Here is a 46453-nt window from a genome sequence, read left to right as displayed (position 1 = left end):
GCAAAGTCATAAACAGTTGTGCTGGCGACCATAGCAAGAGTGAACCACCTGATCCCTTCCCGAACTCAGAAGTGAAACCTCTTAGCGCTGATGGTAGTGTGGGATTACCCATGTGAGAGTAAGTCATCGCCAGCTCATTATTCAAAACACCCCCGGTCTAAAGGCCGGGGGTGTTTTTTTAGGCCTGGAGTTTAGTCGAAAGCTTAGTCACTCATTCTTTATTAAAATAAATTCTATTTATAATTTTTAAAATATATCTATTTACTTTTCTATGCTGAATTTAGACCAGAAACTCTGTATCTTGATGTTAATTTGGACAATAAATCAGTATGGAGAAGATAATGTTATCGCAATTTAAAATAAAAATTTTACTTAGTTGCTGTGCTTTGGCATTTACTGCCTGTCATGCAGAAAATTCCTCCTCTAGCTCTGAGACTGCTCAACAGACTTCTATAGCTACTCATGCATCCGATTCAGTCTCTTCAAGCATGCAAAAATATAAGGTTGAACAGGTTGCTCAATTTAATGAACCTTGGGCAATTGCCACCTTAAATGATGGCCAGCTGCTGATTACTGAGCGTAAAGGAAAATTGCAGCTCTTTGATCCCAAAAATAAGAAAAAAATCGAGGTGAAAGGCATACCTCAGGTTGCGTATGGAGGCCAAGGCGGCTTAGGTGAAATTGCTTTACATCCAGATTTTGCAAAGAATCAGTGGGTATATCTGAGTTATGCTGAAAAGGGTCAAGGTGGATATGGTGCTGTGGTTGTTCGTGGCAAACTTGATTTGAGCCAGCCTACCCCCCAACTGAAACAGATTAAACGGATCTGGACTCAAGTTCCCAAATTTTCGGGTCAGGGGCATTATGCGCATCGAATAGTGTTTGGGCCGGATGGCAAGTTATGGATCAGTTCGGGGGAGCGTCAGCAATTTGATCCTGCACAGGACATGCAATCCAATGCCGGTAAAATTATTCGCCTGAATGATGATGGTTCAATTCCTGCCGATAATCCCTTTATGAATCAGGGTAAAATTGCCCAGCAGGTTTGGAGTCTTGGACATCGTAATCCTCTGGGAATGGCGTTTGATCCCAAAGGGCAGCTTTGGGTCATTGAAATGGGACCGAAAGGCGGTGATGAACTGAACAAGATTATCAAGGCTAAAAATTATGGCTATCCTTTAGTATCAAATGGCGATCATTATGATGGCAAGCCCATTCCTGACCACAGTACCCGTCCTGAATTCGAAGCTCCGGCACTGGACTGGACACCAGTAATTTCTCCTTCAGATTTGCTGTTTTATACTGCGAATATCTTCCCACAATGGAAAAATAAGGCAATTGTAACCGGTTTGTCTTCCAAGGCAATCGTGATTGTAGATACCACTCAGACCCCAGTAAAAGAAATCCAGCGTCTGAATATGAAAGAACGGATTCGTGGGGCTGCCCAGGCAGAGGATGGTTCATTATGGGTCATTGAGGATGGTCCGCAAGTCAACCTGTTAAAAATGACAGCACCTTAATCCGCTTTTTAAAGATATGGGGCTAAGAGAAATATCATCCGGAAACTGGAAAATCTCGAGATTGTAAGCTGCCGATGGGCTCTATCTCTGATTTCAGGTTGATGTCTGATACTGAGAAATGACTATTCAAGCCAAAACAAATCGTTTAAAACAAAAAAGCCTCAACATCCTGTTGAGGCTTTTCTGGATTTGCTTCTCAGATCTGACTCCTGTCTAATCTGTCAACGTCCTGTTGATTTGCGCTTTTTATTGTTGTGGTATCGCTTTGCAGACTTTCTGTCTGTCTATGCATTCACTATAGCCTTGCAGAAAATTAAGGTATAGCCGCCAAATACCGCGCTGCATGTAGGCTAAAACGTACAGGATTTCCGTCTAATCATTAGGCACTGACATACCGAATCAGTTTATCTACAGCAGCTTTTAAATTTTTATTATCGAATTCATTGCCCTGGAAGGAATAATCTTTGTTCCGTGCAAAAATATCCCGAATTTCGATGACAGCATTAGTATCCACCAGTCCAAGCTGAGTACCCACTTGACGAATCTGGTCAATTGAACGTGAGCCATTGGTCGCGCCATAACCAATATAAGCTGCCGGTTTGCCCTGCCATTCCTTGCCGAGATAGTCCAGGGCATTTTTCAGAGCTGGACTATAGCCATGATTATACTCAGGCGTGACAAAAATAAAGGCATCTCCAAGCGCAATCTTGTCTGCCCACTCTTGCTGTTTGGGCTGATCATAAATCCCGGTCAGGGGAGGATGAGCGCCAGCAAATAGCGGAAGATCCCATTCTTTTAAATCGACAATTTCAGTTTCCAAAGTGCTAAAGGTATAACTTTTAATTTCCTGCAGTACCCAATGCGCCACTTTAATTGCAGTACGCCCCTCACGCACGCTCCCAACCACAATATAAATTTTCATATTTAGTCCTTTTTCAGGGTCTTAATCATCAAATTAAATTAATTAGATTTCAGAAAGGTGACTAGACATGATTTGTATCCGGAACATAAAAAAAGCTCCCGAAGGAGCTTTTTTAAATCAGTCAATTAGTTGAAACTTTACATCAGTTTAACGCCTTGCTGGCCAGCAGGTGTCACTTTAAAGATTTCCACTTCAAAGGTGATGTTCTTGCCTGCCAATGGATGGTTAAAGTCCACTTCGGTAATATCATCATTGACTGATCTGACTACGCCATACAGGGTGGCCTTGGCTTTGTCTTCAAACTCGATCATGTGACCTTCGATCGGACGTTCTCCGAATTTTACCGTGTCAAATTTCTGGATGTTTTCTGGATTCCATGGCCCAAAAGCATCTTCTGGTGGCAGGCTGACCGTGCGACGGTCACCGGCACGTAAGCCAATCAGTGCTTTTTCAAAACCAGGCAGTAGATTGCCATCGCCAATCACCAGGCTGACTGGTTCTTCACGGCTACGGGTATTATCAATTTCCACGCCATTTTCGATTGCGACAGAAAAGTGCAGCTCGACTTTAGAACCGTCTGCAACCCGGGTTTCTTCGTTGGGATGAATAAAATCAGTCATGTTGTGCTTGCGCCCGTTGAATTCGATGTTTTTCTAAGAAAAAGGTATCAATCAGCATCAGAATAGTACCTATAGTAATGGCACTGTCTGCAATATTGAAAGCAGGGAAGTGGCTGTTCTGGTAATACACATGAATAAAATCGACCACATAGCCAAGGCTGATCCGGTCGATTAAATTACCGATGGCACCGCCCAGAATCAGGGCTATCGCCAGCGGCAAGATTTTCATGTCTTTTGGCATACGCATCAGCCAAAACACGAAGACCACAGACACTAAACCTGCCAGTGAAGTAAAGAAATAGCGTTGCCAACCACCGGCATCGGACAGAAAACTAAAGGCAGCGCCATAGTTATGTAGCAGTGTCCAATTTAAAAAGGGCAGTACAGGAACAGGATCTGCATAATTCAGATTTGTTACTGCAATCCATTTGGTCCATTGATCCAGAATGATCGCCAGAATGGCCAGTCCAATCCACCATAAATTATGTGGATAGAACTGGAATAAGCCCTTTTTCGTGTGGGTATTAGGCATACTTTCTCTCTTCGCCTTGGCCTGTAGGAAGGTTAATGATACAACGGCCGCATAGTCCCGGATGTGAGCTATGTGTATTCACATCTGGAAGAACATGCCAGCAGCGTACACATTTTTCGCCATCTGCCGCAGAAACTTTCACGTGAAGACCTTCAAGATCAGATGCTTCACCTTGAGCTGCATCAAACTCATTCACCAGCACTTGTGACGTAATCAATACGAAACGAAGTTCGTCACCCAGTTTATCAAGTACCGCTTTCAGTTCGTTCGACGCCCAAAGTTCAACTTTGGCTGACAAGTTGGAACCCACTGTTTTCGCAGTACGCGCTGTCTCGATAAACTTGTTCACCGCAGATTTCACCGCAATCAGGGTTTGCCATTCCGTTTCTGTCACGATGTTGGCTTCAGTCGCTACAGGAATGTCATACCATTCCGCAGTAAACACATATTTCTCTGTTTGTTCAGGAATTAATGGCCAAGCTTCTTGTGCTGTGAAGCTCAAGATCGGTGCCATCCAGCGAACAAATGCCTGTACCAGGTGATACAACGCAGTTTGTGCAGAATGACGTGCTTGTGAGTCTGCTTTGGTGGTGTACTGACGGTCTTTGATGATGTCGAGGTAGAAACCACCCAGGTCATTGATACAGAAGTTAGTCAAGGCGCTGGTGACGATATGGAAGTTCATATCTTCATAGGCTTGCTGAACAGTTTTCTGTACCTCAGCTGCACGTTGCAGGATGTATTGATCCAGTGCAATCAACTGATTTACAGGCAATGCATCGGTAGACGGTTTGAAGCCATTCAGGTTCGCCAACAAGAAACGAAGCGTGTTACGGATACGACGGTAACCATCAGAGGCACGGCTAAAGATTTCCTTACCAGCCGTCATTTCATAACGGTAATCCGCAGAGGCGATCCAGAAACGTAAGCCATCTGCACCCATATCTTTAATGATGTCTTGCGGTGTGATGACGTTACCGATCGACTTAGACATCTTGCGGCCTTTTTCATCGACCACGAAACCGTGGGTCAGCAGACCTTTATATGGCGCACGTTCATTGATCGCAATCGACGTTAACAAAGACGATTGGAACCAGCCACGGTGCTGGTCAGAACCTTCCAGATATAAATCAGCAGGATCAGTCAGTTCTTCGCGTTCACGCAGTACCGCAAAGTGTGTTGTACCCGAGTCGAACCATACGTCCAGCGTATCGCGTACCGCGTTGTAGTGTTCAGCATCATCACCGATGAACTCAGATGCATCACGGTTGTACCAGCCGTCAATCCCTTCCTGCTCGATCAGTTTCGCGACTTCTTCGATCAGTTCAGGCGTACGTGGATGTAGCTCATTGGTGTCTTTATGCACGAAGAACGGGATTGGCACACCCCAAGTACGTTGACGCGAGATACACCAGTCCGGACGACCTTCGATCATCGCCTGAATCCGGTTTTTACCCCAGTCCGGCACAAAGCTGATCTCATTTTCGATTGCGTTTAATGCGCCTTGACGTAAACCTTTTGCATCCATGCTGATGAACCATTGTGGTGTCGCACGGAAGATAATTGGAGTTTTATGACGCCAGCAGTGTGGGTAGCTATGTTTGATGACGACATGTGCCCAAAGCTTGCCTGCTCCAGTCAATGTTTCAATAATTTTGGGGTTGGCTTTGTAGATATGCTCGCCTGGAAAGATTGGCGAGGTTGGTAAATACACACCATTTCCGCCGACCGGGTTGTCTACTTTAAGGTTATAAATCAGGCCAACTTTATAATCGTCTACACCATGGCCCGGTGCAGTATGAACGGCACCTGTACCACTGGTTGCAATCACGTGTTCACCCAAAATAACGGGAACTTGACGGTCGGCAATCAGAGGGTGCTGTAATTGTAAGTTTTCAAGTTTGCTGCCTGTAAAGTCAGCAAGAACTTCAAAAGACTCGAAGCCATAGCGTTCTGTTGCTGATGCAACCAAATCTTTTGCAAGAATAAGGTTTTGTGCCACTTTATTTTCACCAACGGCTTTCACCAATTGGTATTCAATCTCTGCATGCAGAGCAACGGCCTGGTTGGCAGGTAGCGTCCAAGGTGTCGTGGTCCAGATCACGATGTCCGTTGAATCGGTAACGGTTACACCCAAGCGTGCAGATAAATCAGCTAAATCTACAACGGTAAAACCCACATCAATCGCGTCGGATTTTTTATCTTCGTATTCAACTTCTGCTTCAGCCAGAGATGAACCACAGTCCAGACACCAGTTCACCGGTTTCAGACCAGGTTCGATATGGCCTGCTTTGGCAATGGCACCAAGCGAACGTACGATATCCGCTTCCTGTTTGAAGTTCATGGTCAGGTACGGATTGTCCCAGTCGCCGAACACGCCCATACGCACGAAGTCTTTTTTCTGTAATTCAACTTGTGTGTAGGCATATTCACGGCAGGCTTTACGGAAAGTTGAAGCATCGACTTTTACGCCGACTTTACCGACTTTTTCTTCGACTTTCAGTTCGATTGGCAGACCATGACAGTCCCAGCCCGGTACATACGGCGCATCAAACCCGTCCATGACACGGCTTTTGATAATGATGTCTTTTAAAACTTTATTGACTGCATGGCCCAAATGGATTTGACCATTGGCATAAGGAGGGCCGTCATGAAGCACGTATTTTTTCTTGCCAATACGCGATGCACGAATCTGCTGATAAATGTTGTCGGCATACCACTCTTCTAACCATTTCGCTTCACGTACTGCCAAATTTGCCTTCATTGCAAAGTCAGTACCTGGGAGGTTCAGCGTGGCTTTATAGTCCACTGCATTTTCAGGAGTTTGCTTATCGCTCATGCAAGTCGTCTTCCAATCTAATCAGTTTATGTCACTGACACGTTTTACAATAAAAATATGGGATATTAAAAGGGAAAAGTGGGGTGATTTCGACGAAACTCAAGCAGTTTCTCGACATCATCATCAATTCCGGCTTTTAGCGCTTCAAGCGAAGGATAGTCCTTTTCGCCATGTAAATAGTTTAAGAACGTCACCCGCATCAACAGGCCATACAGATTAGCAGAAACATCTGGAAAATGTACTTCTAATCGCCATTCCGGATGCGCTTGTTTAATGGCTGGACGGGTGCCGACATGACCTGCCCCAAACAGGGCCGTCGGTTCATAGCCTGGAATACCTGTTTGCGCTGGAGTATCAGCTTTTACCTTGTCTTTTAAGGATAAGGTTTCGCAAATAACCTCAACTCCGTAAATCCCCTTCAGGCAGGGCTTATGGCGGTTGAGGCGGATATTGATAGTTGGAAAATCAAGGGTTCGACCAATCTGATCGCCATACTGTACCCGCCCGGTAATACTGTAAGGACGGCCCAGCAGCTGTGCGGCCAGAGCCAGATCACCTGCGAGCAAAGTCTGGCGAATCCGGGTAGAACTGACCCGTTCACCATCCAGAGCAATGGTATTTAAATTGGTGACTTCAAAGCCATAATTGCGCAGAAATTCGCTGTTGCCCTGGCGGTTTTTACCAAAGTGAAAATCATCACCCAAGACCAGATGCTGCGCATTGAGTTTTTCTTTTAAAATATCGGCAAAGGCTTCTGCGGTCAGGCTGCGAAAGCTATGGTCAAATTTTGCCACTGCAATATAGTCCACACCGAGTTCAGTCAGGTATTCGACTTTTTCACGCAGTGATGAAATACGCGGTGGTGCTTCATAACCTTTAAAGTATTCAAGCGGTTGTGGCTCGAAAATCATCACTACAGATTTTAACCCCTGTGCTTTGGCCACCTGTTGCAGCTGACGGATCATGGCCTGATGACCTAAATGCACGCCGTCAAAATTACCGATAGTCACGGCAGTTTTGGGTAACTTGGAATGAGACGCTAAAGCATTTAGACGGAGCAGCTGCATGGGCAAATCAAGTGCTTAGAAATTTCGAGAGGCTATATATTGCCATAATCTCAGCGTTTCGTCTTGTTGTTGTGTTTTTAGACAATAAAATTAATGCAATGATGAATTTATAATCAATTAAATTGATAATAAAAATGAATATTAATCAATTTAATTTATATTCAATTATTCGTATGATGGTTCTAACATCCTTTCAGAGTGAAGCTGATGAAAAAGCCATTTGCCGATTTAAATCGAGTTTCTGACCTGATCCGTGAGTTCACACCGAACTGGTTCACAGTAACCATGGGTACCGGTATTGTCGCTTTAATCATCGCAGAATCTCCGCTGGCATCTGAGCTTTTCTGGCAAATGGGTGCCGGGCTTTGGCTTTTGAATATCATCTTATTTGTTGCTTTCCTGAGTCTTTATGCACTGCGCTGGATTTATTACCCAGTTGAAGCCAAACAGATTTTTCAGCATCCAAATATGAGTTTATTTTTGGGTGCAATCCCGATGGGGCTTGCCACAATCATCAATGGCTTTCTTAAATTTGGTATTGTTCAAATGGGCGATATTGCCGTACAGATTGCAGGACTACTTTGGTATGTCGATGTTGCACTTGCGGTTCTGATTGCGTGGGCCGTGCCATTTTTTATGTATAGCCGGCAGAAGCATGAGTTTAAAAGCATGACAGCAGTGTGGTTGCTGCCCATCGTGGCATGTGAGGTTGCTGCAAGTAGTGGGGGATTGTTATTGGCCCATCAGGAGCCAACTCAACAGAGCGTCATGATTCTACTCGGCAGCTATATGCTGTGGGGAATTTCAGTTCTGCCTGCATTTGGAATTCTGAGCATTTTAATGTTGCGTCTGGCTTTACATCAGTTACCTGAAAAAGAAATGGCCATTAGCAGTTGGCTTGCCCTTGGGCCAATTGGTACAGGTGCATTGGCATTGTTATTACTGGGTCATCAGGCACCGCAAGTGTTGGCAGTGATAGATCAATACAGACTGGGGCTATTTTTAGAACAGGTGGGTATTATGGGTGCCTTAATCCTGCTTGGCTTTGCTGTCTGGTGGTTTGGTATCGCCTTATTGACTACCTTATCTCATGCCAGAAAGCAGTTGCCCTTTAACTTGGGCTGGTGGGGACTCACCTTTCCAATCGGTGTATTTACTTTGGCGATATTTAATCTAGCTGCCGCACTAGAGCTTCAATTTTTATATGCGGTTGCTTATGCACTGGGAGGTGTATTAGTCATGTTATGGATACTGGTTGCAACTAAAACGGCAGCGGGTTTTTACCATGGAAATTTAATCTTTTCACCTTGCCTTAAACAGTATTTGCAAAAGCAGCAAATTGCGAAGGCCACAGAAAAATAAGAATGCAATTCCCTGTATGACTGGGCATTTAAAATGATGCAGCTCAGGCTGCCTTGTGCTGCTGTTTTATGGTATATCACTGCCCATACAGCGCAGGAGACGATTGTGAGTCAAGAAATTGCATTAATCATGGCACTTCCGAATGAGTCTAAAGGCTTGTTTGAAGCAGAAGGTATTGAAGTACATTACAGCGGGATTGGCAAAATTAATGCGGCCTTTAAAGCCTTTGAAGTGATTCAGAAGACGGGTTGCACTACCTTACTGAACTTGGGTACAGCAGGGAGTACGCATTTTAATGCACACGAACTGATTGAAGTGAGCCAGTTTGTACAGCGTGATATGGATGTTTCACCACTTGGTTTTGAAATCGGCGTTACACCGATGGATCAGCATTTCCCGGGTGCTATTGAGCTGGAATCGTTCTTTGAACATTTGCCGAAAGGGATTTGCGGGACAGGTGACAGTTTTGAAACCAGCATGTCGAAAGTCACGTGTAATCTGGTTGATATGGAAGGCTATGCTTTGGCAAAAGTCTGTAAAAAACTTGGTGTTCGCCTGATTTCAGTCAAATATATCAGTGATGGTGCCAATGAAACTGCGCATCTGGACTGGGAAGAGAATCTGTTGCTGGGTGCGAGGAAGTTATTAGATTTATATCGAATGGTAAAATAAAAGGGAGGCTTAAGTTTGCTCGGCGACCATAGGAGCTATGGCCGTATGCCAATCATAAGTGCGCTTATTGATCCTTACGTGGGATCACGCCATATAACATCATGTTTACCGTATGCTGGATAATGCGTTGCTGCATGCTGCGGTTACGCAAGGTTTTACCTGTGACCATTTCCATCTGAATGGAGAAATCTGCATAGTTTTGGGTGATGGCCCAAATATTCAGAATCAGTAATTCAGGATCAATATTCGCAGAGATTTTGCCTTGTTCCTGCCAGTTGGAAATCACTTTGGCTTTGCGCTTCACCAGTTTTTTCAGCGGGCCTTTTAAAATCTCCAGAATATGCGGTGCTCCTTGAATCACTTCTAAAGCAAATAAACGTGATGCTTTAGGCTGGGTACGCGACACTTCAATTTTTTGCATTAAATAATTGGTGATCGCTTCTTCAGGTTCAAGTTCTGCTTCAAGGGTTTGTAAAGGCGCCAGCCATTTTTGTAGAACGGTGGTTAATACCTCGACATACAGGGCTTCTTTATTTTCATAATAATAGAAAATATTCGACTTATGCATTTCTGCAATTTGTGCGATTTCATCCAGACTTGCCCCACTAAAACCATATAGGGAAAATACGTCTAGTGCAGCATTTAGCAGCTGATTGCGCTTTTGAGTGCTCTTTTTTTGTTCCATTAGCAAATATAAAAACAATGAAAAAAGGGAATCTTCAATTGTACGGCAAATCATCAGATTTGTGCACACAGTCACAGGCTAATTTTTTGAATAATGATGATTTATTCTCTAGATTAATATTTAAAACAGGCTAGATCCATCCACACAGAGAAAATTCAAGTTTCTGAAAATATTTCGTTTTCTCGTTGGTCTTGTGACTAAATGACAGAGGAGAGTGAAGTTCAAAGGATGGAAATTGAAGTATATCGGATTAAACTTAAGATAATTTTTAAGCATCAAACCCATAACCCTGTGTGATTTTGGGTTTGATCCAAGCTTCAGGTTGCTAAAACCGCTTTTAGGACCTGCTGTTCCAGTTCTGCAAATTTGACACTTTTTTGCCGGGGACGAGGTAAATTAACCCTAAACTCTTTGGCAATATGACCTTTGTCCAGCAAGATAATCCGGTCTGCCAGTTGCACGGCCTCACTGACATCGTGGGTCACCAGAATGGCGGTAAAACCTTGTTCGGTCCAGAGACGCTCAATCAGGCTTTGCATTTCCAGTCGTGTCAGGGCATCCAGGGCGCCGAGCGGTTCATCCAGCAGCAGAATGCGCGGCTGATGCGATAACGCTCGTGCCAAAGCGGTACGTTGCCGTTGTCCTCCGGAAAGCTGTGAAGGCCAAAGTCCGGCTTTTTCTTTGAGGCCGACCTTTTCCAGCATTTGCGAAGCTTTGGCATGCTGCTCCTTCGGTAAACCGAGTTGCACATTCTGTTCGATGCTGCGCCAGGGCAACAGGCGAGGGTCCTGAAACATCACCCGGATATCATCTGCAGTAATGCCTTCACGAATATGTCGGGCGGACTTAAACCTGATTTCGCCATAGCTCTGTTTTTCTAGGTCAGCGATCAGGCGCAATAAGGTACTTTTACCACAACCACTGCGACCGACAATCGCCAGAAATTCACCTGGCTGGATATGCAGGTCCAGGTCTTGCAGAACTTTGACCGAACCGTAAAATTTGTGCAGCTGTTCAATGATAATTTCGGCACCAAGCACTGTAGCAGGATTGATCTCTGCCGCAGGTTGCTCGAGTGGTCTAATCGGGTCATTGGCATGACGCCCTAAACTGAGATCAGTCATCACATGCTCCTTATTTATTCTTTATTTTTGATACCCGGCATGCCAGCGCAGCAGGAATCGTTCTAAAGCGACGGCCAGGACATCGGCCAGTTTGCCCAGCAGGGCATACAGTAAAATACCTACCAGAACCACATCGGTTTGCAAGAATTCACGTGCATTCATGGTCATATAGCCAATACCGGACTGGGCAGAAATGGTTTCGGCAACGATCAAAAGTACCCAGACCAGACCCAGAGAAAAACGCAGGCCGACCAGAATTGACGGCATCGCACCCGGCAGAATAATTTCTCTATAAAGCTGCCAGCGAGTTAAACCATAGCTTTTTCCCATCTCTATTAATTGTGGATCGACCGAGCGGATACCGTGATAAGTATTGATATAAATTGGGAAAAATACCCCAATCGCCACCAAGAACAATTTGGCGGATTCATCAATCCCGAACCATAAGATCACTAGGGGAATGAGTGCCAGTGCAGGAATATTGCGGATCATCTGCAAGGTCGTATCGAGCAGGGTAGAGGCAGTTCTGGATGAGCCATTTAACAGTCCCAGTAATAGACCCAAACCACCCCCCACCAATAATCCGCTGATGGCACGTCCTGCACTGACTTGCACATGCTTCCACAGTTCACCGCTGAGCAATAAATTCCAGAAGGCTAAAACCACGGCACTCGGTGCAGGCAGAATCCGGCTTTCCAGCAGGCCTGTGCTAGAGGCAATTTGCCAAACTGCAATCAAGAAAATTGGAACCAGCCAGGGCAGCAGGTGCTGCCCCAGAATTGTTCCACGTGAAACCGGCTTTTGGGCCAGGGTTTCAACGGAAACGACTTTTGACATTAAGCAGACTCCTGAATTTTTTCAGCCTGCTTGTTCTCGTCCGGTGTGTAGTTGTTCGCCACGATTTCACCAAATGGGCCGGTCAAGTTTGGTTGAGTGAGTTTTTGCTGGGTTTCCAGTGGAAGTAAAGGGAATACCAGTTCGGCAAAACGGATTGATTCTTCCAGATGTGGATAGCCTGAGAAAATAAAGGTGCTGATTCCCAGAGTTGCATATTCCTGGATACGTGCAGCGACAGTTTCTGGATCGCCGACCAGTGCCGTACCTGCACCACCACGAACCAGGCCTACACCTGCCCACAGGTTCGGAGAAACTTCGAGTTTGCTACGGTCGCCGTTATGCAGTTCTGCCATACGGCGCTGACCGACCGAGTCCATGGATTTGAACTTGGCTTGAGCTGCAGCGATAGTGGCATCATCCACATATTGAATCAGTTCTTCAGCCGCCGCCCAGGCCTGCTCATTAGTTTCGCGTACGATCACGTGTAAACGGATCCCGTAATTCAGTTCACGACCTTTAGCTGCAGCCTTGGCTTTTACCACTGCAATTTTCTCTTTGACTGCGGCCGGTGGCTCGCCCCAGGTCAGGTAAGTGTCGACCTGATCCGTAGCCAGTTCAATGGCATCATCCGATGAACCGCCAAACCATAAAGGCGGATGCGGCTGCTGAATTGGTGGATACAGCAATTTTGCCTCATCGACACTTAAGCGTTCGCCATGGAAACTAAAGCTTTCCCCAGTATGTGAACGTTTTAAAATTTCACGCCAGATGGTGGTGTATTCGGTCGCCGTTTTATAGCGGGTTGTGTGATCTTCATAGACGCCATCACCTTTTAGCTCCTGCTCGTCACCGCCAGTCACCAGATTGAGCAGCACCCGGCCATTGGACAAACGGTCAAAGGTTGCAGCCATGCGTGCAGCCAGAGCCGGGGTGGTCACGCCCGGACGCAGGGCCACCAGGAATTTCAATTTTTTGGTCGCGTCAATCAGGCTGGCTGCAGTTAACCATGGATCTTCACAAGAACGGCCGGTTGGAATCAGGACACCTTCATAACCTAAGTTATCTACCGCAACGGCAATCTGCTTCATGTAGGCATGATCTACAACACGTGCGCCCTTGCTGGTGCCTAAGTAACGGCTGTCGCCATGAGTGGGGATAAACCAGAAAATTTTCATGTGATATTCCTTAAATTAAATCATCTTGTTTGCTAATCAATGTGTGGCTGCTGGCGACCAGATCTGTTGCTGGACGCTGATGGTTTTGGGAATCAGTTGAACCTGCTGGAAGAGATTGGCAATATTCTGTTGGGCTTTGATCACTTCCGTCGTTAAAGGCTGAACCGGCGAAGGTTTAAGACGACGCTCAAATGCAAGCTTCGCCACTTCTGGTTTCAGACCGGTACTTTTCTGATAAATATCTAGGGCTACAGCCTGGTTTTTAAGAATCCACTGGTCAGAGGCATTTAAAGCCTGAATAAACTTCTCGGGACTATCCGGATGCTTCTGAATAAATTCGGGATTGCCGATATAAAAGGAGTAGGTTTGCGGAAAGTCACTGGATTCAATCAGTACCTTCACCTGGCTGTCGAACTCGGCTGCGCCCAGGAAGGGATCCCAGATTGCCCAGGCGTCAATGGCTTTTTTGTCAAAAGCAGCACGTGCATCCGCGGGTGGAAGCCAGACGGCTTGAATCTCTGACCAGCTTAAGCCGGCTTTTTCCAGAGTTTTGGCCAGAAGTTCATGGGCACTTGAACCTTTCTGCACCGCGATCCGTTTTCCTTTCAACTGTTGAATCGTCTGGATGGCACTGTCTTTCGGCACGACCACGGCCAAAGAGTTTCCAGCCACTTTTTCAAAGGCTACATAGCTCAGGGCTTTATCTGCAGCCTGGGCAAAAATGGGTGGGGTATTCCCTACATAGCCATAATCCACTGCACCGACTGCCAGTGCTTCCAGCATTTGTGGACCCGCCGGAAACTCTTTCCACTCAATTTTGGTATTGGGAAATTGTTGTTCTAACAGCTTTTCATTGCGTGCTACCAGCAGATTCAAGGCTGATTTCTGAAAGCCAATCGCAATGCTTTGTACCTGTTGTGCTGCTTTGGTTTCTGCAGCAGCCGTTTGCTGTGATTCCTGTTTCTGGCAGCCAGTCAGACTAAAGCTCAATAACGCTAAGCTGATATAAGAAACTGTTTTTAAATGACTCATTTTTATTCTCAAAGTATTCTGCTGTTATTTAATAATTGCTGCATCAATATTCAGCTTTTGTGGAATTAGCTGCTGCGCATAAAACGCATCGGCGACCTGTTGCTGTTTTTGAATCACGTCAGTCGTGAGGGGTTTAACACCGAAGCCCATGCGTGAAATAGAGGTTTTTAAGACATCGACGGCCAGACCTGTCGGTTTTTGCAGGAACTGAGCAGCAGCATCCTGATTTTTTGCCACCCAGTCCGTGGTCAGGTTCAGTTCATTGACAACTGCCTGTACCACCTGAGGATGGCTTTCTGCGAACTTGCGATCTGCCAGATAGAACTGGTGGTTGCTCACCACATTTTCACCGCTGGCAATGACACGCGCACCAATCTGATGTTCAGCAGCTGCAAAAAACGGATCCCAGATCACCCATGCATCGACTGCACCACGTTCAAATGCAGCACGTGCATCGGAAGGGGGTAAATAAATTACTTCGATATCATCAAGGCCAAGCTGGTTGGCTTCCAGAACTTTTAACAGTAAGTAATGCACATTTGAACCTTTGTTCAGGGCCACCCGTTTGCCTTTCAGATCCTGAATGGACTGGATTTGTGAATCTTTCGGCACAATTAAGGCTTCGGCCTTAGGCGCTTGCGGCTGATTGGCCACATAGACCAGATTTGAGTTTGCCGCCTGAGCAAAAATCGGCGGTGCTTCACCGGCTTCACCAAAAGAGACGCTGCCAACGTTCAGTCCTTCAAGCAGTTGCGGACCAGCAGGAAATTCTACCCATTTCACATTGATCCCTTGTTGCTTCAAGATAGTTTCCAGCGTGCCGCGTTCTTTTAAAATCGGTAATACGCCGTATTTTTGAAAACCGATATTCAGGGTAAGGGCATCTTCCTTTTTCGAGCAGCCTGAAAGCATCATGACACCCGCCATCGCAGTACCGAGTACCACAGTCTTTGTTAAAAACTGAACATGAGATTGGCGCATGAATCAAAACTCCCGAAAATGACAAACTAGTAAATGAAAACTTAGAGACACGCTAATCGTTTTTGTTTTTCTAAAAAAATAACTATTCAGGAATTTCTAATGAAGAAAAAAGATAAATAAAAAAGCGCAAAACTTATGCGAAAAAGTGATTTATATAAAAATGAATATTTACTATTTAAATTAATCAAACTTATGAAATTTATAATTATTTTTTTAAATATAATCTGCTGATATATTTAGCTAAAAACGAGTAATAGAATTTTAAAATTTAAATCGAAATTGTCAGATATCTTTATCTGAAATTAAGCTAAGGCACCAAAAGAAAAAGTCACTTTAAAGTGACTTTTTGCAAACAATGGAATTGCGTTGATAATTATAAAAAGCCTGACGGGCATCCGGCAGATCATCGACTGAAGCCGGTTCAAAGCCCTGTTCCAGAAACCAGTGCGCGGTGCGGGTGGTTAGAATAAACAGCTGCTGAATCTGCATGCTTTTGGCTTTTTCTTCAAGATAATGCAGGATCTGGCTACCCCGGTTAGACTTGCGATAACTTGGATGTACCGCAACACAGGCAATTTCTGCAGAACGCAATTCATCACCCGTGGTCGGAATCGGATAGAGGGCGGCACAGGCCAGAATCATGCCGTCCCGTTCGATTACGGCAAACTGGTTGATTTCATTTTCCAGACGTTCACGCGAACGATAGACCAGAATGCCTTCTTCTTCCAATGGACGCAGTAAACCGATCAGGCCACCGACATCTTGAATATCGGCCATCCGCACTTCTTCATAATGTGCATCGGTGACCAGAGTTCCGGAACCATCCCGGGTGAACAGCTCTTCCAGTAGGGCACCATCATAGGCATAAGAAATCAAATGCACCCGATGTACGCCGTTCATTGAGGCTTCCTGGGCGGCTTTTAATTGTAGTCCTCTTTCCAGTGTATCTTGCTCGACCGGAATAAAATCATCCAGTTGTTGCGGTGTCACTTCACGTTTGAGCTGGCCGTTACTGTCCATCAGGCCATGCTGCTTGCCGAGAAAAATCAGTTTATCTGCCTTGAGGCGAATCGCAGTTTTGGTAGCAACTTCTTCAGCCAGCAGATTAAAGACTTCTCCTGTTGTGGAATAACCGGTCGGGCCAAGCACCACAATATTATGACTGTCCAGATGGCGCTGAATCGCGTCAGTATCAACTGCACGCACTTCACCGGTCAGCTGGAAATCAATACCATCGCGGATACCATAAGGCTTGGCGGTGACAAAATTCCCTGAAACGGTATCAATCCGGGCGCCATACATCGGCGAGTTGGCCAGTCCCATAGACAGCAGTGCTTCAATTTGCAGGCGGATCGAACCCACGGCATTCATCACACAGCTTAAAGATTCACGCGTAGTCACCCGGCGCTGCTGGTAAAAAGGCGTCGTAATCTGGTTTTGGGCCAGGTTCTGGTTAATTTGCGGACGAGCGCCATATACCAGAATCAGCCGAATCCCCAATGAATGCAACAAGGCAATATCATGAATAATATGCTGAAAGTTGTCATCTAAAACGGCTTCACCATCAAACATGATCACAAAGGTTTTGTTGCGGTGCGCATTGATATAAGGCGCAGAATTGCGAAACCAGTGCACATATTGCAGTGTTGTGCTTTGTGACGTGTCTGCCGAAGTCATGCCTGTGCCTATTTCAATGATGAGATCCAACTTTGATTCTAATGAAAAAAAACGCAAGTGGAAGTACAGATATAAAAAAACACCTGAAGGGGAACTTCAGGTGTCTGCAAGACGAGCAGTAATGGAGAAAGATTAGTTCATGATCCGTACGATTTTATTGGTACGCTCATTCACCAGAACATAGTCATTGTTGACTTTATACCACTGCTGGAAACGGCCGGTATTCGGTAGACGACGTGCTTCACGATCACTCACTTCAAAACGTTTGTTGTCGTATTGACGTGGTAAAGTTTGCCCTACGCGCCAGTCCCGGCTTGGATTGACTACACGGTTGTTATGACGGCGGTCATCATTCCATTTTTTACTATCTTTGGCGTCCCAGTGTGGTGCCGATTTATGCGGATTATGGTCATAACGTGAGTCATGCTGTGGTGCTGCCATTGCAGAAGTAGCTAACAAAGCACTGAGAGATAACGCAACTGTAGTTAAAACTTTTTTCATGGCTCTCACCTAAAGATGTAAATCTAATTTCGATGAGACTAAATTAGCGAACAAGTGCATAGAAAGCATGAGGGCTATTTAGTTAAAATGTTAAATTCGTGAAGAAATTTAGAAGATGGTTGCGCTAGAGCTAGATAAGCACAGGACAGCGAAATCATGGGCAGTTGGAAAAATCAGTCACCTAAATAAAAAAGACCCAAACAATGTTGGGCCTAGAGCATGAGATGTAATTTAGTCACCAACAATACGGATAATATTGTTATTTTCTGAATCGACCAGAATATAGTCGTTATTGACTTTGTACCATTGCTGCTTGCGATCAGGTCGAGGCAGGCGATGATCTTTGTATTCGACTTTATAGCCATTACCACGATAATGCTGCGGCATTACATAACCTGGCTGCCATCTGAGCTGTTGTAGACGTTTCACTCCGCGTTCTTCCCGCATACGACGGTTATCCTGCTGCTCTTGAGGAGCCTCGCGGAACTCGCGGCCTTTTTTCTTGTCTGCGCCATAATGCGAATCATCATTGAAATGAGGGGCAGCGATGACGACATTGCTCAGCATGAATGTACTGCAAGAAATTGCCAGTGCCATCAAAACCTTTTTCATGTTGAACCCTCATTAAATTGTTCACTTTCTACAGTACCTAATGTACGGAAAAATTGCAGAGAAACTGTGAAGAACAGGCACAAGTTTTATAACAAATGCAGAGATATTATGATGATGTCATAATATCAGACTGCGGTCTTGATCATAAGGCTCGGTATAAAGAGCTATGTTCTTATCTGATCAAAGCGAGGGCAAACATGCAAGCTAAAATCGATGATTTTGTTCAAAAAAGCAGCATTGAATCACTCGTAAAATAATCAATCCTCTACTGAAATGGCAGAAAATTTTATCGGTTTATCTCAAGATTAATTCCATTGTTCTGCTAGACCCTGTAAGGAGTGAATCGCTTCAGCGACTGATTCCGCTTGCAGGGCATCATCTAATGCCACAATCAGGGCCTGTGATAATTGTAATTGTTCAATCTTATGAATTGTTTCAATTTTTCGTTTCTGGTCAGCCATGCTGTACTCCTGTCTGATCTATCTGGCGATATAAGAAGCATAGTTCATATAGATTTATTTGGAAAACCGTATAATTTTATAAAAATGATGTGAAAATTCGATTAATAAATTCTTTTTTTAAAAAAATCAGCTAAAAAAAGAGTACTTTTCAAAAGTACTCTCTCTATAAATTGCTTGGCTTTTAATAAGCGTAGTTCAGGTCAGTATAATCCATTAGTGATTTATGTACATGTGCCTGGATAAAAGTACGTACATCTTCAGCGGTCATGGCTTTGCCCTGATTGCTGATGACATGTTCGATTTCTGGTTGTCCTTCAATCTTAATGCGATAAACAAAATGCTTGGCCAGACGATAACAATCGTCTAATTTTTCAATTCCGGTCACATAATAATAGGCATGTTCAAAATTCAGATCATGATGTGAAAATACAAACTGCTCGAACAGTTTGAGTTTCTGGGCATTTTCGAGTGCTTTGATGTCATCCACAATACTGGCTTCAAACTTGGTGCCATATTTTTCAGAAATAGGCTGTTGATCAATCAGCAGCGAGACCATGCCATCGTCTAAATGGGTCACCGTAATATTGTTTAATTCAGTCATGATGCACTCTTGTTCAATGTAGTGAGGCTTAGTATGCGGGGATTTTAGTGAAATTCAATGCGATCCGGCGAGAGTCATTCCCGATTTATGCGCCATATAAAGCCTGAAAGCATAGAAAAGGGAGCAATTGCTCCCTGAATAAAGTAAAAAGAAGGTTAATCCTGCGCATCAATACTTTGACCATTCATATGCAGGCTGTCATCGCCCATCAAATACAGATAAGCCGGCATAATAGAATCGGGAGTCGGTAAAACTTTTGGATCTTCATCCGGATAGGCCTTGGCGCGCATTGCAGTACGCGTCGGCCCAGGATTGATACAGTTATAACGGATATTGGGATGTACCTGCTCTTTGGCAAATAACTGGCTTACTGCTTCAATGGCAATTTTAGATACGGAATAAGCGCCCCAGCGTTCGCGGGCTTCACGGCCTACACCTGAACTGGCAAATACGACGGAAGCATGTTCAGATTTGGATAATAGCGGTAACAGCGCCTGGGTCATGACAAAAGGGGCACGCAGATTAACTGCCATCACATCATCCCAGACATTGACCGGATAATCCGCCAGGGGAACCCGGTCACCCAAAATTCCGGCATTATGCAGAATTCCGTCCAGACGGCCAAACTGACGGTCTAGGGTATCGAGCAGAAGTTCATAATCCCGTTCCGAGGCGCTCGAGAGCTGTAACGGCAAGATGGCAGGTTGCGGTGCACCTAAACTTTCAATTTCATCATAGATGACTTCCAGTTTATTCAAGGTACGTCCATGCAACACCACTGTTGCACCATGCAAGGCATAACTGATTGCTGCTGCACGCCCGATGCCATCGCCCGCACCCGTGATCAGGATAATACGATCCTTGAGCAGATCGGGGCGAGGTTGATATTCTGAATATTTCATTATCTACCTCCTTATTTCTTATTGTTTGGTTTTAAGCTTTCAAGATACCGCAGTTTGCTGTTGCACGAGCAGTTTCTGAATCAGCCGCTGTAATTCTGCAACTGTATCCACTATATAGTCGGCTTGCCAGGCTGTTAAGTCATCTTTGTATTGCAGTGGTAAATAACCATAAGCTGCCAGAATGGTGGTCATCTTGGCATGACGCCCTGCATCAATATCACGCGGATGATCACCGACATAGATACAGTCTTCTGCAGCAAGCCCGAGCTGTTTGGCTGCCAGATACATCGGTTCAGGATCAGGTTTAGTGCGTGTCACATCTTCCGGGCAAACCAGTACAGCACAGCGATTGGTCAGGTTCAGCGCTTTCAGTAAAGCTTCACTGAGCCAGCGCGGTTTATTGGTGACAATGCCCCACGGAATATCCTGTGCTTCCAGCTGTTCCAGCAAGGGATACATACCGTCAAACAGATCGGTATCGACCGCAATATCTGCGCCATACATGTCCAGAAAACGCTGACGATGGGCTAGAAATACCGGATCTTCCAGTTGCAGTTCCGGATAGACCAGTTTTACCATGGCGCGTGCACCTTCTGAAACCTGGGTACGGATCAGCTCGGGTGCAACGAGTGCGCGGCCTTCTTCACGGCACATCTGCTGGATAATCCGGACAAAATCGGCCGCAGTATCAATGAGGGTACCATCGAGATCAAATAAAACTGCTTTCATGCTGTGGTCTCTGCTGCATTCTCTTTCACGGTATAGACCATATAATTTACATCTACATTCGCTGCCAGCCAATAATGCTTGGTCAATGGATTATAGTGCAGGCCGGTCATATCTTTGAGTTTTAAACCGGCATTACGAATATCATGCGCCAGTTCGGACGGCTTGATAAATTTGCTGTAATCATGGGTGCCTTTGGCCAGCATCCGCAACACATATTCTGCCCCGATAATGGCAAATAAATAGGACTTCGGATTACGGTTAATGGTCGAGAAAAACACATGACCGCCTGGCTTGACCAGCTTGTAACAGGCCTGAATAATCGATGCTGGATCTGGCACATGTTCCAGCATTTCCATGCAGGTCACGATGTCATATTGACTAGCCTGTTCGTCTGCCAGTTGCTCGACCGGCACCTGTCGGTATTCGATATTGCTGACACCTTCCTGTTCGGCATGGATGCGTGCCACATTCAGAGGCGCTGCGCCCATATCAATCCCGAGTACATCAGCACCCCGACGTGCCATGCTTTCAGCCAGAATCCCGCCACCACAGCCGACATCCAGCACTTTTTTTCCACTCAGACCACCGGCATGTTCATCAATCCAGTTTAAACGTAGTGGATTAATCATGTGCAAGGGGCGGAACTCGGAATGCTGATCCCACCATATAGCTGCAAATGCTTCAAATTTGGCAATTTCTTGTGGATCAACATTCAATTGCGACATTGGTGTCACCTCAATCAGTCATGATTAGCTAAAAATATGTACGTGCCAAATGGCCAGAGAAACTGATTTAAAACCTTGAAAATCAGTTCGATGGTTTAGTGTAGCGATTCTGGCAGAAAAAGCGATAAAAGCAGCAAAAAAGTTCACAGAATGAAAACGAAACCGGCATAATTGATTTATATTGAACACATAAACTTAAGCATAATGATTTAGAGGACGATAATCCGAATGAAAAAATTCCTTTTAGGCGCTGTTGCCGCATCTGTTTTGGCCGTTTCAGGCAGTGCTATGGCCAATTTTGTGGCAGGTCAGGACTATCAGGTGGTTGCAAAACCAGTCAAAGTCGAAAAACCAGGCAAAATTGAAGTGCGTGAATTTTTCTGGTACGGCTGTGGTCACTGTTTCTCGCTTGAACCACATATGCAGAGCTGGTTAAAGAAATTACCAAAAGATGTACGTTTTGTACGTACACCGGCTGCGATGAACCCACTTTGGGAACAGGCAGCGCGAGCTTATTATGTATCTGAAGCATTGGGGGTGCGTCAAAAAGCACATTTACAGCTATTCCATGATATTCATGACAAACAGCGTCCAATTTTAGAACAGGCACAGCTGGCCAAATTCTATACCCGCTATGGTATTCCTGAAGCGAAATTTAACAGCACCTATAAATCTTTCCCGATCACTTCGAAAGTTGCCCAAGCCAAAAATCTGGCTGCCCAATATCAGTTAAGTGGTGTTCCGGCAGTCACCGTGAATGGTAAATATATTGTGCAGGGGGATGGTGCCAAAGTCATTCAGGTCGTGAATTATCTGGTCGAAAAAGAGCGTAAAGCCAAATAATGTTAAGCTGAAGACCAGCCAAAAACCTGCATCCTATGCGGGTTTTTTGTTTAGGTCGGGGGAGTGACCATTTCATGGGTTGGGGGAGGTGCTGTTTCGGCAGGACTCCGATACCAGTGTAAAACCCCACGCAGCAAGAGCTGCATCTGTAGCACGCTTTGGCTTTTAAAGACATTGGATTGGACTTGGCGCAGCTCGGGATCAGCCTGATGCTGCAGATGAATCCAGCCCATGGCCCAGTTCAGGGACAGTTCAATCAGCATTTGTGCCAGAGCCTGCAAGTCCTGTGGGGTCTGGATATGCCGGGTGGTTTGCATCTTGGCAAGTTCATGCATGACATCTTCGGCCAGAAAATGAATTTCCCGTTCAATTCCGGTACGTAACACATCCGAGCCACCCCAGCGTTCTGCCACAAAAAAAATCCAGGATTCAGGATGGTATTCGACGGCCTGAAAAAACAGTTCCAGCCCGGTTCGGGTCCGGGTATTTGGCTGATACAGATAAGCCTGTCCCAATTGATGAAGTACCCCTTTGATGTGCATCGCCACCTGATCCAGCAATTCCAGACCGAGCTGGTCCATATCCTGAAAATGCCGATAAAACGCCGCGGGTACCAGTCCAACAGCATGTGCGACTTCCCGCAAACTGATCGTGCTGAAAGCGCGTCCCTGACTGCTGAATGCCAGTGTCGCATCAAGTAGTGCCTGATGACTTTGCTGCTTGCGATCTTCACGTAAGGACATAAATGGGTTTCCTGCCACTGGCTTCCCTTAAGGGGTATTTTAGTCTAGCAAAAATCAAGTCAAATCGTAGCGTCACAGGTCGGCAGAATTTTGATATTTCCTCCCGCTCTGATGCACTGATTTTGTAAATGAATGCCCCGCTTGCCTAATCTTGGTCAAGGCTTCTGCTATACTGGGCCGCAATTATTTTGAACCCCTACAGGACTTATTATGCGTATCGACCAACGAGCATTAGATCAATTACGTGAAGTGAAAATTACCCGTAACTATACACGTTATGCGGAAGGCTCTGTATTGGTTGAATTTGGTCATACCAAAGTACTCTGTACTGCCAGTGTAGACAGTTCTGTACCGCGTTTCCTGAAAGGTCAGGGCCAAGGCTGGGTGACTGCTGAATATGGCATGTTGCCACGTTCAACTCATACCCGTAGTGACCGTGAAGCGGCACGTGGCAAACAGAGTGGCCGTACCCAGGAAATTCAGCGCCTGATTGGTCGTAGCCTGCGCTCAATGGTTGATCTGAAAAAGCTGGGTGAAAATACCATTACCATCGACTGTGACGTAATTCAGGCTGATGGCGGTACCCGTACTGCAGCGATTACCGGTGCTGCAGTGGCTTTGGTCGATGCCATGAACGTATTGCTGGAAAGAAAGAAAATCAAACATGATCCGTTGAAAGGCCTAGTGGCTGCGGTTTCTGTGGGTATTTTCAAAGATGAAGTATTACTGGATCTTTGCTATGAAGAAGATTCAAACTGTCAAACGGACTTGAATGTGGTGATGACGCAGGCAGGTGAATTTATTGAAATTCAAGGCACTGCAGAAGACAAACCATTTACCCGTGCCCAATCGGATGCCATGCTGGAAATGGCCGAGAAAGGGATTCAGGAATTGGTGAAAAAACAGCAAGAAGCTTTAGGCTGGTAATTTATTAAAGCTAAAAAAACGCATCTAAAAGATGCGTTTTTTTTATGCCTCAACATTAGCTCACAAAAATTGAACAGGACCTGTCTACTGTAGCGCTCGGTTTCAGGAGATGATTTTAAATCTACTAACCCGTAGAGGATTGAGATATGAAAATATGGTTCATCGCACTGTCAGTGTGTACAGTTCTGGGTCTGGCTGCCTGTGATAATAATAAGTCCAAGTCCCATGATGCAAATCAGGATAGTACTTCTACACCAGCAGGACAAAATAACAATAAGTGATGACAATCCGACATCACTTCATTCCTCAATATATTTTTTGTACAAAATATGCGCAAAAAATTTTAAAAAATAAAAAAAGGGTGCTTCGCACCCTTCTCCTATTGCGTATCAAATTTAAGCTTCAGTATTAAAACGCATCGATAGATCAATGGCTTTGACATCTTTGGTTAGCACACCCATGGAAATATAATCAACGCCGGTACTGGCAACCTCACGTAAATTCTCAAGAGTAATATTCCCTGAAGCTTCCAGCTTACAGCGGCCGGCTACATGTTGCACCGCATCAATCATTTGTTGCTGACTGAAGTTATCCAGCATCACGATATCGGCATGGGCTTCCAGCGCCTGATTCAGCTCATCCCAGGTTTCGACTTCAACTTCGACCGGCTTGCCCGGCGCAATCTGATGAGCCTTGGTAATTGCCTGCGCAATACCACCCGCTGCCATAATATGATTTTCTTTAATCAGAAAAGCGTCAAACAGACCCAAACGGTGATTCTGACCACCGCCAATGGCCACGGCATATTTTTGTGCAATACGCAGACCCGGAAGGGTTTTGCGCGTATCTAACAGCTTGGTATTTAGACCTTGCAACTGTTTGACATAGTGGGCTGTTTTAGTGGCAACGGCCGATAGTGTCTGGACAAAGTTTAGGGCAGGGCGCTCCACGGTCAATAAACTACGCGCAGATCCCGCCAGTTTTAAAAATGCTTCATTGGCTTGAACATGATCGCCATCATTTTTCAGCCAGATCACTTCAACACTCGGGTCGTAGGCCTGAATCAAGGCATTGACCCAAGGCTGACCGGCCAAAACCATGTTTTCACGGCTAATGATGGTGGCAGTGGCCTGTTCGTCTTCAGGGGTGAGCAGGGCGGTGATATCGCCTTCACCAATATCTTCTGAAAGTGCCTGTTGGATATTGATTTGAATCGACTGGTCTAGCAAAGCTTGAGATATGCTCATGTCTACTTCCGTATCTTTTTAAGCCGTAAAAATTGCGCCTTATCTTAGCACCGTTACATAAAAGATGAGCGATTTTTCATCCAGTTTGCCGGGATGAATTGAGATTTGTCCTTGAAAGTTTTAGCATGAAGCCGGCTGCAATACTGATCTTGCAGATTTTATTTTTTGGGGAGAACGGTTTTATGCAACAGGCAGCTGAGTTTCAGGTCAGGGACGGGCAACTAATCGGTGCACGTCAAATCCCGTCTCCCAATTTTAATCAGCGGCCACAACAGACCGAGATTCAATTGCTGGTGATTCATAATATCAGCCTGCCTCCTTCCCAGTTTGGTGGCGGTTATATTGAACAGTTTTTTCAGAATCAGCTGGACTGGTCCGTACATCCTTATTTTCAAACAATTGAAGGGATGCAGGTTTCAACTCATCTGCTGATTTTAAGAACGGGAGAAGTGCTGCAATTCGTCAATTTTAATGACCGTGCCTGGCATGCTGGCCGCTCGACCTATTTGGGCAAAAAAGAATGTAATGATTATTCGATCGGGATCGAGCTGGAAGGCAGTGATGATTTACCTTTTGCAACCGCACAGTATGAAGCCCTGGTCAAAGTGACTGCCTGTTTGCAAGATTATTATCCTAAAATCCAGCAGCATATTGCCGGACATTCAGATATTGCACCGGGCCGCAAGACTGATCCGGGGCCGTATTTTAACTGGGCTGATTTTCGTACACAGTTACAGCATTATAAAAACACTTCAAACTCGCTTGCGGGATGAAATTAAGCAATGAACTTCTGACAAAAGTTTCATTACAATAGCCACAAATTTATACATTAGGTGAAGAGGATGGCGCTTTGGCGTTCGACCGTCATTGTCAGTGCGATGACCATGTTGTCACGCGTACTGGGATTGGTTCGAGATATTGTTTTACTGAATGTCTTTGGTGCTGGTAAAGACTTCGATACTTTCGTAGTTGCATTTCGTATTCCAAACTTTTTCAGGCGATTATTTGCCGAAGGCGCATTTTCACAGGCTTTTATTCCGGTACTGACCGAATACAAAACCAGTCGTACTCATTTCGAAGTCCAGATTCTGATCAGTCGGGTATTCGGCTGTCTGGCGACGGTGATGACAGCTCTGACCATGGTCGCGATGATTGCTGCACCGTTGATCATGTATATCTATGCACCGGGTTTCCATAGCGATCCTGAAAAATTCGCCCTGGCAACGGACATGTTTCGCCTGACCATTCCTTATTTGTTGTTCATGTCGCTGACTGCCTTTGCCAGCAGTATCCTGAACAGTTATGGCTCTTTTAGCACCCCGGCATTTGCACCGGTCTTGTTAAATGTTGCCATGATTGCCGGAGCAGTCTGGCTTACGCCTTATATGGCAGAGCCGATTATGGCACTGGGCTGGTCAGTCATTATCGCCGGTATTTTACAGCTGGCGATCCAGATTCCTGAATTGTGGCGTAAAAAGCTGCTGATTCCTCCCAAAATTGACTTCAAACATGAAGGCGTTGATCGCATCATGAAGTTGATGCTGCCGGCACTATTTGGTGTATCGGTCACGCAAATTAATCTATTGTTAAATACCATCTGGGCTTCGTTCATGCAGGATGGTTCGGTGTCTTGGCTGTATAGTGCCGAGCGTATGACCGAATTGCCGCTTGGCCTGATCGGTGTTGCGATTGGAACTGTAATTCTGCCGTCATTATCTGCACGGCATACCGAGCAGAATCCGGAAAAATTCCGTGGCATGATGGACTGGGCTGCCAAAGTGATTGTGATGGCAGGTCTTCCTGCCAGCATTGCATTATTTATGCTCTCAACTCCGATCATTCAGGCCCTGTTTGAACGTGGCCAGTTCACCTTTGAAGATACTCAAATGACGGCTCTGGCATTAAAATGTATGAGTGGTGGTGTGATCGCCTTTATGCTGATTAAAGTTTTTGCGCCCGGTTTTTATGCAAGACAGGATACCAGAACACCAGTACGTATCGGCTTGATTGCCGTGGCAGCCAATGCGATTCTGAACGTGATTTTTATCGGTTTCTTCAAGCTAATTCATTGGGAAGCAGAGCATATGGCGCTTGCACTGGCATCAACGGGTTCAGCCATGGTCAATGCCGGTTTACTCTATTATTATCTGCATAAACGTCATATTTTCCGTTTTGGCTCCCATTGGAAAAAAATCTTCCTGCAGTTTATGTTTGCCAATACCATCATGATTGCTGCTTTAGCCTATGGCCTGAGCTGGTATAACGCAGATGTATCGCAATGGATGCGTGTTTTAGAAGTGGTGATCTTATGTGTTGTCGGTGTGGCAGCTTATCTTGCAGCCTTACTGGTAGCGGGATTTAGGCCTCGTCATCTAAAACCTTAAGCTTAAAACCGAGCTGGTATAAATTAATAGAGCCATAAAAAAACAAGAGCCAAAAGGCTCTTGTTTTTTTCGAAAGTTAACACTTGCCTCGGGCAAGTCTAGTTTAAATCTAGACTTTGCCGCGAGAAAGAAAACCCACGATCGCAAGAATCACCGCAATTACCAACAAGATAATTGCAAAATCCTTAGATAAGCCTGCAACGCCACCAAAACCTAGTAGACTCGCAATTAATGCAATAACAGCAAAAATAATAGCCCAGCGAAACATATATATTCTCCATGTGTTTTTATTTTCAAATTTAGTATAGAAATAAACGATTCTAGCGACTGTTAGTGTTTTGTTGATGAACTGTCTATGATTTAACAATAGTTTACGTGATAGTAATAAGAATTTGAGCGATAGGTCTGTAAGGTTCGGGCTGCTATAATAAGCTGATTTTTGAATGTGCCGACCTGATCATGAGCGATACTTTACGTCCTGAATTCTGGAAAAACTATTCACTGGCTGAACTGACGCAGGCCGAGTGGGAAGCTTTATGTGATGGTTGCGGCTTATGCTGTCTGATTAAACTGGAAGACGAAGATACCCAGGAAGTTGCCTATACCAAAGTGGCCTGCAAGCTGCTGGATTGCACCACTGCACGTTGCTCCAATTATCCGGATCGCCTGCAATATGTGCCGGACTGTATTCAGCTTACCCCAGAAAAATTGCAAACCATTCATTGGTTACCATCAAGTTGCGCCTATCGCCGGGTAGAACAGGGCAAAAGCTTGCCATCCTGGCATTATCTGGTCAGCGGTTCACGAGAAAGTGTGATTCAGGCACGCAAGTCGGCAGCAGGACGCTGCCTGAGTGAAAGCGACATTCATGAAGATGATATTGAAGACTATATCGTACGCTGGGTGCGTTAAATCTGCCTGCGTGATTCGTTTATTGATCTGCCGGATGGAGTAGGGCCTGGGCCGAAGCCCCGGCCATCGGACGATAGAAATAGAAGCCCTGCCCAATCTGGCAGTCACAATGAATCAGGGTATCCAGCTGTTCTGTATTCTCGATGCCTTCGACCAGAACATCCAGTGCAATACTGGAGCCAATCTGGGTAATGGCTTTGACAATGGCCAGAGCAGACGGGTCACTGTTCATGCGCTCTACAAAGTTTCGGTCAATCTTGATGCAATCGACCGGATAGTCCTGCAAGCGGGTCAGTGAAGAATGTCCGGTGCCGAAATCATCTAGCGAGATCTGGATTCCGGCCTGTTTCAGCAGGTTCAGCGCACGAACCACATAATTGGCACCATGCTCGGACAGGCTCTGTTCGGTAATTTCCAGTTCAACTTTATGCGCAGGAACATCAAAGTTGGACAGACGTGCCAACAGTTTTTCGGCATAGTCATCGCGCAGGAATTCGACCGGTGCAGCATTGATTGAAATTGGCAATAGATCCAGACCTTGAGCCTGCCAGCGGCTCATGTCAGCGAAAACTTTCAGTTGCATGGTTTCACTGATACGTGAGGCCAGCTCATAGTCCTGAAAGGCGCCAAAAATTTCAGAAGGTAACTGGATATTCTGGTTCTGATCCTGCCAGCGTAACAGGGCTTCAAAACCAATCACTGCACCATCAGATAGACGCACCTTGGGCTGATAATAGGGAATGATCTGATCGGCCAGAATAATCTTGCGCGCCAGAGTCAGCTGCTTGGTCATATTTTCCAGTGATCCGCACATTTCCTGATTAAACATGCGGATACCACCACGACCACTATTTTTCAGGTCATTCAAGGCAATATCGGCACATTTCAGCAGATTAGAAGTATTCAAGGCATCACGTGGATAAATTGTGCAGCCTATGCTCATGGCACTGTTGATGCTATTGCCGACATAATTGATCGGTTGCTCCAGCTGGGCATACGCCATTTGCGCTGTTGCCAGCAGCTGTTCTTCACTTTCCAGATTTTTGACTAGTACGGCAAACTCATCCCCACCCAGGCGGGCAACGATGGTATTTGGCCCGAAACAGGCCTGGAAACGCTTACCCAGAATATGGAGCAGATGATCGCCAGCAATATGACCCAGGGTATCATTGATGTGCCGGAAATAGTCCAGATCAATGAGTAGTAAACCTGCCATGGTCTGCTGTTGCTTGGCCTTTACCAAGACCTGTTTGAAGGTTTTATAGAAGGTACTACGGTTATACAGGCCAGTCAGTTCATCACGTTTAATCACTTCTTTTAAACGGGTTTCTGCGATTTTTTGCTGACTGATATTCCGTGATACACAGAGGATATTTTGAGTAATATTCTGCTGATCCAGAATCGGGGTCAGCAGGTGATCCCAATACTGGATTGGTTGATCTTTAATCTGAACTTTGCTGGAAAAACGACTGTTTAAGCCTTGGGCAGCCTGATTTAATGCGCGCTGCGCGGGTTTTCGCGCTTCAGGGGTTAAGCGATTGAACCAGGACAATGAGCGGTCCTGATCCTGTTCTTCGGCCTCATTTGCTTGTGTCAGACAACCCGGCTGGTTGCTATGTCGAATTTCACCTTCAGGACTGATAATGTTAATGCAGTCTGCACTGGCATCCAGCATATTTTCCTGGGTGGAAACAATATGAGAAAGTTGCTGCTGGATTTCAAAATAATCATGCACATCGGTCAGGGAAACGGCCCATTGCAGCAAATGGTCCGGCTGATGATGAAATTTTACAGCCAGAGTACACATGCGATAATGGGTATCACTGCGTTTAATCCGGCACTGGGTTTCAAAATCCTGATGCTGGTCCAGCGCTGCATGCCACTGCGTTAAAAACAGCTGCAGGTCCTCTGCATGAATGAAGTTCTGCCATTGTGGATTGCCCTGTTCATTCAGGTTTACCCCAAGATAGTCAGTCATGGCATGGTTAAAATATTGCAGATGTTGTTTGTTGCTGACCCATAAGGGTTGGGGTAAGGCATCAATCAGATTTTTTAACAAAATAGATTCAGACAAGTGAACGTGTGGCGCAATCAGTGATGATGATGCCAGTGGCTCCGACCAGCTCACAGTTCCCTGTTCAAATTTATCATGCTTCATGCATTCACCACTACAGCCCAGAATTGCCCAATGGGCTAGATAAGTTTCTTTTAATTAGAATAAACAATATGAAAATTACACTGTAATTAATTCACAATTAATCATGTTCAAATTATTTGCTTTTATAGAGATTAATTCATTCAGAATTAAAAAAATAGGGGATATCTATATAAATTAATTTTTTGTGCTTGGGGCTTGCAATCTTGGAATCAAAACTGCTGGTGTTAGAATGAGATCAGAATTTAATTTGAGCCAATAATAACATGTCAGATAGTCATATCCCGCTTCCAGAACGTTTACGGCCACGCGACCTTACACAGATTATCGGGCAGGAACATTTGCTGGGTGAGCAGGCGCCTTTACGCCAGATGATTGATCAGGGACATCTGCCTTCGATCATTTTCTGGGGACCACCCGGGGTCGGTAAAACCACCATTGCCTTACTGCTGGCTCAAGCGGTAGACCGGCCTTTTATCAGTCTGTCTGCTCTGAATACTGGCGTAAAAGAGCTGCGTGAAATCATTGCCGAAGGTGGTGATCTGCTGACGCCTGTAGTATTTATTGATGAAATTCATCGGTTTAATAAATCTCAGCAGGATGCGCTGTTAAGCGCGGTCGAGAAGGGGAAAATTACCTTAATTGGTGCTACCACGGAAAACCCGTCCTTTGAAGTGAATAGTGCCTTATTGTCACGTTGTCAGGTGTATAGCCTGAATGCCTTGAGTGCTGAATCAATTCAGAGCTTATTGACGCAAGCCTTGCAAAATGACTCTTTCTTGCAGGAAAGACATATCCTGATTGAAGAATTTGACGCCCTGATCCAGTTCGCGGCAGGAGATGCCCGTAAGGCACTAAATCTACTCGATCTGATCGCCAGTACCTTTGAACCGGATATGGAAAATATCATCACCAATGCGATAGTGGTGAAAGTGGCTCAGCAAAATATTGCCCGTTATGACAAGTCTGGTGAGCAGCACTATGATTTAGTTTCGGCCTTTATTAAATCAATTCGCGGCAGTGATCCGGATGCAACCCTATACTGGATGGCGCGGATGCTCAAAGGCGGTGAAGATCCAGTGTTTATTGCACGCCGTATGCTGATTGCCGCATCTGAAGATATCGGTAACTCCAATCCGAATGCCTTGTTACTAGCCGGTGAATGCTTCCGTTCGGTACAGGCTGTAGGCATGCCGGAATGCCGGATTATTTTGGGGCAATGTGCAGTTTATCTGGCGACTAGTGCCAAAAGTAATAGTACCTATCTGGCAATTAACAAAGCGATGGAACTCGCAGATAAAACGTCCAACCTGCCGGTACCTTTGCATTTAAGAAATGCACCGACCAAGCTGATGAAAGAGCAGGGCTATGGGGTAGATTATCTGTATCCGCATAATTACCCTGAGCATTTTGTGATGCAGGAATATTTGCCACCAGAGCTAAAAGGGATAAAACTGTATGAATCAGCGCGGAATAAGCGTGAAGTAGAGGCCGAGCGCTTACAGCAACGTCGCTGGCAGCAACAACAGCAACAGTAAATAAAAGCCCGGGATCGGGCTTTTATTTTAATTACTATTAAATAATTTGAATCCTGTTTTAAAAATGGTTAAATATTGGTATAGATAATTAGTTGAAATAGCAGAAATAAATGATTTAAGTATTTTTAAATAGATTTAATATAATGATATTAATCTGCCGGAAAATGTTTTCAATCCAATTATTTAATCATCTAAAAATTCAGGACTTAATAATCATGATTTAACTCGGAATAGGTTGATTTTTTATGCAAAAATAATGCCCCAAAGATGATTAAATCTATGGAGCATTATTTAGAAAGTTAAAGCTCGATGAGTTTTAGTCTTTCCCAGACAGATTATTGAATTGACTGCTTGGCAGCTTGTACTCTACCCAGGTATTCAGGAGAGTATTTTAAAATATTCATAGCCATTGAAGCGATGCCTTTACTTGCTTCAGTATCACTTAACCAGTGTACCCGGCAGACTATACGACTCTTCGCATAATCAACTGCAGTGTTTTCAAACTCACTTCTTCTGCTATTGTCTACATCGGACAGGCTGTAGCCGACCAGATATCCTCTTAAGCTATGGCCTGATGGATATGAGGTATTCGTCAACAGGAAGTCGCGGTCTTCAGGGGTACATATTTCACTGTTATAGTAAACAAATGGCCGTTCACGATTATATTTCGCCTTAATTTCATTTGCGACTGGCTGTTCAAAATCAACCATATAATTGATTAGCGCGGTAACTTCAGTGGTATAGTACTTGTAATTGAAGCCGAGAAAACGTCTGGCTAAATACTGTGAGGTGATATTGGCATCTTGTTGAGCCAGTGTCCATCTTGATGCAGAAGGGTTGAGCAGTTCCTGATAGGTCTTTTTATCAAGCTCGAACGCCGCTGAGTTCTCCGCAGGCGGGTCTGGCGTTAACCAGTTTGCGGTGATTTTAATTTTTTCAAGGTTGGACAGATTTTCAAATACAACCTGGTCATGTGCACTGAAGTAGATGCGGGATGGCTCATCTACCTTAAAGTCAATTGCTAGAATAGGAAGATATTTTTGGGTGTCCTCATAATATGCTTGCTGGAAGCTTTGAGCTGCTTCTAAACCTGCTTCATTACCCAGATTATAATAAAAAGCTTCGATCGGTGCAGTGGTGGCCTTTTCGTCATTCCAGGCAGTGACCAGAATCTCGTCATTCCACCAGTCTGGGCGCAAATCAGTTGGAACACCTTTTCGGATAGCGGCAAACATACTAAAGTAATTCGCCCGAGTCGCAAATTTAGCCTGATCAGATACAGACATGGTATACGAGCAGGTCTGTCCCGGGAACTGATCTAGGGTACCTTGTGCCTTGGTAGCCCGCATGACGGGTATAAATATATCCAGCCATTTCTGTGGCGTATCGATGCCCCAGTCCTGACAGTCTTTTACTGTATAGTCGACCGAGCCATACTGGACTTCATCCGATTTCAGACAGTTATTAAATGAGCCAGTTCTGGCATCAGTATTCATGTCCATAGGCGATGCACAGCGGGTCGGTGCTACATCTTCATAATCCGGTCTGATCACAATACCTGCCTGATAGGTATCATCGGGTAACTTGAAATTCAGATCCTGGCGAATATAAGCAAAAGCTACAGCGCCTTTGTCGCGGTCTCTTTGCCGGTGAACCCAAGGTTTCGGTTGAGCTGCGATCCGAATACCTCTAAATAACAGTCCGGAACATTCATATTGTGGCGCTGAGTCAGACCCACAGTTCTCGACCACATTATTATATCTCTGCTCGTATTTTGTCGCAGCAATATAATTATTCATGTCTTCCATGTCATAAGGGGGCGGTTCAACAGGATTAGGAATTGGGGTAGGAGGCGGATTAGAACTGGAAGAGTCATTATCGCTGTCATGACATGCACTTAATAGGGCAGCAAGCAGCAATATGGTAAAGCCAGATGTTTTCATTAGAAAATCCTCAACTTATTTTAGTTTTTTCTCGATCATTATTAATTGGTTGTAAATTAAGTGGTGAGCAGTGAAAAATTTATACTTCCTTATCTTTTCTAAGCAAGGATTAATTATAATTAACATGCTTTGATAAGCTAAAAAAATAATTATGTAATGAATTATTTTAAAATAAATATTTGTTTTAAAATGTAGTTTTTTATGAATAAAAATAATTAATTATTTTAATACTTTAATTGGTTGAATTTTATTTTAAATAAATAAGGTTTTGAATCTGATTTAAATTAGTACATTTTATTTTGATTTTCAAAAACTAATAGAAGTGTATTAAATAAACTATTTATTTATATGACAGGTTTATTTTTAAATTCTCTCTTTAAAAACTGATTTAAATAACTGGAATAAGAAAGTAGCAGGAATGAAAAAACCGGATTTATAAATCCGGTTTTTTCATTAAGGAATAATTAGATATCGGAAAGATCAATACCTAGACGACCAGCGACTTCTTCATATGCCTCAACCACACCGCCTAAACCTTGGCGGAAACGGTCTTTATCCAGTTTTTTCTTGGTGTCTTTATCCCATAAACGGCAACCGTCTGGAGAGAATTCGTCACCCAGTACGATACGATCGTGGAATACGCCGAATTCAAGCTTGAAATCGACCAGAATCATGTTACCTGCGTCAAACAATGTTTTCAGCACGTCATTTACTTGGTAAGTCAATTCTTTCATTTTTGCCAATTGTTCAGCAGTTGCCCAGCCTAAAGCAATTGCTTGTGACTCATTGACCATTGGATCGCCAAGCGCATCATCTTTAAAGAACAATTCAAATGTTGGAGGAACCAAGGCCTTGCCTTCTTCCACACCCAGGCGACGGCATAAAGAACCTGCCGCATAGTTACGAATCACACATTCAACCGGGATCATATCCAGTTTTTTCACCAGCACTTCATTTGGAGTCAGCAGCTTTTCAAAGTGAGTTTCAATACCCGCTTCTGCCAGCTTTTCCATAATGAAGGCGTTAAAACGGTTGTTCACCTTGCCTTTACGATCTAGTTGCTCGATTTTTTCGCCATTGAATGCAGAGGCATCATCCCGAAAGACTAAAATCAGATGGTCTGAACTGTCTGTGGTATAGACAGATTTCGCTTTACCAGTATAGAGCAAGGTTTGTTTTAACATGAGGGAACCTTTTACAAAAAAAAATGCCTAGAAATGTCTAGGCTGGCCAATTTTGGTAAATCTGGTTGAGCAGTTCTGCGGCTTTTTCACGGTCGGCAAAACTGTTATCGGCATTGAACACAGCGAGGTTATTACTTGAACCTACAGAAGATAATCTTAATACATAGGTTTGCTGATCGACCTTAACCGTAATTTCGTAACGATCTTTGTTCTGAGCAACAATGCTATGATTCAGACTGCTGAGGGTGGCAAGGGTGTATTGCCAAATTGTAGCAGAATTTCCCTCAATTTTAAGCAGAGGATTAAGATTTCCGTCAGTGACCAACTGCGGTTTACCGATAGTATTGGTTTCGGTCTGATTCGCTGCACCTGAGTTTGCAGTCTGGGCTGGCGGGCGTGGCAAGGCAAAACGGTTGCCACGCTGGTTTTCAAGCTTAGGTGCATGCTCAATTGCAAGCGGATCGACCGTTGGAGCAGGGTACAATGGCGTTGCCGGACGAACCAGAGTGCCTTCAGGATATTGTAAAGCTTCCAGGCTTGTAGTCTCTTTATAGTCTAAAGAGCCGTTGTTAACGGCCAATGAACTACAACCTGCCAAACTGAATACTGAAAGTGTAAGGCTAAGTCCTAAACGTAATTGCATAATCTTCTGCTCTTTTATTTGATAACGCCCGCTTCGACCAGTGCTTCATGAAGCGGAGCGCGATATTGTTCTGCAAGTGGTGTTAATGGAAGGCGAATACCTGTACCAATTAAGCCCATGTCGTGGAGTGCCCATTTCACAGGAATTGGGTTGGATTCGCAAAATAAAATATTGTGTAAATTTGCAACCTGAGCATTTAACTGTTCAGCAGTTGCAGCATCACCGGCAATGGCAGCGGCACATACTTCGCTCATGGCTTTCGGAGCCACGTTCGCCGTAACCGAGATATTGCCTTTGGCACCATAGCCCATCAGCTGATACGCAGTCGCATCATCACCTGAATAAACAGTCATATCCTTACCGCTAAGACCTTGCAGCAGTTCAGCACCGCGTGGCACATCACCAGTCGCATCCTTAATACCGATAATTTGTGGAATATCGGCCAGGCGGATTACGGTTTCATTGGCCATATCCACACCGGTACGGCCTGGTACGTTATACAGGATCTGAGGCAGGTCAACCGCTTCAGCAATGGCTTTATAATGCTGATACAAGCCTTCCTGAGTCGGTTTATTATAATACGGCGTTACCAGCAACGCGGCATCTGCCCCCAGCTCTTTGGCTTCGCGGGTCAGTTCGATTGCTTCACGAGTCGAGTTTGCACCTGTACCGGCAATAATAGGAATACGTTTATTGGCCACACGAATGATTTCTTTGATCACCTGGGTGTGTTCACTCATGCTGAGAGTAGAGGCTTCACCTGTTGTTCCAACGGCAACAATACTGTTGGTACCCTCTGCAATATGCCATTCAACCAGCTTCTCGAGACCCTTCCAATCTACGCTGCCATCTTCAAACATAGGGGTGACGATTGCGACTATGGAACCTTGAATGGTCTGTGCTTGCTGAGTCATTTTAAAAAACTATCCTATTTGTCCATCCGAAAGGAATGAGAAAACATAAATTGGGATGGATTTGTATTTTGATTTATAGCAAATTCAATAGATTTGCATTGAATTGAATATTGCTTATGCAAATTATGACTGATCAAACGCATAAGAACAATATGCTTTAGTAAAAGCTACTGAATTCTTTATACAAAGCCTTCTGGAAACAATCAAGTAATAAATAAGATGATTTATAAAGCAAAATCCTGAAACTAAAGTCCTGTCTCTACCTACATACCAATAGATAATCCAGCAAATCGACTCAAAAATGTTAACGCTTGTGCAAAAAGCTCAGCTCAAAACCGCCGTTTCAGTATGTTTTGCTTATGGATTAATAGTTATATTGGATAAATTGAGATATTACACATCTTGATAGCCTCTTTCGGCCCAGACAAATAAAATCAAAAACTGTTAAAACTAATCTCTTTTAAATATCAATATATTGAGGAATTTTTTTCTTATCGGTTGATTTTTTAACTTGATGTATAAGCCTTAAGGTCGAAGTCTTGCATTTTATGCTGTTCTGATTAAGTGTTTTTGCGACTTTATCTGGTCGTATCCTCTCTTCACCCGCTTCTGCTCCTTTAGGAATATCCAGGCAAAACCTTCCACTTATTGATAGTTATTTCTGCAGTCAGGCTCATAGATGATGACTCTCTTTTGTAACGCTGATTGAACAAGGATAATCCAATGGAAAAATCAGACAATAAGCATGCTATCGTCACGGTCGCGATCTGTTTTCTGATTGCGGTGATTGAAGGCTTAGATATTCAGGCAGCCGGAATTGCTGCTGCAGGTATTCGTGAGCATTTTGGTCTCGATAGTTCCCAGTTGGGTGTGTTTTTTAGTGCAGGGATTCTGGGTTTATTACCTGGTGCACTGATTGGTGGTCGGTTTGCGGACCGCATTGGCCGTAAAAAGGTCTTGATCTGGTCGACAGCAGTATTTGCTGTATTTACCTTATGTACCGTCTGGGTGAATAGCTTTAACAGCTTGCTGGCAGTGCGTTTTCTGGCCGGGGCCGGTCTGGGCGGCGCGATGCCAATTCTGATTACACTCGCTTCTGAAGCTGTCTCTCCACAAAACCGTGGCCGTGCAGTCGGCTTGATGTACTGCGGCATGCCAGTCGGCGCAGCAATTTTATCTTTAATTGCGGCGACTGAATTTGGTGCCAACTGGAAGAATGTTTTTTATCTCGGTGGTCTGTTACCGATTTTTGCCATTCCGCTGATGATGCTATTTTTGCCTGAGTCGAAGGAATACCTGAAAGCACAGAACAAAACTGCAGCAGAACTTGCCGTTACACCGAAGGGTTCATTCAAGGACCTGTTTAATTCGGACAACCTGTTGCGTACGCTATGTATCTGGGTGAGCTACTTCTTTACCTTGATGGTGGTTTACATCATGTTGAGCTGGCTGCCATCATTATTTATGGAACTTGGCTTCACACGTAAAGATGGTTCAACCGCACAGTTCTACTTCATGGTTACAGCGACGATTGGTACGATTATTCTAGGTATGCTGACCGACCGCTGGAAGAAAGCCTATGTGATCCTGTTGATGTACGGTGGTATCTTGGCAGGTCTACTGGCGCTGAATGGTGCAAGCTCGCTGAACCAGATGTATATGGCAGCCGCATTGGCCGGTGCTTTTGTCATTGGTTGTCAGGGTGTACTGTATGCCTTTGGCAGTATCGTTTATCCGACAGAAGTACGTGGGACCGGTGTCGGTGTGGCATCGGCCGTTGGTCGTATTGGTGCCATGCTGGGTCCAGTCATTGCCGGTCAGTTACTGACGGCAGGTTTTGGGGCTGCGGGAGTCATTACCGCTGCGATCCCATGTATCATTATCTCTGCATTATGTATGCTGTTTTTAGTGAACCGCACCAAAGTGTAATGTTCAAAGATTTAAAAAAGCCTGCAATTAGCAGGCTTTTTTATTTTTAGAATTTAAGAACAAGACAGGGCTATATGATTAAAAACCTGCATGGCCTTATCTACGATAATCTAGAATTCATTTTTGTATAGGTCTAGATCGGCGCACGTCCAGAACTCATCCTAGATTTTCAAAAAAGAAGGAATCTCTCGATCTGCTTCTATGAGCGCATTCAGCATTCAGAATGCACAGTCATGCCATTTTTAACCGTAGGGCTAAAAATCCTGGAGTATTTTGCGCTATGCTTGGGTATAAATCGAGATTTCAATGGATGAAAACAGATGCAGAATAATATCGCTTTACTGGTCGTGGACGTACAGAGAGGATTTACCCCAGGAGGTAATCTGGCTGTAGCCAATGCTGACCAGATTATTCCAAATATCAATCAATTGGGACAGCATTTTAAGCATATTATCCTGACTCAGGACTGGCATCCGGACAATCATATTTCTTTTGCAGATAACCATCCTGGCAAGGCCGCCTATGACAGTATTCAGCTGGATTATGGCACTCAGGTCTTATGGCCAAAACATTGTGTGCAGGGAACATTAGATGCCGAACTGCATCCGGATTTGAATTTACCGCAAGCACAACTCATCATTCGCAAGGGTTTTCATGAGCAGATCGACAGTTACTCGGCCTTTATGGAAGCTGACCGGAAAACCATGACGGGTCTTGCTGGCTATCTGCGTGAGCGTGGGATTGATACCGTATTTGTGGTCGGGATTGCCACGGACTTTTGTGTGGCCTGGACTGCCATTGATGCCTGCAAACTGGGCTTTAAAACCTATGTGATTGCCGATGCCACCAAGGGCATTGATCTGAATGGTTCCCTGCAACATGCCTGGCAGGATATGCTGTCGCATGGAGTGAAACGGATTTATGTCAAAGATATCGTCCAGACAGTTTAAAAGCTTACAAGAATAGGCTTTAGATATCTCGTTAATTGTCTTTGTATTTAAATCTATAAACTCAGGTATCAAGAGATACCTGTTTTATTTAATCTCCCTTGATGTCATACCTGGATGAAACCCATGTCAGCCTTGCTCCAGTTTAGCCAATTTATCCAAAAAACCTTTGCGCTATGGGTCGTGCTCTTTTCTGGCATTGCCTTGCTGGTTCCTGAAGCTTTTGTCTGGTTGAGGGCTTATATTCCGTGGATGTTGGGCATCATCATGTTCGGCATGGGTATCACCATGACGGTAGGCGATTTTAAAAGTGTCCTGCAAAGTCCGAAAGCTGTGGCAATTGGTGTCGTCGCCCAGTTTGTGGCGATGCCAGGCTTGGCTTATCTGCTGTGCAAACTGTTTCAGCTACCGCCAGAGATTGCAATCGGGGTGATATTGGTGGGTTGCTGTCCGGGCGGAACGGCATCCAATGTGATTACCTATATGGCCAAGGGCAATACCGCCTTGTCTGTCGCCTGTACCTCGGTTTCGACTTTACTGGCGCCCATTTTTACTCCGGCCATTTTCTATGTGTTGGCCAGTCAGTGGATTGAGATTAATGCCTTATCCATGCTGGTATCAATCTTACAGGTGGTGTTATTTCCGATTGTTCTGGGTTTAATTGTTCGGGCGCTACTCAAGCAAAAAGTCAGCACCTATATTCAGGTCATGCCCTTGATTTCTGTGATTGCCATTGTTGCAATTGTCGCGGCGATTATTGCCGGCAGCAAAACCCAGATTTTACAATCGGGGCTAATAATTCTGGGGATTGTAGCCTTACATAATGGTATGGGCTATCTGCTGGGTTATTGGGCCAGTCGCATGTTCAAGCTGGCAGAAATAGACTGTCGTGCAGTATCGATTGAAGTCGGTATGCAAAACTCTGGTCTAGGCGTGGCCTTGGCGGCAACCCATTTTGCTGCTTCTCCATTGACAGCTTTACCAAGTGCCATTTTCAGTCTGTGGCACAATATTTCAGGTCCGGCATTAGCCACTTACTGGGCTGCCAAAAATAAAGACAGTGCCTCAGTGCCAAAGCAGAATCTGGATACAGAGCGCTAGAATTTTAAAAAAAGTTGATGTCTAAATTCTGCTGAGAAGCTAAAAGCAGCATCTAGCCAGTGAAAATTTGCAGAACTAAGCTATAAAAAAGCCCGATTCAATATCGGGCTTTTTAATTTAAAAAATTTATGAAGCTTTGGACTGTTTGGATTTTAAAATCTCGGTTCTAAAAGTCTGTGCCAGCTCTGCCGTTTCTGCATCCATTCCGTTCACCACAAAGGCATGACGGGTCAGGACATTGGTTGGATTAGGCATACTCACCAGCTGGAAGTGATCACTTACATCTTTCAGCAAATGATTCGGTACATGCAGGGCACTTTCTTTCGAGACCAGATGCTGTGTCAGACGCTCAGAGGCTTGTACCGAGCTGAGCTGCATCTCCTCGACTTTAGAGGCAATTGCGCTGCGGGTTTGCAGCACAAAACGTTTTTCTTCCCGGTAACGTTTATACAGTACTTCGGACAACAGCTGGAACACGGCACTGATCATGGTCAGGCAAGCCAGGGCATTTGGTTTATCTGCTGCAATACTGATCGTGGCCCCTTTTTCATCAAATTTATGTACGGTACAAATATCAGAACTATTCAATTTATAACGTTGCACACAGAGTTCGGTGGCTTTGTTCAGAAAAATCTGACAGAGATTGAAATAAGGTACCGAAACGGTTTTATTGACGCTATCCAGTAACTGTTTTGGATCATAGAACTGGATATTTAAGCTCAGGCTATCCTGCTCCAGGACCGCCGGCTTATGTTCTTTTTCTTTGGCTTTATTTTTCACTGCCTGTTGAGCCTGGGCAATGGCCAGTGCTGCATTATGCTTTTCCTGTTCCAGTGCCTGGGTCAGGGTCTGAATCTCGAATTTCAGCCGCGATTCGTTATTGATGCGTGCCAGATATTCGGTACGGCTTGGACGTGCCACAGCACGATAAGCAACCCAGAGCAGGGCATGAATGATGAATGAGAACAGAATCGCCAGCCATTGCGTTCGTAGAATTTCACCAATACTAGGCTCAATCAGCGTGATTTCAATCACACCGACTTTTTTCTCGTTTTGCAGGGCATCACGGACAAAAACTTCACCTTCCCGGGTTTTGGTCAGTCCGCCTGTGGCTAAAACCTGACCTTTTGCATCCAGGATCCGAATTGAAGCTACGCTTGGATTGGTGGCGTAACGATTTGCCAGCAAAGCCAGAGAAACACGGTTAGGCGGTTCAAGCTCGGACAGGCTGTCTGTCACCAGCTGACTGGTCATCAGCTGCCCCTGATTGGCACGGTTTTCATTCAGTTGGTGAGTGGTTGCCAATACCAGTAAAAAGGTATGCAGAGCAAAACTTATAATCAATAGGCTAGCAAATAGCCCTTGTCTAGGCGCATTCAACGTAAACTTCCAAGGCAATTCTGTTCAATTTCGATTATGATTCTAACAATAGTTGTAGCTCAGACCCGAGTCAATTCATGCGAGAAATCATTCTTATATCATTCTTAGGACCTGACCAGCCTAATCAATTTACACGATTAATGCAGGTTTTGTCCGCCCATTCCCTACAGATTTTAGATGTAGGGCAAGCGGTTATTCATAATCAGTTAACCTTAGGTATTGTTGTAGCCTCTGAAGACCAGACAGCGACAGCATTAGCCATGAAGGAGATCCTGATTCTAGCACATGATATCGGGTTAACTGTGCGCTTTAAACCGATCTCTGCGACTGAATATGATCAGTGGGTCAAAGAGGGTGGACGCACACGTTATATCGTAACGGCATTGGCTCCTGAATTAAATGCCTCTCATCTGCAAGCCGTGACCCAGATTGTCTCGGCTCAGGGTTTTAATATTGAAACCGTGACCCGTCTGTCTGGCCGTCCGGCTCTGGATGGTCAGAGCAGCGGGCCGAAACGCGCCTGTGTGGAGTTCGGTTTAAAAGGACAGATGCTCGATGCAGCCGCAATGCGTGCTGCCTGTTTGCGTTTATCCACTGAACTTAATGTCGATGTCGCGGTACAGGAAGACAATGCCTACCGCCGTAACCGTCGTCTGGTGTGCTTCGATATGGACTCGACCCTGATCGAGCAGGAAGTCATTGACGAACTGGCAATTGAAGCCGGTGTCGGTGCACAGGTTGCAGAAATTACCGAACGTGCCATGCAAGGCGAACTGGATTTCCAGCAAAGTTTCCGGGCGCGTGTCGCCTTGTTAAAAGGCATGGACGCATCGGTACTTCCAAAAATTGCCGAGCGCCTGACCATTACAGAAGGTGCCGAACGTCTGATTTCAACTCTAAAAGCATTGGGTTACCGTACCGCAATCCTTTCCGGCGGTTTCCAGTATTTTGCTGAATACTTGCAAAGCAAACTGGATATTGATGAAGTGCATGCCAACGCGCTTGATGTTCAGGATGGGGTCGTTACCGGTGAAGTCAAAGGTCATATCGTTGATGGCGCGCGTAAAGCATTCTTGCTCGGTGAAATTGCTCAGGAGATGGGCATTTCTCTGGAACAGACCATTGCGGTCGGTGATGGCGCTAATGACTTGCCTATGTTATCCATTGCAGGACTGGGGGTGGCTTTCCGGGCCAAGCCGCTGGTTCGCCAAAATGCCAATCAGGCGATTTCTAGCGTCGGTCTGGACGGAGTGCTATATCTGCTCGGTGTCCATGATAAAGACCTGAACCGTTCATAAATCAAGGCTTTAACAGATTTTAAAGGCGACCGCAGGGTCGCTTTTTTTATCTTGAATGAAATGACTTAAATGCGTGAAGGATAAAATTTGACTACAAAAACATCGATCATCTTAAACGGAAAAATAATTTTTTCCCTCAAAAAAAGCACTGATAATTTTGTAATGACACGCCAACATTGGCGCAGTCATTAATCCACAAAAATGTGAAAAGCAAAAATTGTAATGACAATATAATATCGCGACAAAGTATGTCGTTAGGCTGGATCGCAGGACTTTTTTTATGCAAAAAACTCAGCATAATGCAGACATAGAGATACAAATCAACAGATTTCATTTTATTGATGTAACGAAATTCAATAGATAGAAACTTTGCAATATCAGGCGGAAAACTATCTATCTGGATGGAGGGGGTTATATGGTAACAGCGAATTTAGCAACGATTGTGGGCTTCAGTTTAGTCGCTGTAGCTGTGCTTGCTGTATTCTTCTCGCCTTATCGTCGCTGGTTAAGCTTTATGGCTGCCGGGATGCTGGTTTGGGGCCTGATCGAGGTGATCCGTATAGGGACTCAGACCTGGTTTGAGCTGCCAATGACGTATAGTTATCTGAGTGCATTAACTGCGGTCATGCTGGTGGTGACCTGCCTGTTATTGCGTGAAGATCGTCGTGCCGAGCGTGCTTTGGCAAAACGTCGCTATATCGAACACACACCAGTCTATGAAGATGACCAGCAGCAGCTTTCTAGCCGTTAAGTTCTCTAATATCAGTGAAATAATGCACCTACGGGTGCATTATTTGTTTAGAAATATGATACAAACTGCTGCATCCACCTAACCCGGAACTATGCTAGGATATTTGTCAATTTTCGTACAATTAGAATAGGCATCCTTCATGAAACTGTCGTCCATTCCTGTGTTAAAACTTCCTCTTGTTGATGTAAGTACAGATCCGCTGGACTTACTGGTCGCAGGTTTAGCATTACGTATGAAACAGTTGGCACGTACCAGCCCAAAATTCATCGAACTGGTACATGGGCGTCAATTCCGCATCCAGATTGGTACGGATGAGGGTATGGCACGTCAGATCATTGTGAATAACGACCATATCGAGACCGTTTCTGGTGATGCTGAAAAAGCAGATTTTGTTTTGCAGTTTGCTGATAGTGAGCAGGGCGTAAAGACTTTAATTAAAGGTGATCCGACCGCATTTATGACCGGCATGCAAAGTGGCACCATCAAAATGGAAGGTGACTTCGGTTTGCTGGTCTGGTTTAACCAGGTGGCGAAGATGATTCCACCAAAACTGCCAAAGCCAGTCAAAGAAAAAGTGAAAATGGTACGCCAGTTTATTAAAGAAAAAACTGGTAAATAAGAAACTTCCGCTTAGTTCCCCCTCCTTTTTAAAGGAGGGGCTAGGGGAGGATTAAATAGAAAAAGCCCTCAAATATGAGGGCTTTTTGAATTCTGGAATAATTAAAACTTATTCAACTTCTAAATTAAAAGTCACCGGCCCATCATTGACCAGATGCACTTTCATGTCGGCAGCAAAAATACCGGTTTGTACATGCTCAAACTGGCTTCGAGCATATTCCACCAGCTGCTCATATAAGGCTTTTGCTTCAGCCGGTGGCATGGCCGGACCAAAGTCTGGACGTAAACCTTTCTGGGTTTGCGCCATCAGGGTAAATTGTGAAACCAGCAATATACCACCGCCAGCCTGGGCAACGTTCCAGCCCATTTTGCCCTGTTCATCATCAAAGAAACGGTATTTCAATATCTTATCAATCAGTTTTTTGCCTTTTTCCAGATTATCGTCTTTGCCCAACCCCAGAAAAACCAGAATTCCTTTTTCAATTTCTCCGGTAATTTCACCCTCGACCACGACTTTAGCTTCTAAAACTCTTTGTAATAAGGCACGCATTTTACATATTGACTGAAAACCATAGATAGACGTGATTGTAGCAATAAAAAAATCTGGAGCAGTATGAGATGCTGTTTTTATGAACTTTAAATATCTGAAAATCAATTGATTAATTTTTATAAATTCATTAAAACGATTTAATTTATAAAAATAATCTGTTTTATCTATTTATTGTGCTCGCGTATCTTAGTCTGTGCAGGAAAGGTAATAAATTAAGAGATTTAGAAATGTTTAAGTGTTCATTACTGGTTGCAATGCTTGCAACTGTCACAGCCGCACAAGCTGCTCCTTTAACGAAAGACAATGGTGCGCCAGTGGGGGATAACCAGAACTCGATCACTGCAGGTTCAAATGGTTCAGTGTTACTTCAAGATGTTCAATTGATTCAAAAATTACAACGTTTTGGTCGTGAACGTATTCCTGAGCGCGTGGTACATGCACGTGGTACGGGTGCCTATGGTGAGTTCGTCGCAACCAAAGACCTGTCTGATCTTACCCTTGCTTCATTATTTAAAGCCGGTACTAAAACTCCAGTTTTCTTACGTTTTTCTACCGTAATTCACGGTAAGGGTTCACCCGAAACCCTACGAGATCCGCACGGTTTTGCAGTGAAATTCTACACTCAGGAAGGCAACTGGGACTTGGTCGGTAACCAGACCCCGGTATTCTTTATCCGTGATGCGATCAAATTCCCGGACTTCATTCATGCCATGAAGCCAAGCCCGGTGACGAATGTTCAAGATGCCAACCGCGTGTTTGACTTCCTGTCGAGCCAGCCATGGGCCACCAACATGCTGACTTATGTGTATGGCAAGCAAGGTGTTCCAACCAGTTACCGCGAACAGGACGGTTTTGGGGTACACGCTTACA

General features: G+C 44.7%; 46 protein-coding genes and 1 rRNA gene (1 of these 47 only partly in view). 18 read left to right on the top strand and 29 right to left on the bottom strand.

Features of this window, described 5'->3' with window-relative positions:
* Positions 1-20 precede the first annotated feature (20 nt).
* Together rrf and AY605_RS03980 are read left to right on the top strand one after the other, a co-directional pair.
* A 5S ribosomal RNA gene (gene rrf, locus AY605_RS03985) occupies positions 21-135 on the top strand.
* A 206-nt stretch (positions 136-341) separates the two neighbouring features.
* Positions 342-1520 carry a PQQ-dependent sugar dehydrogenase gene (locus tag AY605_RS03980; protein WP_064095157.1) on the top strand — a complete coding sequence of 393 codons (1179 nt, stop codon included), beginning with the start codon at positions 342-344 and terminating at the stop codon, positions 1518-1520.
* 379 nt (positions 1521-1899) lie between these two features.
* On the opposite strand, the gene AY605_RS03975 is transcribed toward AY605_RS03980, so the two are convergent.
* The 5 genes from AY605_RS03975 to ribF all read right to left on the bottom strand — a co-directional run bounded on the left by AY605_RS03975 (position 1900) and on the right by ribF (position 7500).
* Positions 1900-2442: an NADPH-dependent FMN reductase gene (locus tag AY605_RS03975; RefSeq protein WP_064095156.1), complete on the bottom strand. Its 543-nt coding sequence runs from the start codon at positions 2440-2442 to the stop codon at positions 1900-1902.
* A gap of 137 nt (positions 2443-2579) precedes the next feature.
* Positions 2580-3062 carry an FKBP-type peptidyl-prolyl cis-trans isomerase gene (locus AY605_RS03970; protein ID WP_064095155.1) on the bottom strand — a complete coding sequence of 161 codons (483 nt, stop codon included), beginning with the start codon at positions 3060-3062 and terminating at the stop codon, positions 2580-2582.
* Positions 3055-3594, bottom strand: coding sequence for a signal peptidase II (lspA, locus tag AY605_RS03965; protein WP_064095154.1), 540 nt, complete (start codon positions 3592-3594; stop codon positions 3055-3057). Before lspA ends, AY605_RS03970 begins: the two co-directional genes overlap by 8 nt.
* Positions 3587-6433, bottom strand: a complete 2847-nt coding sequence (ileS, locus tag AY605_RS03960) for an isoleucine--tRNA ligase (RefSeq protein WP_064095153.1) — start codon at positions 6431-6433, stop codon at positions 3587-3589. Before ileS ends, lspA begins: the two co-directional genes overlap by 8 nt.
* Positions 6434-6498: 65 nt before the next feature.
* Positions 6499-7500, bottom strand: coding sequence for a bifunctional riboflavin kinase/FAD synthetase (gene ribF / locus AY605_RS03955; RefSeq protein WP_064095152.1), 1002 nt, complete (start codon positions 7498-7500; stop codon positions 6499-6501).
* Between the two features lie 207 nt (positions 7501-7707).
* Between ribF and AY605_RS03950 the strand changes: the two genes are divergently transcribed.
* Together AY605_RS03950 and AY605_RS03945 are read left to right on the top strand one after the other, a co-directional pair.
* Positions 7708-8862, top strand: a complete 1155-nt coding sequence (locus AY605_RS03950; RefSeq protein ID WP_064095151.1) for a TDT family transporter — start codon at positions 7708-7710, stop codon at positions 8860-8862.
* A 105-nt stretch (positions 8863-8967) separates the two neighbouring features.
* A complete protein-coding gene (locus tag AY605_RS03945; protein WP_171254895.1) occupies positions 8968-9534 on the top strand; it encodes a 5'-nucleosidase in 567 nt (188 codons plus the stop codon).
* A 64-nt stretch (positions 9535-9598) separates the two neighbouring features.
* On the opposite strand, the gene AY605_RS03940 is transcribed toward AY605_RS03945, so the two are convergent.
* The 14 genes from AY605_RS03940 to ubiG form a co-directional block, all read right to left on the bottom strand.
* The gene (locus tag AY605_RS03940; protein ID WP_064095150.1) at positions 9599-10219 is read right to left on the bottom strand and encodes a TetR/AcrR family transcriptional regulator; all 621 of its coding nucleotides are present in this window, start codon (positions 10217-10219) and stop codon (positions 9599-9601) included.
* Between the two features lie 317 nt (positions 10220-10536).
* On the bottom strand, positions 10537-11343 hold the full coding sequence (locus tag AY605_RS03935; protein WP_064095149.1) for an ABC transporter ATP-binding protein: 807 nt from the start codon (positions 11341-11343) through the stop codon (positions 10537-10539).
* A 21-nt stretch (positions 11344-11364) separates the two neighbouring features.
* Entirely contained in the window at positions 11365-12180 is an 816-nt protein-coding gene (gene ssuC / locus AY605_RS03930; RefSeq protein WP_064095148.1) for an aliphatic sulfonate ABC transporter permease SsuC, read from the bottom strand.
* On the bottom strand, positions 12180-13355 hold the full coding sequence (ssuD, locus tag AY605_RS03925) for an FMNH2-dependent alkanesulfonate monooxygenase (RefSeq protein WP_064095147.1): 1176 nt from the start codon (positions 13353-13355) through the stop codon (positions 12180-12182). The genes ssuC and ssuD overlap by 1 nt, the downstream gene beginning before the upstream one ends.
* A 36-nt stretch (positions 13356-13391) precedes the next feature.
* Entirely contained in the window at positions 13392-14387 is a 996-nt protein-coding gene (locus tag AY605_RS03920) for an aliphatic sulfonate ABC transporter substrate-binding protein (protein ID WP_064095146.1), read from the bottom strand.
* Positions 14388-14411: 24 nt separating this feature from the next.
* The gene (locus AY605_RS03915; protein ID WP_064095145.1) at positions 14412-15368 is read right to left on the bottom strand and encodes a sulfonate ABC transporter substrate-binding protein; all 957 of its coding nucleotides are present in this window, start codon (positions 15366-15368) and stop codon (positions 14412-14414) included.
* 333 nt (positions 15369-15701) lie between these two features.
* Positions 15702-17045: an amino-acid N-acetyltransferase gene (gene argA, locus AY605_RS03910; RefSeq protein ID WP_064095144.1), complete on the bottom strand. Its 1344-nt coding sequence runs from the start codon at positions 17043-17045 to the stop codon at positions 15702-15704.
* A 132-nt stretch (positions 17046-17177) separates the two neighbouring features.
* Positions 17178-17546, bottom strand: a complete 369-nt coding sequence (locus AY605_RS03905) for an RcnB family protein (protein ID WP_064095143.1) — start codon at positions 17544-17546, stop codon at positions 17178-17180.
* 231 nt (positions 17547-17777) lie between these two features.
* Positions 17778-18158, bottom strand: a complete 381-nt coding sequence (locus tag AY605_RS03900; RefSeq protein WP_064095142.1) for an RcnB family protein — start codon at positions 18156-18158, stop codon at positions 17778-17780.
* A 305-nt stretch (positions 18159-18463) separates the two neighbouring features.
* Entirely contained in the window at positions 18464-18619 is a 156-nt protein-coding gene (locus AY605_RS15040; RefSeq protein WP_171254894.1) for a hypothetical protein, read from the bottom strand.
* Between the two features lie 181 nt (positions 18620-18800).
* Positions 18801-19220 (bottom strand): hypothetical protein, encoded by a 420-nt coding sequence (locus AY605_RS03895; RefSeq protein WP_064095141.1) that lies wholly within the window; start codon positions 19218-19220, stop codon positions 18801-18803.
* 155 nt (positions 19221-19375) lie between these two features.
* Positions 19376-20122, bottom strand: coding sequence for a YciK family oxidoreductase (locus AY605_RS03890; protein WP_064095140.1), 747 nt, complete (start codon positions 20120-20122; stop codon positions 19376-19378).
* Positions 20123-20161: 39 nt separating this feature from the next.
* The gene (locus AY605_RS03885) at positions 20162-20851 is read right to left on the bottom strand and encodes an HAD family hydrolase (RefSeq protein ID WP_064095139.1); all 690 of its coding nucleotides are present in this window, start codon (positions 20849-20851) and stop codon (positions 20162-20164) included.
* Entirely contained in the window at positions 20848-21576 is a 729-nt protein-coding gene (gene ubiG, locus AY605_RS03880) for a bifunctional 2-polyprenyl-6-hydroxyphenol methylase/3-demethylubiquinol 3-O-methyltransferase UbiG (protein WP_064095138.1), read from the bottom strand. The genes AY605_RS03885 and ubiG overlap by 4 nt, the downstream gene beginning before the upstream one ends.
* 228 nt (positions 21577-21804) lie before the next feature.
* On the opposite strand from ubiG, the gene AY605_RS03875 reads away from it, so the two are divergent.
* Entirely contained in the window at positions 21805-22419 is a 615-nt protein-coding gene (locus tag AY605_RS03875; RefSeq protein WP_064095137.1) for a thiol:disulfide interchange protein DsbA/DsbL, read from the top strand.
* A gap of 50 nt (positions 22420-22469) precedes the next feature.
* On the opposite strand, the gene AY605_RS03870 is transcribed toward AY605_RS03875, so the two are convergent.
* Complete coding sequence (locus tag AY605_RS03870; RefSeq protein WP_064095136.1) at positions 22470-23162, bottom strand: TetR family transcriptional regulator; 693 nt, start codon at positions 23160-23162, stop codon at positions 22470-22472.
* Positions 23163-23372: 210 nt separating this feature from the next.
* Here AY605_RS03870 and rph point away from each other — a divergent pair, with 210 nt between their 5' ends.
* Both rph and AY605_RS15295 read left to right on the top strand, forming a co-directional pair.
* Positions 23373-24089 (top strand): ribonuclease PH, encoded by a 717-nt coding sequence (gene rph / locus AY605_RS03865; RefSeq protein WP_005261502.1) that lies wholly within the window; start codon positions 23373-23375, stop codon positions 24087-24089.
* A 146-nt stretch (positions 24090-24235) separates the two neighbouring features.
* Positions 24236-24370, top strand: a complete 135-nt coding sequence (locus AY605_RS15295) for a hypothetical protein (RefSeq protein WP_263600642.1) — start codon at positions 24236-24238, stop codon at positions 24368-24370.
* 114 nt (positions 24371-24484) lie between these two features.
* Here the strand turns inward: AY605_RS15295 and nadC are convergent, their stop codons facing one another.
* Positions 24485-25336 (bottom strand): carboxylating nicotinate-nucleotide diphosphorylase, encoded by an 852-nt coding sequence (gene nadC, locus AY605_RS03860; protein WP_064095135.1) that lies wholly within the window; start codon positions 25334-25336, stop codon positions 24485-24487.
* A gap of 182 nt (positions 25337-25518) precedes the next feature.
* Between nadC and ampD the strand changes: the two genes are divergently transcribed.
* Both ampD and murJ read left to right on the top strand, forming a co-directional pair.
* Positions 25519-26109 (top strand): 1,6-anhydro-N-acetylmuramyl-L-alanine amidase AmpD, encoded by a 591-nt coding sequence (ampD, locus tag AY605_RS03855; protein ID WP_064095181.1) that lies wholly within the window; start codon positions 25519-25521, stop codon positions 26107-26109.
* 60 nt (positions 26110-26169) lie between these two features.
* The gene (murJ, locus tag AY605_RS03850) at positions 26170-27720 is read left to right on the top strand and encodes a murein biosynthesis integral membrane protein MurJ (protein WP_171254893.1); all 1551 of its coding nucleotides are present in this window, start codon (positions 26170-26172) and stop codon (positions 27718-27720) included.
* A gap of 109 nt (positions 27721-27829) precedes the next feature.
* Here murJ and AY605_RS14740 read toward each other — a convergent pair whose 3' ends face one another.
* Positions 27830-27988 (bottom strand): DUF1328 domain-containing protein, encoded by a 159-nt coding sequence (locus AY605_RS14740; RefSeq protein WP_004647174.1) that lies wholly within the window; start codon positions 27986-27988, stop codon positions 27830-27832.
* Between the two features lie 191 nt (positions 27989-28179).
* Between AY605_RS14740 and AY605_RS03845 the strand changes: the two genes are divergently transcribed.
* Positions 28180-28632 (top strand): YcgN family cysteine cluster protein, encoded by a 453-nt coding sequence (locus AY605_RS03845; protein WP_064095133.1) that lies wholly within the window; start codon positions 28180-28182, stop codon positions 28630-28632.
* Between the two features lie 19 nt (positions 28633-28651).
* Here the strand turns inward: AY605_RS03845 and AY605_RS03840 are convergent, their stop codons facing one another.
* Complete coding sequence (locus tag AY605_RS03840) at positions 28652-30790, bottom strand: EAL domain-containing protein (protein ID WP_064095132.1); 2139 nt, start codon at positions 30788-30790, stop codon at positions 28652-28654.
* Positions 30791-31053: 263 nt separating this feature from the next.
* Here AY605_RS03840 and AY605_RS03835 point away from each other — a divergent pair, with 263 nt between their 5' ends.
* Complete coding sequence (locus AY605_RS03835; protein ID WP_064095131.1) at positions 31054-32325, top strand: replication-associated recombination protein A; 1272 nt, start codon at positions 31054-31056, stop codon at positions 32323-32325.
* Positions 32326-32660: 335 nt separating this feature from the next.
* Here AY605_RS03835 and AY605_RS03830 read toward each other — a convergent pair whose 3' ends face one another.
* From AY605_RS03830 to dapA, 4 genes are all read right to left on the bottom strand, one after another.
* Positions 32661-34268 (bottom strand): phosphatase PAP2 family protein, encoded by a 1608-nt coding sequence (locus AY605_RS03830; protein WP_064095130.1) that lies wholly within the window; start codon positions 34266-34268, stop codon positions 32661-32663.
* 464 nt (positions 34269-34732) lie between these two features.
* Entirely contained in the window at positions 34733-35452 is a 720-nt protein-coding gene (gene purC, locus AY605_RS03825) for a phosphoribosylaminoimidazolesuccinocarboxamide synthase (protein WP_064095129.1), read from the bottom strand.
* 37 nt (positions 35453-35489) lie between these two features.
* Positions 35490-36095: a hypothetical protein gene (locus AY605_RS03820; RefSeq protein WP_064095128.1), complete on the bottom strand. Its 606-nt coding sequence runs from the start codon at positions 36093-36095 to the stop codon at positions 35490-35492.
* A gap of 14 nt (positions 36096-36109) precedes the next feature.
* Positions 36110-37009, bottom strand: a complete 900-nt coding sequence (dapA, locus tag AY605_RS03815) for a 4-hydroxy-tetrahydrodipicolinate synthase (protein ID WP_064095127.1) — start codon at positions 37007-37009, stop codon at positions 36110-36112.
* 723 nt (positions 37010-37732) lie between these two features.
* Here dapA and mhpT point away from each other — a divergent pair.
* From mhpT to AY605_RS03800, 3 genes are all read left to right on the top strand, one after another.
* Positions 37733-38938, top strand: a complete 1206-nt coding sequence (gene mhpT, locus AY605_RS03810) for a 3-(3-hydroxy-phenyl)propionate transporter MhpT (protein WP_064095126.1) — start codon at positions 37733-37735, stop codon at positions 38936-38938.
* A gap of 320 nt (positions 38939-39258) precedes the next feature.
* Positions 39259-39888 carry a bifunctional nicotinamidase/pyrazinamidase gene (gene pncA, locus AY605_RS03805; protein WP_064095125.1) on the top strand — a complete coding sequence of 210 codons (630 nt, stop codon included), beginning with the start codon at positions 39259-39261 and terminating at the stop codon, positions 39886-39888.
* Positions 39889-40011: 123 nt separating this feature from the next.
* On the top strand, positions 40012-40986 hold the full coding sequence (locus AY605_RS03800) for a bile acid:sodium symporter family protein (protein WP_064095124.1): 975 nt from the start codon (positions 40012-40014) through the stop codon (positions 40984-40986).
* A gap of 126 nt (positions 40987-41112) precedes the next feature.
* On the opposite strand, the gene AY605_RS03795 is transcribed toward AY605_RS03800, so the two are convergent.
* Positions 41113-42366: a hypothetical protein gene (locus AY605_RS03795; RefSeq protein ID WP_064095123.1), complete on the bottom strand. Its 1254-nt coding sequence runs from the start codon at positions 42364-42366 to the stop codon at positions 41113-41115.
* Between the two features lie 77 nt (positions 42367-42443).
* Between AY605_RS03795 and serB the strand changes: the two genes are divergently transcribed.
* The 3 genes from serB (at position 42444) to AY605_RS03780 (ending at position 45034) form a co-directional block, all read left to right on the top strand.
* Positions 42444-43664 carry a phosphoserine phosphatase SerB gene (gene serB, locus AY605_RS03790; RefSeq protein WP_064095122.1) on the top strand — a complete coding sequence of 407 codons (1221 nt, stop codon included), beginning with the start codon at positions 42444-42446 and terminating at the stop codon, positions 43662-43664.
* A gap of 415 nt (positions 43665-44079) precedes the next feature.
* Positions 44080-44415 (top strand): ciprofloxacin tolerance protein AciT, encoded by a 336-nt coding sequence (gene aciT, locus AY605_RS03785; protein ID WP_064095121.1) that lies wholly within the window; start codon positions 44080-44082, stop codon positions 44413-44415.
* A gap of 139 nt (positions 44416-44554) precedes the next feature.
* Positions 44555-45034: an SCP-2 sterol transfer family protein gene (locus tag AY605_RS03780; RefSeq protein WP_064095120.1), complete on the top strand. Its 480-nt coding sequence runs from the start codon at positions 44555-44557 to the stop codon at positions 45032-45034.
* A 108-nt stretch (positions 45035-45142) separates the two neighbouring features.
* Here the strand turns inward: AY605_RS03780 and dtd are convergent, their stop codons facing one another.
* On the bottom strand, positions 45143-45583 hold the full coding sequence (gene dtd / locus AY605_RS03775) for a D-aminoacyl-tRNA deacylase (protein WP_064095119.1): 441 nt from the start codon (positions 45581-45583) through the stop codon (positions 45143-45145).
* 227 nt (positions 45584-45810) lie between these two features.
* Here dtd and AY605_RS03770 point away from each other — a divergent pair, with 227 nt between their 5' ends.
* Positions 45811-46453 carry the beginning of a catalase gene (locus AY605_RS03770; protein ID WP_064095118.1) on the top strand. Its footprint extends 872 nt past the window's final position, so the window shows 643 of its 1515 coding nt (coding positions 1-643); it begins with the start codon at positions 45811-45813; its stop codon lies off the right edge, out of view.

Source organism: Acinetobacter sp. SFD, assembly GCF_001647575.1.
Classification (GTDB): Bacteria; Pseudomonadota; Gammaproteobacteria; order Pseudomonadales; family Moraxellaceae; genus Acinetobacter; species Acinetobacter pecorum.
The sequence above is the reverse complement of the archived record's forward strand: the minus strand, read 5'-3'. Positions and strand labels throughout refer to the sequence as shown.

What these genes read in the sequence shown, in the direction of transcription:
- AY605_RS03980 (WP_064095157.1), top strand. Translation starts at nt 342, where the DNA reads ATGTTATCGCAATTTAAAATAAAAATTTTACTTAGTTGCTGTGCTTTG.
- AY605_RS03975 (WP_064095156.1), bottom strand. Translation starts at nt 2,442, where the DNA reads ATGAAAATTTATATTGTGGTTGGGAGCGTGCGTGAGGGGCGTACTGCA.
- AY605_RS03970 (WP_064095155.1), bottom strand. Translation starts at nt 3,062, where the DNA reads ATGACTGATTTTATTCATCCCAACGAAGAAACCCGGGTTGCAGACGGT.
- lspA (WP_064095154.1), bottom strand. Translation starts at nt 3,594, where the DNA reads ATGCCTAATACCCACACGAAAAAGGGCTTATTCCAGTTCTATCCACAT.
- ileS (WP_064095153.1), bottom strand. Translation starts at nt 6,433, where the DNA reads ATGAGCGATAAGCAAACTCCTGAAAATGCAGTGGACTATAAAGCCACG.
- ribF (WP_064095152.1), bottom strand. Translation starts at nt 7,500, where the DNA reads ATGCAGCTGCTCCGTCTAAATGCTTTAGCGTCTCATTCCAAGTTACCC.
- AY605_RS03950 (WP_064095151.1), top strand. Translation starts at nt 7,708, where the DNA reads ATGAAAAAGCCATTTGCCGATTTAAATCGAGTTTCTGACCTGATCCGT.
- AY605_RS03940 (WP_064095150.1), bottom strand. Translation starts at nt 10,219, where the DNA reads ATGGAACAAAAAAAGAGCACTCAAAAGCGCAATCAGCTGCTAAATGCT.
- AY605_RS03935 (WP_064095149.1), bottom strand. Translation starts at nt 11,343, where the DNA reads ATGACTGATCTCAGTTTAGGGCGTCATGCCAATGACCCGATTAGACCA.
- ssuC (WP_064095148.1), bottom strand. Translation starts at nt 12,180, where the DNA reads ATGTCAAAAGTCGTTTCCGTTGAAACCCTGGCCCAAAAGCCGGTTTCA.
- ssuD (WP_064095147.1), bottom strand. Translation starts at nt 13,355, where the DNA reads ATGAAAATTTTCTGGTTTATCCCCACTCATGGCGACAGCCGTTACTTA.
- AY605_RS03920 (WP_064095146.1), bottom strand. Translation starts at nt 14,387, where the DNA reads ATGAGTCATTTAAAAACAGTTTCTTATATCAGCTTAGCGTTATTGAGC.
- AY605_RS03915 (WP_064095145.1), bottom strand. Translation starts at nt 15,368, where the DNA reads ATGCGCCAATCTCATGTTCAGTTTTTAACAAAGACTGTGGTACTCGGT.
- argA (WP_064095144.1), bottom strand. Translation starts at nt 17,045, where the DNA reads ATGACTTCGGCAGACACGTCACAAAGCACAACACTGCAATATGTGCAC.
- AY605_RS03905 (WP_064095143.1), bottom strand. Translation starts at nt 17,546, where the DNA reads ATGAAAAAAGTTTTAACTACAGTTGCGTTATCTCTCAGTGCTTTGTTA.
- AY605_RS03900 (WP_064095142.1), bottom strand. Translation starts at nt 18,158, where the DNA reads ATGAAAAAGGTTTTGATGGCACTGGCAATTTCTTGCAGTACATTCATG.
- AY605_RS15040 (WP_171254894.1), bottom strand. Translation starts at nt 18,619, where the DNA reads ATGGCTGACCAGAAACGAAAAATTGAAACAATTCATAAGATTGAACAA.
- AY605_RS03895 (WP_064095141.1), bottom strand. Translation starts at nt 19,220, where the DNA reads ATGACTGAATTAAACAATATTACGGTGACCCATTTAGACGATGGCATG.
- AY605_RS03890 (WP_064095140.1), bottom strand. Translation starts at nt 20,122, where the DNA reads ATGAAATATTCAGAATATCAACCTCGCCCCGATCTGCTCAAGGATCGT.
- AY605_RS03885 (WP_064095139.1), bottom strand. Translation starts at nt 20,851, where the DNA reads ATGAAAGCAGTTTTATTTGATCTCGATGGTACCCTCATTGATACTGCG.
- ubiG (WP_064095138.1), bottom strand. Translation starts at nt 21,576, where the DNA reads ATGTCGCAATTGAATGTTGATCCACAAGAAATTGCCAAATTTGAAGCA.
- AY605_RS03875 (WP_064095137.1), top strand. Translation starts at nt 21,805, where the DNA reads ATGAAAAAATTCCTTTTAGGCGCTGTTGCCGCATCTGTTTTGGCCGTT.
- AY605_RS03870 (WP_064095136.1), bottom strand. Translation starts at nt 23,162, where the DNA reads ATGTCCTTACGTGAAGATCGCAAGCAGCAAAGTCATCAGGCACTACTT.
- rph (WP_005261502.1), top strand. Translation starts at nt 23,373, where the DNA reads ATGCGTATCGACCAACGAGCATTAGATCAATTACGTGAAGTGAAAATT.
- AY605_RS15295 (WP_263600642.1), top strand. Translation starts at nt 24,236, where the DNA reads ATGAAAATATGGTTCATCGCACTGTCAGTGTGTACAGTTCTGGGTCTG.
- nadC (WP_064095135.1), bottom strand. Translation starts at nt 25,336, where the DNA reads ATGAGCATATCTCAAGCTTTGCTAGACCAGTCGATTCAAATCAATATC.
- ampD (WP_064095181.1), top strand. Translation starts at nt 25,519, where the DNA reads ATGCAACAGGCAGCTGAGTTTCAGGTCAGGGACGGGCAACTAATCGGT.
- AY605_RS14740 (WP_004647174.1), bottom strand. Translation starts at nt 27,988, where the DNA reads ATGTTTCGCTGGGCTATTATTTTTGCTGTTATTGCATTAATTGCGAGT.
- AY605_RS03845 (WP_064095133.1), top strand. Translation starts at nt 28,180, where the DNA reads ATGAGCGATACTTTACGTCCTGAATTCTGGAAAAACTATTCACTGGCT.
- AY605_RS03840 (WP_064095132.1), bottom strand. Translation starts at nt 30,790, where the DNA reads ATGAAGCATGATAAATTTGAACAGGGAACTGTGAGCTGGTCGGAGCCA.
- AY605_RS03835 (WP_064095131.1), top strand. Translation starts at nt 31,054, where the DNA reads ATGTCAGATAGTCATATCCCGCTTCCAGAACGTTTACGGCCACGCGAC.
- AY605_RS03830 (WP_064095130.1), bottom strand. Translation starts at nt 34,268, where the DNA reads ATGAAAACATCTGGCTTTACCATATTGCTGCTTGCTGCCCTATTAAGT.
- purC (WP_064095129.1), bottom strand. Translation starts at nt 35,452, where the DNA reads ATGTTAAAACAAACCTTGCTCTATACTGGTAAAGCGAAATCTGTCTAT.
- AY605_RS03820 (WP_064095128.1), bottom strand. Translation starts at nt 36,095, where the DNA reads ATGCAATTACGTTTAGGACTTAGCCTTACACTTTCAGTATTCAGTTTG.
- dapA (WP_064095127.1), bottom strand. Translation starts at nt 37,009, where the DNA reads ATGACTCAGCAAGCACAGACCATTCAAGGTTCCATAGTCGCAATCGTC.
- mhpT (WP_064095126.1), top strand. Translation starts at nt 37,733, where the DNA reads ATGGAAAAATCAGACAATAAGCATGCTATCGTCACGGTCGCGATCTGT.
- pncA (WP_064095125.1), top strand. Translation starts at nt 39,259, where the DNA reads ATGCAGAATAATATCGCTTTACTGGTCGTGGACGTACAGAGAGGATTT.
- AY605_RS03800 (WP_064095124.1), top strand. Translation starts at nt 40,012, where the DNA reads ATGTCAGCCTTGCTCCAGTTTAGCCAATTTATCCAAAAAACCTTTGCG.
- serB (WP_064095122.1), top strand. Translation starts at nt 42,444, where the DNA reads ATGCGAGAAATCATTCTTATATCATTCTTAGGACCTGACCAGCCTAAT.
- aciT (WP_064095121.1), top strand. Translation starts at nt 44,080, where the DNA reads ATGGTAACAGCGAATTTAGCAACGATTGTGGGCTTCAGTTTAGTCGCT.
- AY605_RS03780 (WP_064095120.1), top strand. Translation starts at nt 44,555, where the DNA reads ATGAAACTGTCGTCCATTCCTGTGTTAAAACTTCCTCTTGTTGATGTA.
- dtd (WP_064095119.1), bottom strand. Translation starts at nt 45,583, where the DNA reads ATGCGTGCCTTATTACAAAGAGTTTTAGAAGCTAAAGTCGTGGTCGAG.